34 protein-coding genes (1 of these 34 only partly in view) are annotated in these 44,251 nt (G+C 39.5%); 20 read left to right on the top strand and 14 right to left on the bottom strand.

Annotated features, from left to right (window positions below; genetic code table 11):
• On the bottom strand, positions 1 to 562 hold a 562-nt coding region (locus GQR38_RS14425; protein ID WP_165737987.1), incomplete at its 3' end, for a uracil-DNA glycosylase family protein.
• Positions 563 to 712: 150 nt separating this feature from the next.
• The gene (locus tag GQR38_RS14420; protein WP_007583589.1) at positions 713 to 1,069 is read right to left on the bottom strand and encodes a VOC family protein; all 357 of its coding nucleotides are present in this window, start codon (positions 1,067 to 1,069) and stop codon (positions 713 to 715) included.
• A gap of 343 nt (positions 1,070 to 1,412) precedes the next feature.
• On the opposite strand from GQR38_RS14420, the gene GQR38_RS14415 reads away from it, so the two are divergent.
• Genes GQR38_RS14415 through GQR38_RS14405 form a run of 3 tightly spaced genes read left to right on the top strand, consistent with a single transcriptional unit; the run spans position 1,413 to position 3,684 of the window.
• Positions 1,413 to 1,754, top strand: coding sequence for a hypothetical protein (locus tag GQR38_RS14415; RefSeq protein WP_007583591.1), 342 nt, complete (start codon positions 1,413 to 1,415; stop codon positions 1,752 to 1,754).
• Positions 1,751 to 3,352 carry a PepSY-associated TM helix domain-containing protein gene (locus tag GQR38_RS14410; RefSeq protein ID WP_165721970.1) on the top strand — a complete coding sequence of 534 codons (1,602 nt, stop codon included), beginning with the start codon at positions 1,751 to 1,753 and terminating at the stop codon, positions 3,350 to 3,352. The genes GQR38_RS14415 and GQR38_RS14410 overlap by 4 nt, the downstream gene beginning before the upstream one ends.
• Positions 3,349 to 3,684: a DUF3325 domain-containing protein gene (locus tag GQR38_RS14405; RefSeq protein WP_165721971.1), complete on the top strand. Its 336-nt coding sequence runs from the start codon at positions 3,349 to 3,351 to the stop codon at positions 3,682 to 3,684. The genes GQR38_RS14410 and GQR38_RS14405 overlap by 4 nt, the downstream gene beginning before the upstream one ends.
• A gap of 209 nt (positions 3,685 to 3,893) precedes the next feature.
• On the opposite strand, the gene GQR38_RS14400 is transcribed toward GQR38_RS14405, so the two are convergent.
• Complete coding sequence (locus tag GQR38_RS14400) at positions 3,894 to 4,415, bottom strand: lipocalin family protein (RefSeq protein WP_165721972.1); 522 nt, start codon at positions 4,413 to 4,415, stop codon at positions 3,894 to 3,896.
• A 292-nt stretch (positions 4,416 to 4,707) separates the two neighbouring features.
• On the opposite strand from GQR38_RS14400, the gene GQR38_RS14395 reads away from it, so the two are divergent.
• Genes GQR38_RS14395 through GQR38_RS14380 form a run of 4 tightly spaced genes read left to right on the top strand, consistent with a single transcriptional unit; the run spans position 4,708 to position 7,654 of the window.
• Positions 4,708 to 5,163 carry a YaiI/YqxD family protein gene (locus GQR38_RS14395; RefSeq protein ID WP_165721973.1) on the top strand — a complete coding sequence of 152 codons (456 nt, stop codon included), beginning with the start codon at positions 4,708 to 4,710 and terminating at the stop codon, positions 5,161 to 5,163.
• Between the two features lies 1 nt (position 5,164).
• Positions 5,165 to 5,728 (top strand): hypothetical protein, encoded by a 564-nt coding sequence (locus GQR38_RS14390; protein WP_165721974.1) that lies wholly within the window; start codon positions 5,165 to 5,167, stop codon positions 5,726 to 5,728.
• 19 nt (positions 5,729 to 5,747) lie between these two features.
• On the top strand, positions 5,748 to 6,140 hold the full coding sequence (locus GQR38_RS14385; protein WP_165721975.1) for an ACT domain-containing protein: 393 nt from the start codon (positions 5,748 to 5,750) through the stop codon (positions 6,138 to 6,140).
• A gap of 47 nt (positions 6,141 to 6,187) precedes the next feature.
• Positions 6,188 to 7,654 carry a P-loop NTPase fold protein gene (locus GQR38_RS14380; protein ID WP_165721976.1) on the top strand — a complete coding sequence of 489 codons (1,467 nt, stop codon included), beginning with the start codon at positions 6,188 to 6,190 and terminating at the stop codon, positions 7,652 to 7,654.
• Positions 7,655 to 7,867: 213 nt separating this feature from the next.
• On the opposite strand, the gene GQR38_RS14375 is transcribed toward GQR38_RS14380, so the two are convergent.
• From GQR38_RS14375 to GQR38_RS14360, 4 genes are all read right to left on the bottom strand, one after another.
• Positions 7,868 to 8,524, bottom strand: coding sequence for a class I SAM-dependent methyltransferase (locus GQR38_RS14375; RefSeq protein WP_165721977.1), 657 nt, complete (start codon positions 8,522 to 8,524; stop codon positions 7,868 to 7,870).
• Positions 8,525 to 8,552: 28 nt separating this feature from the next.
• On the bottom strand, positions 8,553 to 12,203 hold the full coding sequence (locus GQR38_RS14370) for an SbcC/MukB-like Walker B domain-containing protein (RefSeq protein WP_165721978.1): 3,651 nt from the start codon (positions 12,201 to 12,203) through the stop codon (positions 8,553 to 8,555).
• A complete protein-coding gene (locus tag GQR38_RS14365; protein ID WP_165721979.1) occupies positions 12,200 to 13,447 on the bottom strand; it encodes an exonuclease SbcCD subunit D C-terminal domain-containing protein in 1,248 nt (415 codons plus the stop codon). The genes GQR38_RS14370 and GQR38_RS14365 overlap by 4 nt, the downstream gene beginning before the upstream one ends.
• A gap of 78 nt (positions 13,448 to 13,525) precedes the next feature.
• Positions 13,526 to 13,762, bottom strand: a complete 237-nt coding sequence (locus GQR38_RS14360) for a hypothetical protein (RefSeq protein ID WP_002959190.1) — start codon at positions 13,760 to 13,762, stop codon at positions 13,526 to 13,528.
• A 579-nt stretch (positions 13,763 to 14,341) separates the two neighbouring features.
• Here GQR38_RS14360 and GQR38_RS14355 point away from each other — a divergent pair.
• The 4 genes from GQR38_RS14355 (at position 14,342) to GQR38_RS14340 (ending at position 19,093) form a co-directional block, all read left to right on the top strand.
• On the top strand, positions 14,342 to 16,789 hold the full coding sequence (locus GQR38_RS14355) for a M1 family metallopeptidase (RefSeq protein ID WP_165721980.1): 2,448 nt from the start codon (positions 14,342 to 14,344) through the stop codon (positions 16,787 to 16,789).
• On the top strand, positions 16,789 to 17,283 hold the full coding sequence (locus GQR38_RS14350; protein ID WP_165721981.1) for a DUF6702 family protein: 495 nt from the start codon (positions 16,789 to 16,791) through the stop codon (positions 17,281 to 17,283). Before GQR38_RS14355 ends, GQR38_RS14350 begins: the two co-directional genes overlap by 1 nt.
• A 322-nt stretch (positions 17,284 to 17,605) precedes the next feature.
• Positions 17,606 to 18,223, top strand: coding sequence for an HAD family hydrolase (locus GQR38_RS14345; protein ID WP_007583617.1), 618 nt, complete (start codon positions 17,606 to 17,608; stop codon positions 18,221 to 18,223).
• Positions 18,224 to 18,367: 144 nt separating this feature from the next.
• The gene (locus GQR38_RS14340; RefSeq protein ID WP_101216042.1) at positions 18,368 to 19,093 is read left to right on the top strand and encodes a YebC/PmpR family DNA-binding transcriptional regulator; all 726 of its coding nucleotides are present in this window, start codon (positions 18,368 to 18,370) and stop codon (positions 19,091 to 19,093) included.
• A gap of 199 nt (positions 19,094 to 19,292) precedes the next feature.
• Here the strand turns inward: GQR38_RS14340 and GQR38_RS14335 are convergent, their stop codons facing one another.
• Complete coding sequence (locus GQR38_RS14335) at positions 19,293 to 21,482, bottom strand: malate synthase G (RefSeq protein ID WP_165721982.1); 2,190 nt, start codon at positions 21,480 to 21,482, stop codon at positions 19,293 to 19,295.
• Positions 21,483 to 21,723: 241 nt separating this feature from the next.
• Between GQR38_RS14335 and GQR38_RS14330 the strand changes: the two genes are divergently transcribed.
• Positions 21,724 to 23,325 carry an isocitrate lyase gene (locus GQR38_RS14330; RefSeq protein WP_165721983.1) on the top strand — a complete coding sequence of 534 codons (1,602 nt, stop codon included), beginning with the start codon at positions 21,724 to 21,726 and terminating at the stop codon, positions 23,323 to 23,325.
• Between the two features lie 816 nt (positions 23,326 to 24,141).
• On the opposite strand, the gene GQR38_RS14325 is transcribed toward GQR38_RS14330, so the two are convergent.
• From GQR38_RS14325 to GQR38_RS14310, 4 genes are all read right to left on the bottom strand, one after another.
• Positions 24,142 to 26,160 (bottom strand): S9 family peptidase, encoded by a 2,019-nt coding sequence (locus GQR38_RS14325; RefSeq protein WP_165721984.1) that lies wholly within the window; start codon positions 26,158 to 26,160, stop codon positions 24,142 to 24,144.
• 153 nt (positions 26,161 to 26,313) lie between these two features.
• Positions 26,314 to 27,048 (bottom strand): 5-oxoprolinase subunit PxpA, encoded by a 735-nt coding sequence (locus GQR38_RS14320; protein ID WP_165721985.1) that lies wholly within the window; start codon positions 27,046 to 27,048, stop codon positions 26,314 to 26,316.
• A gap of 1 nt (position 27,049) precedes the next feature.
• Complete coding sequence (locus GQR38_RS14315) at positions 27,050 to 28,861, bottom strand: glycoside hydrolase family 3 protein (RefSeq protein ID WP_101163547.1); 1,812 nt, start codon at positions 28,859 to 28,861, stop codon at positions 27,050 to 27,052.
• 812 nt (positions 28,862 to 29,673) lie between these two features.
• Positions 29,674 to 30,198 carry a hypothetical protein gene (locus GQR38_RS14310; protein WP_165721986.1) on the bottom strand — a complete coding sequence of 175 codons (525 nt, stop codon included), beginning with the start codon at positions 30,196 to 30,198 and terminating at the stop codon, positions 29,674 to 29,676.
• A 149-nt stretch (positions 30,199 to 30,347) separates the two neighbouring features.
• On the opposite strand from GQR38_RS14310, the gene GQR38_RS14305 reads away from it, so the two are divergent.
• The 3 genes from GQR38_RS14305 to GQR38_RS14295 all read left to right on the top strand — a co-directional run bounded on the left by GQR38_RS14305 (position 30,348) and on the right by GQR38_RS14295 (position 36,862).
• A complete protein-coding gene (locus tag GQR38_RS14305) occupies positions 30,348 to 34,370 on the top strand; it encodes a rhombosortase-dependent M36 family metallopeptidase (protein WP_165721987.1) in 4,023 nt (1,340 codons plus the stop codon).
• Positions 34,371 to 34,829: 459 nt separating this feature from the next.
• The gene (locus GQR38_RS14300; protein WP_165721988.1) at positions 34,830 to 36,353 is read left to right on the top strand and encodes a sensor domain-containing diguanylate cyclase; all 1,524 of its coding nucleotides are present in this window, start codon (positions 34,830 to 34,832) and stop codon (positions 36,351 to 36,353) included.
• Between the two features lie 320 nt (positions 36,354 to 36,673).
• Positions 36,674 to 36,862: a hypothetical protein gene (locus tag GQR38_RS14295; RefSeq protein ID WP_165721989.1), complete on the top strand. Its 189-nt coding sequence runs from the start codon at positions 36,674 to 36,676 to the stop codon at positions 36,860 to 36,862.
• Positions 36,863 to 37,040: 178 nt separating this feature from the next.
• Here the strand turns inward: GQR38_RS14295 and GQR38_RS14290 are convergent, their stop codons facing one another.
• Entirely contained in the window at positions 37,041 to 39,122 is a 2,082-nt protein-coding gene (locus tag GQR38_RS14290) for a TonB-dependent hemoglobin/transferrin/lactoferrin family receptor (RefSeq protein WP_165721990.1), read from the bottom strand.
• Between the two features lie 140 nt (positions 39,123 to 39,262).
• Between GQR38_RS14290 and GQR38_RS14285 the strand changes: the two genes are divergently transcribed.
• From GQR38_RS14285 to GQR38_RS14270, 4 genes are read left to right on the top strand one after another with little or no spacing between them, the layout of a single operon-like run.
• The gene (locus GQR38_RS14285) at positions 39,263 to 40,072 is read left to right on the top strand and encodes an ABC transporter substrate-binding protein (protein WP_165721991.1); all 810 of its coding nucleotides are present in this window, start codon (positions 39,263 to 39,265) and stop codon (positions 40,070 to 40,072) included.
• On the top strand, positions 40,069 to 41,121 hold the full coding sequence (locus tag GQR38_RS14280; RefSeq protein WP_165721992.1) for an iron ABC transporter permease: 1,053 nt from the start codon (positions 40,069 to 40,071) through the stop codon (positions 41,119 to 41,121). The genes GQR38_RS14285 and GQR38_RS14280 overlap by 4 nt, the downstream gene beginning before the upstream one ends.
• Entirely contained in the window at positions 41,118 to 41,906 is a 789-nt protein-coding gene (locus tag GQR38_RS14275) for an ATP-binding cassette domain-containing protein (protein WP_165721993.1), read from the top strand. Before GQR38_RS14280 ends, GQR38_RS14275 begins: the two co-directional genes overlap by 4 nt.
• Positions 41,903 to 42,622 (top strand): DUF2470 domain-containing protein, encoded by a 720-nt coding sequence (locus GQR38_RS14270; RefSeq protein WP_165721994.1) that lies wholly within the window; start codon positions 41,903 to 41,905, stop codon positions 42,620 to 42,622. The genes GQR38_RS14275 and GQR38_RS14270 overlap by 4 nt, the downstream gene beginning before the upstream one ends.
• Before the next feature lie 66 nt (positions 42,623 to 42,688).
• Here the strand turns inward: GQR38_RS14270 and GQR38_RS14265 are convergent, their stop codons facing one another.
• On the bottom strand, positions 42,689 to 43,621 hold the full coding sequence (locus GQR38_RS14265) for a ChaN family lipoprotein (protein ID WP_165721995.1): 933 nt from the start codon (positions 43,619 to 43,621) through the stop codon (positions 42,689 to 42,691).
• 282 nt (positions 43,622 to 43,903) lie between these two features.
• On the opposite strand from GQR38_RS14265, the gene GQR38_RS14260 reads away from it, so the two are divergent.
• On the top strand, positions 43,904 to 44,251 hold the beginning of the coding sequence (locus tag GQR38_RS14260) for a nucleotide-binding protein (protein WP_010552897.1). 453 nt of this gene lie beyond the right edge of the window; the window shows 348 of its 801 coding nt (coding positions 1-348); the start codon lies at positions 43,904 to 43,906; its stop codon lies off the right edge, out of view.

Raw genomic sequence — 44,251 nt, 5'->3', positions numbered from 1 at the left:
CAATGCGTTTACCCAGTTCTGGAAGTACATCTTGCTCAAACCATGGATTCTTTTTAAGCCATATATTATTACGCGGACTGGGGTGTGGAAGCACTAAATAATTTGGCCAATACTCACGCCACGATTTTACTAACTCCGTAAGTGGCATTTTTTTAGTCTCCGGTAAATGATACGCCTGCGCGTATTTACCTAATACTATTGTCAGCTCAATATTTGGTAGTGCAGCCAATAATTGCTCGCGCCATGCTGGGGCACATTCTTTTCTCGGTGGTAAATCACCCGACTTACCCCTACCCGGGTAGCAAAAGCCCATAGGTAAAATTGCTATATTATTAGCATCGTAAAATTCATCCCTTGTTAGCCCAAGCCATTCTCGTAGGCGGTTTCCGCTTGCATCGTTAAACGGCACGCCTGTTTCGTGAACTTTTATACCCGGTGCTTGGCCCGCGATTAAAATACGTGCGTTTGGGTTAAATTGTATTACAGGTCGAGCCCCTAAAGGTAAATGAGGATCACAGATCACGCATTTACTAACTTGGTCTATTAATTGGTGACTATTCATGTTTATTTGGCCTTAAATGCTTAATTTTTATCCTAAATGGCCATTTAGGATAAATGAGTTGGTAAAAAATCGGTTTATTTTATCTAAAATGGCGATTAGTTAGTAAAATCCTGATCTTTAAGCCTAAATGCCCTACAGCCCTTATAGTACCTAGTGTTCTTTCGCCCATACCGCAAATTCGTTACCACTTGGTTCTGTAAAGTGAAACCGACAACCGCCAGGAAACTCAAAAATAGGTTTTAATATTACTCCGCCAAATGTCTCTACTTTTTTAAAGGTTGCGTGTATGTCGTCGCTATAAAAAATAAGTAATGCTGCCCCATGCTGAGTTAGTGATTTTAATGGAGCCTGAAAAATCCCACCATCTAACCCCTGCCCACTAAATGCCGTGTATTCTGGGCCGTAGTCAGTAAACTGCCAATTAAATACATGACTAAAAAAGGCCTTAGTTGCGGGTAAGTCGCATGCAGGAAACTCAACGTAATTTAGTTTTTCGTGATCGCTCATCGTTATTTCACTCTTTATTTTTACTCAGTTTATTAACCTTAAGCTTTACATACAGCCTGTGCAATATCATTAAACAATAACAGATCAGTATTTTACTAAGTAATCTGAACTCTGGATAATAAATCTATCTCGAGCAGCTATTTTCAGCGCTAGAGAAAATAAATTTAAATATCACCATAATTCAATACGTATAAAACCTGTTAACCAAGGTTCAGGTTAAGTAAGAAGGATAATTTACTAAAAGTTAGTCGCCGTAAATGAGAATAGCTATCTTTTGTATTTGTAACATATATAATAGCGCCTTTGTTTTATCCTCAGCTTTAAATAAAGGGATTAATTAACTATGCAGGCACCTTTGCACAGTGCGCCATTCGATAAGGTTAACGTAATTGCGCTTATAGTAAAAAGCGTAAGCAGTTATCGAGTTTTGGTATTTTTACGTTTTTTTATTGCCATAATTGGTGGCTATGCCTTTACCTCTGCAAGTACTGCGTTATTAAGTTTTGTATTGCCAATAGCTAAGCAAGACGCTGTACTGTTTAGTGTTTCAATCAGCATTTTAATTTATGCCGTAGTATTTATTTATGCCTTTAGCGTTAAATCATTAAGAAAAGTGTGGATCAGTATTTTACTAAGTACAGGTGCGTTTATCGGATTGCTTGTATTACTAAAGGGTTGGGTATGAAAGACAGCTTTTTCAGATCGATGACTTGGTTACACACTTGGGTAGGGTTACTCGTTTGTTGGTTATTATATTTAATATTTTTTGCAGGAACACTTAGCTTTTTTAGAGACGAAATAACGCTGTGGAATCAACCTGCCATACATAATGTACAAGCCCAAACACAGCGTATAGAAGCGCAAAAACAACAAATAATTACAGGGTTCGATTACTTAGCTAACCATGGAGCTAACTCATCAAGCTGGCGTATTACATTACCTGAGCCGCGTATTCCTTATTTAATTTATGGTTATGCAAAGCCAAAAGAGCCAGGCCAGCGCCGCAGCCAGTTTAAAAACACACAGTTAAACCCTAATACCATGAAAGAGCTTGAGCCCTTTGTAGATACTAAAGGTGGTAACTTTTTTTATCGGTTGCATTATGATTTACATTATATGGATGCAATAACAGCACGCTGGATTGTATGCTTTGCCAGCTTTTTTATGCTAATTGCCATTATATCGGGTGTGGTTATTCATAAGCGTATTTTTAAAGATATGTTTAGTTTTAGACGTAATAAAGGTAGCCGTACGTGGTTAGATGCCCACAATTTAAGCTCTGTGCTTGCCCTGCCTTTTCATTTAATGATTACTTACACGGGCATGATTACGCTCATATTTATGTTGTTTCCCTACCCTGCGCAAACGTCGTACGATAACGGCATGCGTGGCTTTTTTAACGATGTAACCCCTCGCAACACCATGACCGATAAAGCCCAAGGCGAATCGTCAATGGTGCCGATTCAAAGTATTTTGGATCAGGTTTATACTAAGTGGCCTCATGCAGATATTACTCGCGTACAAGTTAACCAACCAAATATGGCAGCTTCAACAATTACCGTATTGGTAAGCGCAGGTAAAACACTGCGTGACCAAGCACCACGCTTAATATTTAGTGGTGCTACAGGGCAAATGGTTGCTAAAACTGATGACGAGCTAACTAGCAGCAAAGCGCTTTACGAGTCGCTTAATTCAATGCATACGGGGCGTTTAACTACGTGGTTACTGCGTTGGTTATACGTATTAGGCGGTATTGCAGGCTGTGTAATGATTGGCTCTGGCTGTATTATGTGGGCTAAGCGAATTCGCGAGCGAACTAAAAATAACGTTAAACCTTCGTTTGGTTTAAAACTAGTTGAAGGGTTAAACCTAGCCACTATTATGGGACTTCCACTGGCAACGTGTGCATTTTTTATTGCTAACAGACTACTTAGCCCAACTACCGCAGAGCGCGCCGATAAAGAAATACTCGCGTTCTTTTTAACATGGCTAGCGGTTGCTCTTTTAGCACTTATAAAGCGCGACACACTGCAATGGCGAGTTATGGCAGCTATAAATGCTGTTGCATGTTTAAGCGTACCGGTTATTAATGCACTTACAACTAACGGTAATCTAATTAGCTATTTGATGCACAAACAGTGGGCTTTATTTACTTTTGATGCACTGTTTTTGTTATTTAGTATATTGTTTTTTATACAAACCGAAAAATTACGTACTGCTAAAAATAACTCAAAAATAATCAGCCCTAGTCAATCTAATAACCTTAAAAGGCAAAAACCATGATTGATTTACTTGGGTTTAGCCTATGCCTGCTCAGTTTTAACTGTTTTGCGCTGGCTAAGTATAATCATTTTAAAGATGTATTTAAAAAACGCCCTACAGAATCCCAACGTAAAAAGCTGCTATTAGCTGCTTGGATCAGTATTTTACTAAGCTTGGTGCTTTGTATAGTTACTCAAGGTGGATATGGAACATTACTATTTTGCGGTTTTATGAGCCTAAGTGTCTTAATTATAATGGTTTTTTATAATTTTTTAGTAGGCTACGTAAAGTGGTTTAGTGTTTTAAATAGCGTGTTAGTTGTGCTAAATGGGTTGTTTTTAGCATTAAACTAGCCTTAGTTAGTAAAAACGTGATCCGTTACTTTCCCATAGATTAGGCAAAAAAAATGGCAAGCTATATAGCTTGCCAACAATAGGGGATATTCAGTGTTTCCAATACTTGCTGTCTCACGGCAAGTACACACAATATAACCATAATATATTTAAGTTACTTTACAGTTAGGTGACTCTTTTATTACTACTGTAAAGGGGCTTTACATTGTTTATTGCTCAACCCAAATTATTTCATCGGTAGCAAAGCCCAACTCTTTAGCTTTAGTTAAAAAGTGTTCTTTAAGCTCTTTGCTAACCGTTGGTGTACGCGATAAAAACCACAAGTAATCTTTGTTGTAACTGGTTATAAATGCATATTGGTAATCGGGTTGGTCAAGTTCAAAAATCACGTAAGCGCCATAAAATGGACCAAAAAACGAGACTTTAAAATGCCCTGTGTCGTTGCCCTCAACAAACTTGGCTAAGCCTTCGGCGTCATCCCATTTTTTATCATCCGTTAAATACCCTTTGTTAAGGACCTTTACTGTGCCGTCGTCGTTAATTGAATAAGTCGCGGTAACTTGCTCCATACCTTCTTCGAATGAGTGATTGAGCCGCGCTATTTCAAACCATTTTCCTTTATATTTTTGTATATCAAAGTTTTTAACAGGTGTTATTCCCTCAGGAGGGCTGGTGCAAGCACTAAGAAAAAATAACCCTGTAATAAGTAAACCGTATTTAATAGCCTTCATGTAAGCTCCTTTTTTAATTATACCAATCTGCTTATATATGGGGTCTATTTAACGTTAAGAAAATTACGCTAGAACTAGGCAAAAATTTTTATATCTAGTTGTTCTAAATAAAAAATTATTAACGACGTTATAGTGCAATTTAATTCGTTAAATTGATCAAAGATTTATGCAGGTTGGTATTACATAAATAGTACGTATTATCTAAATCTAGATGGATATAAAGTTTGCTAGCCGATTAAAAAAATTTGCTATAGGATCATATTAATTCTAGAACAATAAAAATGACCATAGCATGAAAATTTGGGTAGATGCAGACGCGTGTCCTGTTGTTATAAAAGAAATACTTTTTAGAGCTGCAGAGCGTATGAAAATCGAGACTATTTTAGTGGCTAATCACGCAATGCGTATTCCGCCGTCAAAATACATAAGCCGCGTTCAAGTATCGTCGGGGTTTGATGTAGCCGACGACGAAATAGTAAAACGTATTGAAAAAGGCGATTTAGTTATTACTGGCGATATTCCGCTAGCAAGTGAAGTAATTGATAACGGCGGGCAAGCGCTCAATCCACGTGGTGAGCTTTATACTACCGAGAATATTCGCTCAATACTTAACGTGCGCGACTTTATGGATACTATGCGCTCAAGTGGCGTAGAAATGAGTGGTGGACCGCCTCCGATTAGTCAAACCGATCGCCAAAACTTTGCAAATAACCTCGACCGTATTTTAGCGCAAAACAAGGCTAACTAACTTGAACACACAATTAGTTGGCTTAGGTGATACGCAATTTAGCGTGGCGGTATACGTAGCAAAAGCGCCGCCAATGCCGTTTTTTGAAACACTCGAATGCCTTGAGCCGGTTATAAATGAGCAAATAAATACCATAAACCAGCACTGTGGTAATGGTTGGCGTAAGGTATTTAACGTTTACGCCAAAGTGCTATTTTCCCTGCCAAGTGAGCATTATTCATTTGCTAAACAAGCCCCTACTTGGCAACAATATCGCGATGAGTTTTTACTGCAAAAAAATAGTAAAACCGCCCTGCTATTTAGCGCGCCCAACATTACTATTACGTGTGCAAATAAAGCTACTAGCAATAAAAACCAGTTACACATAATTGCCGGTCGTACGCACGCTAAAAACTTATTACAACAAGGTAAGTTACATGCACAATTTGATTGGCTCGACGACGAGTTTGCAATAGACACCAGTAACAACATTATTGTGTGCCCATATTTTGATTACAGGCAACTAAGTAATATAAAAATTGCGAGATTAAGCGAGCTAGTCGCGCAGCTAAAAATCACTAAATAACACATTGTAGGGAACGACCATGGCCGGAATTTTAGAGTTAAACGAATTATTAAAATCAATGCAGCCAGCGCTTAAGCAAGGCGAGTATATTTTTTGTTGCTTAGCAGGCTCACTTGCCGATTATGTTCATTTAGAGCCACTTGCTACTTATGTTGAAGAAGAAGGGCTAACCCTTATTTTAAAAGCTGAAACTGCCGATAAAGCAGGTATTACTTACGAGGGTAAATATAGTTTAATTACCCTTAACGTACATTCAAGCTTAGAGGCCGTTGGATTAACGTCTGCGGTATCTGCAAAGCTGACTGAGCATGGCATTAGCGCTAATGTGGTAGCTGCGTTTTATCACGACCATATTTTTGTACAAACAGATAAAGCACAAGCCGCGATGAAAGCGCTTGGAGAGATTGGCTAGGTTTTTTGTAAACTATGGATACTATTTAAAAATATACGGAAAAATATATGGATGTTTCAAATCACGCTAGCAAGTTTAATCAATGGAAAGACACGTATAATTGGAATACATGTAAAACAAATAGAAAAGAATTTGGACAATTTATAGCTCAGTTTCTTACATCAGAAAGTCGCGTAATTAATCTTAATGGCATTTATGGTTCTGGTAAAACGGAATTTATTAGGCGTTTATATGTAGAGTTAGCAAACCTTAATCATCCTGTTGTTTATATAGATGTTTGGGAAAGTGACTTTTCAAATAACCCCCTTGCGGTTATTTGCAGCGAGTTATTAGAGCAAATTGAGTATGTTTTTAAAGAAAAGGCTCCGAACGGAAAAGTTAAAGACAAGAAAAACGCTAAAGAAAAGTTTAATGATTTAAAGAGTCGTTTAGGAGTTTGTTTAAAATACGCTGAGTCTGCGGTTTTGTTTTCTGGCGATCCTATTGCAATTGCAGCGACCAAAGCTGCATCCAAAGCAATTGAAGTGACTCCTAATTTTAATGCCTCGACACAATCGCAGAAGTACACTGAAACGATTCAAAAAAACCATATAGAATCTATTCAGGCAGTTAAAGATATAAAAGAATATTTAACCTATTTATCTGAACTAATTGAAATCATTTATGCATTGAATATACCAATAGTTATTTTGATCGATGAACTAGATAGGTGCCGACCAAATTATGCGATTGAAGTTTTGGAGGTTATTAAGCACTTTTTCGAAACTGATGGGTTTACCTTTTTAGTTGCTACCAATACAGAAGTCCTAGAACATTCAGTGAAGTCAATATATGGGGTTGACTTTGACGCACAACTCTATCTACGTCGGTTTTTCGATCGAAAAATCACCTTACCCCAAGTGTCTATGATGAATTACTTAACTTCGAAAAATTTAGATTTTGATAAATATAAAAATAAGAAAGTACTTCTTTATCCATTTATTGATGATCAAACTATCAATCTAAGTGTGTTTGCGAGCTTATTTGAAAGTAACAAAATTGAGCTAAGGGGTATTGAACAAATATTAAATAGATTTTTTGTAAGCTTAGATTATGCGGTAAATCAACGAAAATCATCGGAAACTTTAATAAACACAGTTGTACTTATGCTTGGGTTAATAGAGCAGCATTTAGACAAAGTAGAGCAAGTTGAAAGAACGAATGCAGAAAAAGCTTATTTTTCAGTTGCAATTGAGCGCCCTATTAAAGATTTGATTCAGAGTATGTTTAACTGTGTAACGATTACTCAAGCTCTTCGATGCCATTCTAATGGCGGAAGAGTTACAGAGTTTGGACACCCGCAGACTATGCTTATTGTTGAATCAAGTAACTTTTCAAAAGTGAAGTCAACAAATCATCAGAGCTTAGAATCAGCAATTGCAAAAATGATAAGTTATTTTAATGATGATAATTTTAATTATTGGATGTGGGAAGACTACCAAAAAATAATTCTATTATCTGGTCATATTGAATAATAAAAAGTTCATCAGGTTAAACCGATTAGGTGCGGACTGATATAACAACAATCTGAGTAATATTAACATAAGCCCGTCGTGTAGCGCTTCGCTTAACCGACTTACGCTTAGAAAAAATGCCGAGTGTAGAGGGGTTTATATAAAAACACCGAGTTTACTCACTCGGTGTTTTTATTGGTGCTAAATAGCGGGTGCTTGTTTAGCTCGTAAAACTTAAACTACATACCCACTAAAGCCTAGCGCTTTAAAATACAGCTTCGGAATGCCAAATTTGCACTCATTTAGCAGTTCGCTAAAGCGCATTCTATCAAGCGGGTAAAACTCATTTTCTAAGTCGTGCCCTGTTTGTGTTTTACCTGTTTCGGTTAAACCCAATTGCGCGCACGTTGTAAGCTGGGCTTCGCGCTCAAATAACGTTTCGGGGCGCATTAAATCTGCAATATAAAGGTTGGCGTCTTTTTTAAGGCTGCCTTTAATCGCTTTTAATAACACTTTTTTATCGCCGTTATCCTCTACAAAATGCATGACTAATAAACATAAAACAGCATCGGCTTTAACCGATAGTTTATCAACTGGGCCATTATGAATATTTACTCGGCTTGTTATACCTTGCTCGTCAAATTGCTGCTTCGCGATAGCAAGCATATCGGCTGATGTATCTTGCGCGGTAAATTGCCATGTAGGGTTTAATGCAGCCAGTGCAAGTACTTCTTTGCCTGTGCCTGCCCCTACTACTAAAATATGCGCATTATCGCTTAGCGTTGCTTTTAGCTGTGCGTTAGTGAGCTGATGTAATAATTCATAACCAGGAACTAAACGGGTTATACGGCTATCGTATTGTGTTGCTTGCTCGCCTGTAAACGTTGGCATTGTATCTCCTTGTTTTCAGTAATGTTGCTTATAAAACTTCAACTGTGGAATATCCACCTGGCTTTTTGGCTACATGCACTTGAGTGGCTACACGCTCGCTCATTTGTGTTACGTGCGATATAACGCCTACTTTTCTGCCTTGTGCTTGCAAAGAATCCAAAGCGTCCATTGCAATGCTTAGGGTTTCGCTGTCTAACGTACCAAACCCTTCGTCAATAAACAAAGAATTGATTTGTACTTTGTTTGACGAAAGCGATGCTAAACCAAGTGCAAGTGCGAGCGATACTAAAAATGACTCCCCGCCTGAGAGTGTATTAACAGAGCGTTGCTCGTCGGCCATGTCGCGATCGATAATCGCAATGTCGAGCGTTTGCGCTATGGCGGTTAATTCGTAGCGTTTGTTGAGTGTTTTTAAATGGCTGTTGGCATAGTGCAGTAATATTTTTAACGTTTGTGTTTGCGCTAAGTTACGCATGGTTTTACCCGTTGCATCACCCAAGACTTTATTAAGCAAATGCCACTGTTCAACCAGCGTTTTAAGTTTAGTTAACTCAGCCTGCTTACCTTCAAGCGCTTTTGCGTTTTGGTTGTGTTGCTCAATAGCGGTATTAGTTGCTAGTAATGAATTTTGCAGCTGCGTTTGTTGCTCGTTTAAGCTGCTTAGTTGCGTACTTAAAGCCTCTGCACTTTGCGTTGGTTTATCGCTACTGTTGTGTTTTTCAAGCGTAAGTTGCTGCTGTTTTAATGCGGCGTTTGCATCTGTTAGGGCTTGAGTTAACTGCTCGTGCTGAGTTAAATGCGCTTTAATAGTCTCGCTACTAAGCGTTAGTAAAATTTTGACCTGTTCGTGCGTTGCATTGCTATATTGCGCTTTAAAGTCAGTAAACCACTGGTTATAACGTGCCTCAAGCGTTGCTAGCTCTTGGCTGTTTTCAAGTAAGCGTTGCTCTACATTTTTAAGCGTTATGGCGTGCTCATCTCGTTGTTTTATAGCGTCGTCATATGCTTTTTGACTCGCTTGAACCTGCGATTGCAGTTGCTCTTGCGCACTTGTAAGTTTTGCTTGGTAGTCGTCTGCACTTATTTGCTCGTTATTAAATAAAGCTAAGCGCTCACTTTGTACAGTGCTTAGTAAATTTTTAGCTTTTACAAGCTCTTCATTAAGTGCTTTTAACGACTGCTCGTTGTTACTTATAAGCGGTGTGAGCTGCTTTATTTGTTCATTAGCTGTGTCTTGACGTTTTTGGCTTTGCTCAAGTTGCGTTTGAGTTTGCTGATACTGCGTAACCTGCTCGTGCAGCTCGCTAAGTTCAAGCGTATTGGCTTGTAGTTGCTGCCAAAAATCACTATTTTCAAATTGGCTATTGAGCGTTGTACCGAGCTCGTTAATTTGCGCACTAAGCTCGCTTTGCTTACTCGTTATTTGGTTTTGCTGATGTGTAAGCTCAAGGTGTTTATTACTAAGTTGCTGCTGTGCTTGCTGCTCAGCTTTAAGTGCTGCTAGTAGCTCATTTACTTTAGTTTGCAGTGTACGTTGGCGTTTTTGCTGCTCAAAGTATTGCGCTTTCTGATCGTTTAATTGCTTATAAGTTACTTCAAGCTGATCAGGCGTTAAGTCGTTAAGCTCGGTGCGTGCGCCTTGCATGGTATTTTTAATGTCGAGCTGTTTAGCTTTTGCTGTTTGTATTATTTGCTCAAGTTGTCCGTGTTCAGCAGTTAATACAGCATGTTGAGTTTGATGCTTATGCAGCTCGCTTTGTGCATGGTCAAATTGCTTTTTAGCGGCATTAAAAGCATTTTCAAAATCAGTAATTAAGTTATTTAATTGCTGATTTTGATTTACCGCATACGGGTGCTCAGTTGCACCGCACACTAAACAAGGCTCATTAGGGCGAAGCTCTGTGCGTAAATGTTCTACGTTTTCGCTGGCTCTTAAGCGCGCTTGGTTAAGTGCGTACTCGCTACCTTTAAGCGCTTGCTCGCTGGTTATTAAATGCTGATTAAGTAAAGCATGGGCTTGCTGGCTTTCATTTAACTGCTGATTAAGTACTTGTTGGCGTTGAGTGCTTTGTTTTAGTTCTGCGTTAAATTGCCCGTAACGCTCGCGCTGCTCTTTTAAGTAATCAATACTTTTTAACTGCGCGTCGCAGTGCTCTGCATTAAACTCATTAAGCTGAGTATTTAATGCCTGTAAAGTTGATTGCTCACCACTAAGTGCCACCTCGCACTGCTGCACTTTATTATTTTGCGCATTTAAAAGATCGCTCTGACTTGCAAGCTCGCTATTAAGAGTTTGGCTTTGTGCAAGGTTTGCGGTTAATTGCTGCTGTGCATTTAAGTAGGTATTAAAGCTTTGCTGATAGTAGCTCCAGTCTTTTGCTAAAACATGCAGCTGTGCATGCTCATTAAGCCATTGCTGGCTTTTAGTTGATTCGGTATTAGCGAGTTCAAGCTCGCTATTGCTTTGTTTATGCTGCTGTGTGAACTCATCAAACTGAGATTGCTCTTTGGTTATTTGCGACTCAGTACCTTTTACAGCTTGAGTTTGCAAGGCAATATTGCTGTCGAGCTCTCGCGCTTTAGCTATAACGGGCGCTGCATTTTGTTTTTGCTCATTGGCGTTATTAAGCAGCTCGGTATGCTTAGTAAGCGCGGTATTACGCTCGTTAATTACCGCTAAATGATCAACACTTTTAAGCGATGTTATTTGCTGATCCAAAGCCGTATTTTGATCGGTTAACAAATTAAAACGGCTGCGGTTATCTTTTATTTCAAGCGCCTGCTTGGCTTGTTTTGCCTGCTCGCTTTGTGAGGTAATACTTTCAAGCGCTGAGCTTGCTTGTTGCTGGGTTTGCTGTGCTTGCAGTAAGTTTTGCTCAAGTACTGTAGCTTGCTGATACCAGTTAAGTGCTTTTTCGGTTTTGGATAGCTCTTTTTTAGTGTGTTCGGTTTGCGCTTTTAAATCGGTTAACTTGGTTTGTTGTAGCTCAAGTTCTTCTGGTGCTAGCAAAGTATAGCTTTGAAGGCCTGCTTTAAGCGCTTCAAGCTTTGCTACTTGCTCTTTATGACGTTCAAAAATACGCACGCCAATACGGCTAAATTTATCGGTACCTGTTAAGCACTCTAAAAGTTGCGCTCGCTCATCGCCAGTGGCTTTTAAAAACGCAGCAAACTCATGTTGTGCTAAAAGTACGGCACGGGAGAACTGCTCAAAGTTAAGCCCTATTTTACTCTCGACTTCTTTTATTGTGTGGCTTTTGTCAGCTATAAGGGTTTCGTCTGGCAGGGTTACTAAAGTGTGCTCTGCTACTTTAAGTTTGCCTGTTACTTTTTTATGGGTCCGTGCAATTGTATAGCGCGCACGATAAAGCTGTTTATCTTGTCCTAAAAAGTCGACCTCGGCGTAGCCTTCCCATGTACCTCTGCGTAGCAAGTTTCGCGCATCATTAAGCTTAATGCTGTCGCCGTTAAACTCAATTAAGTTACCTTTATCACCGCGCAGCCTCGCTGTTTTTGTATAAAGGGCTAAACAAATGGCATCTAAAAAGGTACTTTTACCAGCGCCAGTATCGCCAGTAATGGCAAATAGACCTGCGTCTTTTAATGGAGCTTTAGTAAAATCTATTTCAGCGTCAACTATTGAGGCTAAATTATGAATACGAACTGCGGTTATTTTCATAGTTGTTCCTGCTCCGTTAGCTCGTTTATCACGTCACTTAAAAGTGCTTTTAGCTCATCGGGTACGCTTTGCCCTGCCATGTCTTTATCGTTTGCGAATGCTTGTTCTAATAGGTTTAGTGGATTGAGCATTTCAACTTCGCTTAAATCTTCAAATACGGTGTTGTCGTCATTTTGCGCTGATTGCTCACGTACACGTTCAATACCACAAAATTTAATATGCTTGCCTTCAAGTGCTTGTTCTATTTGTTCTCTGAAGGTGGTGTCGGTATCGCTTGATTTAAGCTTTACACGTAAATAAGGCGCTATTATATTTTGTGCGGTGTCGAGCGCTTTAATTTGCTCGCATAGTTCGCTTAATGGTACACACTCCCCTTTTGGTAAAATAATTACATCGGCAGAGCGCGGAATGTAAAGGGGGTTTACAGTTGTACTAATATGTTGTTTTTCATCAATAATAAACTCAACAACATTTACTTGGTGCGTGTAGTTACGTTCTGAAAACGACATAGGGATAGGTGTGCCGCTGTAGCGAATAACATCACTTTTAGCGACTTGTTGCGCTTTGTGTAAGTGCCCAAGGGCAACGTAGTTGGCTTGTTTACCAAATACATTGGCTGAAATAGACTCTTCACCACCTATTACTAAGTTACGCTCAGAATCACTTGAAATGTCCCCGCCCTTTGCGTGTAAATGCCCCATAACTATTAATGGTGAGTTTTGCTCGTTTATATTAGTAGCTTGCTCTAGTGCAAGTTCGTAAGCTTTTGAAACGCCTTGAGCATAACTAGGACCGTTTTCGGTTTGGCTAAGCAAACTTACATCGCTTGCACGCAAAAATGGCATAGCGACGATTACAGCGCGTTTACCATTGGTATTTATGGTAATAACAGTTTCATCGGGTGTTGCGACATCAAAGCGCCCTACTACGTGAGTATCAAACTGTGCAAGTAATGGCTGAGCTGCCAAAATACGATTTGCAGAGTCGTGGTTACCCGCAATAATCACTACGTGTAATAGTGGGCATGCTTTTTTGGCGTCTTTAATAAATTGATAAAGCTGATTTTCAGCGCTAGCACTTGGAGTCGCTGTATGATAAATGTCGCCAGCAACTAAAAGTAAGTCTATTTGTTGTTCAACAAGAGTGGCTAATAACCATGTAAAAAAAGCTTGATGTTCAACACGGCGATCGTGTTCGTAAAATTGTTGGCCAAGGTGCCAATCTGAGGTGTGGAGGACTTTCATGTCGCGCTCTTAATAAAACCGTAAGAGCGCCAATATACCCAAGGCTGTTAAAGATGCAAGCCTAAGGCATGCATTACGTTAGGTTAAACTGTACCAAGCTGAAAAAACAACCGGTAATGCTAAAAGTGCCATTAATAATGGAATTTTTAACGTTTTAGTTTGTTTTGCGTGTAGCGCCTTTAGTGCGTTAGTTTCGTTGCACGCTGCTACTTTATCGATATAAAAATAACCCGAATCGAGATACTGCTTACAGTTATTCTCACTTGCTGGAATCGCAATTAGTTCTTGTTGTTTTTTTAGGATGTAAAAATCCATAAGCCCACCGCATTTCTTGCTAGTAATCGATATTAATTTGAGGATAAATGTGACGAATTTATTTGCCTCAAATAAAAAGGTTGGCGATTTTAAATATAAACAGCACTAAAGATCAACCTAAAATTACACTATTTGTCATTTATCGTACAAATAGCGAATATTAATGAAGTTCGGCAATATTTGAGCCAATTATTTACTCGTTTCACTGTGTTTTTGTTCAGTAGAAAGGGCTTTTAGGCCATTTTACTTGTTGCGAATTAGTAATACTTATACGTAGGATTAATGGTTTACCTGGTAATGCCAAAGCAATACTTTTTTAGCAATATATATAAAATGAATGATATTTTTTTAAGTTCTGGGACTTTGTATTTAACCGATCAAAACCATTATTAAAACCCAATTTTGTAAACCCCCTTTACAGTTTTTATCTATTCGTATTTTGTTACAAAATAATTGTATTTTTCAATCTAAAAAACTAAGTGAACATCACCCTAAAAATACGGTACTTGGTCGCTAATTTATTGAAGCTAACTGGTATATTTGTCAAAGTACGCTCACAAAATTATATTAGGACTAACAATGAAAAAAATAGGTCTTACGCTAAGTGCTTTTGTATTGCCGTTCGCAATATCGAGTGCAGCTATGGCGTCTTCGGTTGAGCAAACAAAAGGTTCTTTTGTTGATAAATTTCGTCAATTAGACGAAGCACTTCCTACACCCAATGTTTATCGTAGTGCCGCTGGCGAACCCGGTGAAAAATACTGGCAGCAACGTGTAAATTACGATATTGATGTGAAGCTAGATGAAAAAAAGCACCGCATTACCGGTAGCCAAAGCATTGAATATAAAAATAACTCACCACATACGCTTAAATATTTATGGTTACAGTTAGATCAAAATATTTTTAAAAGTGACTCTATTGCCGAAACAACTAAAACGTTTAAAAGCACTTTAGAAAGCCTACCAGCTCAAAAGCCCGCTAAATTAAGTTTAGGCGACTTACGCCGTCAGCAATTTATGAGCGACAACGAACTGGGTTATACAATCAGTGGCGTAAAAGATGACGATGGTAAAGAGCTACGCGTAACTGTAGTTGATACCTTAATGCGCATCGATTTAAACGAGCCATTAAAGCCAGGTAAAGAAGTAGAATTTAGCATGAACTTTGCCTTCAACATTGTTGAAGAAGATGCAGTGGGTGCACGTTCTGGTTACGAGCACTTTGAAGAAGACGGCAACGACATATTCTTAATTGCTCAGTGGTTTCCTCGTTTAGCGGCTTATACCGATTACGAAGCATGGACAAACAAGCCGTTCTTAGGCTCTGGTGAGTTTACGCTTGAGTTTGGTGATTACGATGTTGAGATTACTGTTCCGGCAGATCACATTGTATCGGCAACAGGTAAACTTGATAACGCGAGCAAAGTACTTACAAGTACTCAGCGCAAACGTTTAAAGCAAGCCGAAACATCTAAGCGTCCTGTGTTTATTGTTAACGCAGAAGAAGCGCTAGAAAACGAAAAAGAGGGCACCGACAAAACTAAAACGTGGCACTTTAAAGCGCAAAACGTACGTGACTTTGCTTGGGCGTCGTCTCGTAAGTTTATGTGGGATGCAAAGGGTTATCAGCAAGGTGGTGACGTTCAACCTTTAGTTATGGCAATGTCGTTCTTCCCTAAAGAAGGTGGTGACTTATGGGAGAAGTACTCAACTGAAGCGGTAGTACACACAATGGAAGTGTACTCTAAGTATTCTTTTGACTACCCATACCCAACTGCGCAATCGGTAAATGGCCCTGTTGGCGGTATGGAATACCCAATGATTACCTTTAACGGCCCGCGTACTAAGTTACAAGATGATGGTACACGTACTTATTCTCAAGCTGAAAAGCGCTTTTTACTTGGCGTAGTTATTCATGAAGTGGGTCATATTTACTTTCCAATGATTGTTAACTCAGATGAGCGCCAATGGACGTGGATGGATGAAGGCTTAAACAGCTTTTTAGATGGCGTTGCTGGTCGTGAATGGGATCCTACTATTCCTTGGGGTGTTGAGCCTCGCGATATAGTGAGCTACATGAAGTCTGAAAACCAAGTACCTGTTATGACTCAGTCAGACAGTGTATTACGCTTAGGTCCTAATGCTTATACTAAACCTGCAGCAGCCCTTAATATTTTACGTGAAGTAATTTTAGGCCGTGACTTATTCGACTTTGCATTTAAAGAGTATGCTCAGCGCTGGAAATACAAGCGCCCTACTCCAGCTGATTTTTTCCGTACAATGGAAGAAGCCTCTGGTGTTGATTTAGATTGGTTTTGGCGTGGCTGGTTTTACACCACAGACCATGTAGATATCTCTTTAGATAAAGTATATCAACTACGTTTAGACACTAAAAACCCTGATATTGATTACAGCCGTTTACGTGATATTGAAGCAGACAAACCTACTTCATTATTTGTTGAGCGTAACCGCGCACAAGGTAAAAAAACATGGGTTGAGAAAAACTCTGATGTTACCGATTTTTATGACGAAAACGACCGTTTTACTGTAACCAATAAAGAACGTAACTCGTACAATAAGTTTTTAAAAGGCTTAGAGCCGTGGGAGCGTAAAACGCTTGAGCGTGCTTTAGAAGAAGATAAAAACTATTACGTTATGGAATTTTCAAACCTTGGTGGTTTGGTAATGCCTATTTTATTAGAGCTAACATATGAAGATGGCACTAAAGAAGAGCGCTATATTCCTGCTGAAATTTGGCGTCGTAATTATAAAAACGTTCAGAAGCTGATTGTTACCGATAAAAACAAACCGCTTGTATCAGTTACTGTCGATCCAGGCTGGGAAACAGCTGACGTAGATGTTGAAAACAATAACTACCCTCGTCGTATTATTCCTTCACGTATTGAAGTGTTTAAAAAGGAAAAGAGTAAAGCTAAAGTAAGTCGCGATATCATGCAAGATATTAAAACTGAGCTTAAAACTGATGAGAAGAAAGACGAAAAGGATGACGGTGAGGAGCAGCAATAATGCGCTTTTTGCTTATTATTGTTTGCCTTTTAGTTGCTGCGCCAAGTATGGCGCATCAACTAAAGTCGTCAGTTACAACCGTGCTTTTTAATAAACGAACGCATAATGTTGAATTAATGCATCGCTTTTATTTACATGATACCGAACACGCCGTAGGAACATTATTTAAAGGCAAAATTGATATTATTAGTAATAAAGCCGACCAACAACGTTTTGCTAAGTATGTTGAATCGCATGTTGCTCTACAAACGCTAAGTGGTGAACCTTTACCACTTAACTTTGTGGGAGCACAAGTTGATGGTAAGTTTTTTTGGGTTTACCAAGAAGCACCAATTCCTGAAAACATTGAAGGAATTAAAATGAGTAATGGCGCACTTCGTGATTTATGGCCATCTCAGGTAAATATGGTAAACGTTGAGGGCAAAGGTAAGATTAAAACTTTAAACTTTGCTCAAGATGATACTTGGCTCGAAGCCCACTTTGAGCAAAATTAATATTTAAAACTTCCCCAACCGACGCGCACAGCAGTTGTTTATGTGCGCGTTTTCTTCATACGTTTAAACTGCGTTCATGTTTGATCTGTTATTTGTAAATTTACGTAAAATTTGTGAGTTCAATTTGTATATTTACCTTTTTTTGCGCATGATATATCAAGCACTTAAATTACTTTGTTATCAATAGATTGATAATGTTGCGTATTAATATTTAAATATAGTTAGTTTCATTTATCCCTTTGTATTTACCGGCCTAGGGCATAAGCAGTAGAGAATTTTATGTTTAAATTTCATTTAGTAATAACTAAATTCAGGGAATGATATGACTACTCAGGTTGAGGCTATTTTTGGAGTGATTTTTGATTTAGATGGAACATTGGTTTCATCAGAATTAGATTTTGCATTAATAAAGGCCCAAATAGGTTGCCCTTGCGAGCAAGACTTACTTGATTACATTGCTCAGTTGCCCTCACCGTATATGCGTGAAGAGGCAATGAATATAGTTCACCAACACGAATTAATAGATGCACAACATGCCAGTATATTACCTGGTGTGAGTGAAGCTATTCATGCTTTAAAGTCTAAAAATATTCCGATGGCGATTGTTACTCGCAATTTTGATAAAGCAGCGGCAATTAAATTACAAAATAATCCACTCCCTATCAGCACAGTTTTAACGCGAAGCGATGCCCCAGCAAAGCCAGATCCCAGCGCTTTAAATGCCATTGCTACACTTTGGAACATTAACGCCAGAAATTTACTTTATGTAGGCGATTACCTTTACGACATTCAAGCTGCGCACAATGCAAATATGCGCGCGTGTTTATACGCTCCAGAGTCAACGCCTGCTTATGCCGATCAGGCAGATTACGTTTTACATGACTTTGTTGAATTAGTGACATTAGTTGAGAGTTATTCTGAAAAAATAGAGTTATGTTAAATAGCGTGCTATTTCATTTATTCTGAAATGAGTATGTAGTTATAAAAGTTTTTATTAATCAAGTTTGCCCATTGCGGAGCTAGCCCAATACGTTTTGAATTGGTAAAATACCGCAAAACGTAACGTATTCATTAGGGGCACAAAATGGGCAGAGCATTTGTAGTTCGTCAAAGTTCTATGATCAAAACAGCCAATGCAAAAACAAAAGTAAACTCAAAGTATGGTAAAGAGATTTACGTTGCAGCAAAAAGTGGCGATCCCGATCCCGAAGTAAATCAAACACTACGCCGTCTAATCGAAAAAGCTAAAAAAGACCAAGTACCCGCACACGTTATCGATAAAGCAATTGAAAAAGCAGCCGGTGGCGCGGGGGAAGATTACTCTGTTGCCCGTTACGAAGGCTATGGCCCAGGTAATTGCATGGTTATTGTTGACTGTTTAACTGACAATCCGAACCGTACAATTAAAGATGTACGTTTGCCATTTACTAAAACAGACTCAAAAATTGGTACTCCGGGCTGTGTAGCACATATGTTTGATCATTATGCGGTACTTGGCTTTGCAGGCGATGACGACGAAATAGTATTAGAAGCATTAATGATGGCTGATGTTGATGTTAGCGATGTTGAAGCCGAGGACGGTAAAATATCGGTATTTGCACCACCAACAGAATACTTTAAAGCTAAAACAGCCCTTGAAAACGCATTTGAAGGCATTAACTTTGAAGTAGACGAAATTACGTTTATTCCTCAAGTTAATATTGAAATTGAAGACGAAGAAGTTATTGCTAACTTTGATAAGTTTATAAATATGCTTGAAGATTGTGACGATGTACAAAATATTTATCACAATGCCATTGTAAAAAATTAGATTTAATTAGCTAAAGCTTTAAAAAGCGTGTTTTGTGTATGCAAAACACGCTTTTTTACGTTTGAATAAATGTTAGATATTCATGTGTATTATCTATATACCTTTAAAATGCCTTAAAAGTAATGTTATTCTAATTTTAGGCGATAAAAAACCAGCTTAAAAGCTGGTTTAGCACTTAATCTGAACTTTGCTTAAGCGGTTAAAGCGTATTCGTTTTTTGTGCTTTATATTTTATACGGTAGCTATGTAGCAGTGGTTCAGTGTAACCACTAGGTTGTGTTACCCCCTCCAAAACCAGTGCAAGTGCAGCTTGAAACGCAATGCTGTTATTAAGGATTTCTTCGTTTATTGCCATGGGTGTATACGCAGTGTCATGCTCGTTTTGACCATCAACTACTTTGGCCATTTTAGCCATTGTTGATTTTATTTGCGCCTGTGAACACACGCCATTTAGCAACCAATTAGCTATATGTTGGCTTGAAATACGCAGTGTTGCTCTGTCTTCCATTAGCCCGATATGGTTAATGTCGGGTACTTTTGAGCAGCCAACGCCTTGATCAATCCAACGTACAACGTAACCTAAAATACCTTGTGCGTTGTTTTCAAGCTCACTTTGAATATCTTCTTTTGAAAGCGTTTTAGGGTCTGTCATTAGCGGCGGTGTAAGCAGGTCATTAAGGCTCGCAATAGTACGTTTAGCTATACTTTGCTGCTCAGTAAATACGTTTATATCGTGATAATGCATTGCATGCAGAGTAGCGGCTGTAGGGGAGGGCACCCATGCTGTATTAGCGCCTGATTTAGGGTGAGCTTGTTTTTGCTCCATCATTAATGCCATTTTATCTGGCATTGGCCACATGCCTTTACCTATTTGTGCTTTATGACTTAAGCCACAAGCAAGGCCAATATCGACGTTGCGATCCTCATAAGCTTGTATCCATGGTTGCTGCTTAATCTGTGCTTTTGGAAGCACAACACCCGCTTGCATAGAGGTATGAATTTCATCGCCTGTGCGGTCTAAAAATCCAGTATTTATAAATACAACACGCTCTTTAGCTGCATAAATACAGGCTCTTAGGTTTACAGAAGTACGGCGTTCTTCATCCATAATACCCATTTTAAGCGTGTTTTTAGGTAAGCTTAGCGCTTCCTCTACTAAGCTAAATAAAGTGTTAGTAAACGCCACCTCTTCAGGGCCATGCATTTTTGGTTTTACTATATTAATACTTTGCGCGCTTGAGTTTTTTATACCTGTTTTTTTATTTAGGTCGTGCAGGGCAGCGGTGGCAGTAAACATCGCATCCATAATGCCTTCAAATACCGGTTGATTGTACACATCGGTAATCGCAGGATTCGTCATTAAATGGCCAACGTTTCTAACAAACATCATGCTACGGCCTTTTAAAGTAACGGTGCCACCATCAAGTGCGGTGTATGTTTTATCACTTTGCAGAGTACGCTCTACAGTTTTATCGCCTTTTTTAAACGATTCAACTAAGTTACCTTGCATCAAACCAAGCCAGTTTTTATAAACTTGTACTTTATCTTCTGCATCTACCGCAGCTACAGAATCTTCACAATCCATAATGGTTGTAAGCGCGGCCTCTAACACTACATCTTTTAAGCCTGCTTTATCTGCTTGGCCAATAATGTGGTGGTGATCGATATGTAGCTCTATGTGTAAATCATTGTTTTTTAATAACACTACGGTTGGGTTTTGTGCTTCACCTTGATAGCCAATAAGCTGAGATGGGTCAGCTAATGTGGTTTGAGAGCTATCACGCAAGGTAATTAAAAGTGCGCCATCTACTACTGAATAATTAGTGCTTTCTATATGCGAGCCATTAGTGAGCGGCAATGCTTTATCTAAAAACTGGCGAGCGTAGGCCATTACCTTAAAACCACGAACAGGATTGTAGGTATTGCCTTTTTCGGCTCCATCGTCTTCGCTTAACACGTCTGTACCGTATAAAGCGTCGTATAACGAACCCCAACGTGCGTTAGCGGCATTGAGTGCAAAGCGTGCGTTACTTACAGGCACAACCAACTGAGGGCCTGCTGTAAGGGCTACTTCGGGCTCTACATTTTGGGTTTCAATCTCAAAGTTGGCAGGCTCTTTTACTATGTAGCCAATATCTTGCAAAAAGGCATGGTACTTAACGCTATCCCACGTTTTATTAGCAAGATGGTAGTCATCTATTTGCTGTTGAAGCAGTTCTCGCTTTTCAAGCAGTGCCTTATTTGTAGGGGTAAGTGTTTGAACTATATGTGCAAAGCTTTGCCAAAATTGATGCTCACTTAAGTGAGTGCCTGGTAGTAATTGATTTTTAACAAAATCAGCGAGTTGTGTGTCTACGCTGAGTCCTGAATGTGTGAGAGTGTGGGACATAATTGCCTTCCTTAAACGGTCGCGATGTTGTTGTGTGCTTATGCGTTAAGGCAACAATAACTCAAAAAGGCAATGTTGAGTGCTTTTTAGTCATTCACAAAATGTATAGCCACAATAACAACTATAAATTTACTAAATCTAGAAAAGGAGCCTAATGTTGAATCAAGCGAAACGGAGCACACACTCCTAGCCACTCTCACAACATTAAAATAATTTACACACTCGTTCGAAGGATTTTATTATGACAACATATCAACGCGAAACAGACACACTCTCTACTCTTTGCCAATCACAAGGCAGCACATGGAAAGCTATTAACCCTGAATACGCAAGCCGTATGCGTTTACAAAACCGTTTTCGTACAGGGATTGAAATTGCGCAATACACAGCAGACGTAATGCGTGAAGATATGGCTGCATATGACGCCGACACAAGCCTGTACACCCAATCTTTAGGGTGTTGGCATGGCTTTACTGCCCAACAAATGATGATGGCTATTAAGCGCCATCAAAAAACAACTAAACGCAGCTATGTATACTTAAGTGGCTGGATGGTTGCAGCACTTCGCTCTGCATTTGGTCCGCTGCCAGATCAAAGCATGCACGAAAAAACATCGGTACCTGCATTAATTGAAGAAATTTACACATTTTTAAAGCAAGCTGATGCACGTGAACTAGACCACTTGTTTAACGACCTAGATGCAGCAAAAGCGAATGGCGGTGACGTTCAAGCTGTTATTGATAAAATAGACAACTTTGAAACTCATGTTGTGCCAATTATTGCTGATATTGACGCAGGTTTTGGTAACGAAGAAGCAACTTACTTACTGGCTAAAAAAATGATTGAAGCCGGTGCGTGTGCCATTCAAATAGAAAACCAAGTATCTGACGCCAAACAATGTGGTCACCAAGCGGGTAAAGTGACCGTTCCACACGAAGACTTTTTAGCAAAGATTAACGCAGTACGTTACGCCTTTTTAGAACTTGGTATTGATAACGGTATTATTGTGGCACGAACAGATTCATTAGGTGCAAGCCTTACTCAAAAAGTACCTGTGTCGCAAACACCAGGTGACTTAGCAAGCCAATACAATGCATTTTTAGAAACGACGCCAATTAACGGTGTCGATGACTTGAATGAAGGCGACACAGCAATGAAAATTAATGGCCAGTTATGTAAACCAACTCGCCTAGATAATGGTTTATTTCAATTTCGCGAAGGCACTGAAAAAGACCGCGTAGTACTAGATTGTATTACGAGCTTGCAGTCGGGCGCTGATTTACTGTGGATTGAAACAGAAAAACCTCATGTTAAGCAAATTGCAGAACTGGTAAATCGTGTAAAAGAACACGTGCCAAATGCAAAACTGGTATACAACAACTCGCCTTCGTTTAACTGGACGCTTAAGTTTCGTGAGCAAGTGTATCAAGAGTGGGAAGAAGCAGGCCGTGACCTTAGTGCTTACCCAAGCCTTGGCGACAATAAAGGCCTTATGGCACCAGAAATGGATGCAACAGAACTTGCGCAAGCAGCCGATTTACTAGTGCAAAACTTCCAGCGCGATGGAGCACGTGAAGCAGGTATTTTCCATCACTTAATTACTCTGCCTACGTACCATACAGCTGCGCTAAGCACTGATATTTTATCAGAAGGTTACTTTGGCGATATGGGTATGCTGGCTTATGTACGTGATGTACAACGCCAAGAAATTCGCCGTGAGCAAGCTTCTGTTAAGCACCAAGACCTAGCAGGGTCTAACATGGGCGATACGCACAAAGAATACTTCTCTGGTGATAACGCGCTAAAAGCCGGTGGTGAAGACAACACCATGAACCAGTTTTAATTCCTAACTAGATAGTGTTACTCAAGGGCCAATAGGCCCTTTTTTATTGCTTTAAGTAAAGTTAGAACATTGAAGCATAATTACAGATCAGACTTTAACTAGGGCGTGTTGATCTTTGTGGATTGAAATTTGTTCAATCTAGGGGCGATTAAATCGCGGCGCGAGGTTTGTAACCTAGTGGGCTAAGTAAAAACCGAGCAACAAAGAGTTTATCGCCCCTAGAAAGAACCCAAAGGGCAGCGCATGTTTGGTATTTATGCTACGTTATCGCCTATTCATGGGGAATAACCACACTACATAAGCTCCGCCTTGCCTAAAAACCAAACATACTGCTGCAAATTAACCCACCAAAGTTCAACACGCCCTTGCCAAATAATTTTGGATCACTATTTAACTACCTGAGTGGATTTACAGATCAGAGTTTAACTAACCTTTCATAAAACGGCATATTTGGGGTGATTTTGCTGTAAAAAGCGTTTACAACAACTTTAAAAGGCAGGTAAGTGACTGATTTTTGCTTTAATAGGCAAACTTAGCGAATTTATAAACCGATTTTTTACTAACTTCTCTGTGCTATAAAACAAAATTTTACTAACTGATAGGCTATAAACAGTGACTCAAACCGATTTTTTACCAACTCAAGTTACAAAAAATGCTATAAACCGAAATTTTACTAACTGAAGTTTTAACTAAGTCCGATATTTAACTGTCACAGAAGTGTAAAGGGGGTTTACAGTTTGAATACTAAGGCGGTAAATACAAAAGCCACTTATTTGAAGTGGCTTTTATTTGAGCTATAAATTTATTACCCAGAGTTTATTTAGTGTGTTTATCAAACCACCATTGAATATAAGCTACTTTAGTCATTAAGTTTGATGGGCAAGCTGTAATACCATGCGATGCATTAGGAATGCGCACCATTGCAGTATCAACGCCTTGTAGTTTTAATGCCTGATAAAACTGCTCAGTTTCTGATATTGGTGTACGGTAGTCAGATTCGCCAGTGAGCAACATAGTAGGAGTTTTAACGTTTCCAACATAACTAATAGGCGAGCGCTTCATGTAATGCTCGATGTGATCCCACGGTTTACCCGGAAACCAGTAATCAGCAAAAAACGGGTAAAAATCGGCAGTTAGTACAAAGCTGATCCAATTAATAACAGGCTTAGCAACTACAGCCGCAGCAAAGCGATCGGTATGACCTACAATCCAAGCTGTTAATACACCACCGCCAGAGCCACCGGTTACAAACAATTTAGACTCGTCAATAAAGCCTTTCGCTATTAGCGCATCAACGCCAGTCATTAAATCATCAAAATCGTTACTTGGATAATTATGATGAATAGTTTGTGCAAACTCTTTACCGTATGAATCACTGCCACGTGGGTTCATGTATAAAACCACATTTCCTTTGGCTGCAAACAGCTGAATTTCAGCGCTAAAGTGTGGACCGTAATTAGCTACTGGACCGCCATGTATTTCTAGTATTAGCGGATATTTTTTGCTGCTGTCAAATTCTGGTGGGTAAGCAATCCATCCTTGAATAGGTAACTCATCGTGACTTGATTTAATCCAAATTTCTTCCACTTTAGCCAAAGCTTTGTCGCCCAGTGCATCTGCATTAAGGGTAGTTAAACGCTGCGCTTTACCGCGTTTAATTGTTGCTATATCAGCAGGGCGCTGAGTATCGGCAAGGGTAAAGGCTACTTCGCCATCTTCGCTTACATCAAAGTCACCACCAGAATAAGGGCGACCAAAGGCAACACTGCCAATTTGAGTTGTTATTATTTTACGCTTGCCGCTGCGTGGTTGATAGGCGAGGGCGGTTTGACCTTTATCTGCATAGCTAAAGTATATGCCTTTGGAGTTTGCACTCCATTTTATTTGACCTACGCTACGATCAAAATCTGGCGTTAAGCTTGTTGTGTTACCTGTTTTTAAATCACGAATATAAAGCTGAGCGTTTTCGTAGTTAGTGCGTTTATCATCGTAACCTGTGTACGCTAAGTAACGACCATCGGGCGATACTTTAGGCTGCTCGTCAGGTCCGTTTCGGTCAGTAACTTTAGTTATATTTTGTGTGGCTAACTCGATTTGATAGATTTCATTGTTTGTGGGTTTTAGCTGGTTGTTTGTGTGCCTGTTCGCAGAAAAATAAAGCGACTTACCATCGTTACTAAAACTTACATCGCCTGCGTTATCAAATTCATCATCAGTGAGTTGTTTGGCATTACCACCGTTAGCATCTATGGAAAATAATTGGCTAAAACCTTTTTGCGTGTAACCGCCACCATCTGAACGGTAATACACATCATCAATAAATTTTGCGGGCTCTGCCCAGGTTGCGCCTTTTGGTTTGCCTGGTAAGCTCACTGGCGCTGAATTAGCGCTTGGAACAAACATGCTAAATATTAATTGGTTAGAATCAGGGCTCCATGTAATCGAACGTGGACTACTCGTTAAGTTACTAATTTTTGCCATAGCACCTGTTTTAAGCCATTTTATATATATTTGGCTGCTGCCATCGCGAGTTGATATAAACGCAAGGCGTTGACCATCAGGAGAGAGGACTGGCGAATAATCCATATGCACGCCAGAGGTTAGCGGTTGCATTTGTTTGGTTTTGTAATCAACAGACCAAATATTACCAACTTTGCGATCTGTTTTTATATCCATGCGGTTACGCACAAAATAAACAGTTTTACCGTCTTCGGTTATATCTATTTGATTGGCATATTCTAAATTAAACACGTCTTGCAGTTGTAGTGTATTTGTTTCAGCGTAGGCTAAATTGCTACAGCCTAAAATGAGGCTAAGTGTTAAAAGCTTTTTCATTTTAATCCCTGTTGTTACTTTTTTTAATTTGCTAAGTAGTTATATGTTAGGGATTATTAAATTAACAGTAGGATGCGATGAAGCTCTTATTTAACTCTATGAGTTAAAGCTGTAAAGGGGGTTTACAGCTTCTATTTGAGGTTGTGTAAAAGTTTAGTTAGCTGAGTTACAAAGGGCTTTTATATCTTTTATAAGCGCTATGCCATCAGCGTTGTCGCCATGTACGCATAAGCTATGGGCGTTGAGCGTTAGTTTTTTTCCAGTTCGTGTTGTCACGCTGCCATCGGATAAAAGCTGAGTTACTTGTTTTAGTAATGCAGCTTTGTTGTGAACGCTACCCTCAAGTGTTCGTGACACTAAATGCCCGTCGTCGGTGTACTGTCTGTCGGCAAATGCCTCGAGTACTAAATCAACTCCTGAGCTTTTAGCTATTTGAATGTGCTTATTGGCATTTTTAGTCGCTAAGACCATTAGTTTCAAATCTATTGGGTACCTGGCAATTGCATTTATAACTGTTTGTAATATTTTATCATCAGCCATCATGTCGTTATAAAGTGCGCCATGCGGTTTAACATAGCTAAGTGTTAAACCTTGTACTTTTGCCATGCCCTCAATAGCGGCTATTTGATAATGCAGGCAATTTGTAAGCTCTTTTTCGCTAAGTACCATTGAGCGCCGACCAAAGCCTTGCTTATCTGGGTAGCTTGGGTGAGCACCAATTTGTACGTTATGTTGCTTGGCAAGTACAAGAGTGTTTGTCATTACGTCGGCATCACCTGCATGGAACCCACACGCAATATTAGCCATATCAATATGTGGCATAACGTCATCGTCTAGCCCCATTTTCCACGCGCCAAAGCTTTCGCCTAAATCACAATTGAGTTTCATATTAGTGCGCCTTTTGCGGTTTTATTGTGACAGGTAATACGCCGTTAGCCGGTGCTTCTCCTAGTAACACTTTTGCAAGTGCGGTAAAAGCGGGACCAGACACAATATCGTTTTTATCTACATCAATATTATATGCGTAAGATGCAAGTACAGCATTTGCATAATTGCCAAATTTAGCAATGTCGTAAGGCGCTCTTAGGCTTATAAAAACAGTGCTTTTATTACTCTGCTTTGCCATCTTTAATAATGACTCAAGTGCTTTTGGTTGCTCTGCATTATTAAGTGCAAAATTAGGATCGTCTTTTAAATCATCCATACCGCCAATTTCTACCGCACTTTGATTAGGCGTTGCATTGCCGGCTATAACTACATCAGCAGCGTGTATTTGTGTTTTAGCTTGTGCAGGGTTAAACCCTTGTAGGCTGCTACAGCTATAGTTTAGTTTTTGCTGGCTGGTAGCTTCAATCGCTTGCTGCATTGCCATACATTTACGCGTGTCTGGCATAATAATATGAACATTACTTCCTGCTTTTAAATTAAGTGGCAAAGTACTGTTATTATTTTTAACCTGCGTTATTGCCTCTACAGCAAGCTGCGCTTCTATTTCGCGATGTGCTGCACTGCCGATTGTTTGCTTTGCATTTATGAGCGCGGTAATAGGGTCAAAATTAGTGCTTAATCTAAATTTATTTTTAAGCGTAATTATACGCATCGCTGATTGTGCTACTTCTTGCTCGTCAAGTTGGTTTGATTTAACCGCTGCAACAAGCTCTTTAATAAGGTCATCGAGCTTGTTTAAATCATCCGGCGTTCTAATTTCAACGGGCATTAGGGCAATGTCAGCCCCAGCCGCAAACGTATTTATTACCGCTTGAGTTGGTGTGAAAAAGTTACTAATGCCAGCCATATCAAGCGCATCAGTTACTACAACACCTTGGTAATTAAGCTCACCACGTAAAATATCAGTAATGATTGCACGCGACATTGTTGCCGGTTTTATCATAGTTTTGCCATTAACACTTATGAACGTTGTGCTATCGAGGGCAGGGTATTGAATATGCGCCGTCATTATCATGCCTGGGTTTTGCTTGGCGATAATGTGCTTAAACGGTGCTAAGTCTTGCTCGTAAATAACTTCTTTTGCATGGTTTACTTTAGGCAAACCTGTATGGCTATCTACATTTGTATCGCCGTGGCCTGGAAAGTGCTTTAACGAGGTAATAACACCGTTGTTCTCAAATCCTGCAACCTGTGCGGCGCCCAATTTACTCACTAATGCTGGGTTTTCACCAAACGAGCGTACATTAATAACAGGGTTATCGGGGTTCATGTTTACATCAACCGTGGGCGCGTAGTTTACATTGATACCCAGCGAGTTTAGTTCTTTAGCTATAACAGTTGCTGTTTTTGTCGCAAAGCTCGTACCGTGTTTTTTGTAGGTTGCGCCAATCGACATATTACCGGTAAATGAGGTGGCAACATCGCGTGGTAAACGCGCTACACGTCCGCCTTCTTGATCTATTGATATAAATAGAGGCAGCTTACTACTGGATTTACTTGCAGCTGTTTGCAATTGGCTATTAAGCGTAATGGTTTGTTCTATTGATTGGGTATTTTCAGAAAATAAAATAATTCCACCAATATCGTATTTAGCAATAGCGGTAGCAAGCTCATTAGGTAACTCGGTCATTGGAGTTCGGCATTTATTACTTGCTCCTTGCTGGCAAAAGTAGCGAAAGTCGAGTATTAACTTTTGCCCAAGTTGTTGTTCAAGAGAAAGCACGGGTTTAGCAAGCGAGGATTGTAATGGCATTAAACACCCAGATAAAAAAACGATAGACGGTACAATACACTTATTTAGCAAAACACACTCCAAGGCTAAAAAGTAGATAAATGTATGCAGCTTAACTACTTTTTAAAGTAACTGCAAAAGAAGGTTTTCTTTACAAAAACCATTAACGTATTGTAAAAATTGAAGAAAAATTATAGTTTTGAACTTAGTGTAAAGTTATATTTTTTCTGGCTTTATTGATATTAGGTAATAAATTTTTAATAGGGTGTAATTGCAGGCTTTATGCTCAATTATAGGTGCAAGTATTGAATGCCTCATACTTAGGATGGCATTCATTTTCGAAAGAATTATTAATAGCCTTAATCTTCGATTTCTTATTTTTCATTTAACGATTACAGCCTTTATTAGTACTTTAGTAAGTCGCTTTTATTCTACCTACCAAGCACAAAAGGAGCAGTTAAAAACTTACACTAAAAATAACTATGCCTGCGCTAATAAACTAGCATCAACAACTTATACTCTTTAGAATCAGCAATGCAATAACCTGCCTATTCAACTAAAAATCATCTTGAAAAGACAATATTGTGGCGCGTTTAGGTAGAGAAGAATTTGTATTTTTTTACCTAATAAGAACAGCAAAGTGCGCAAAATAGCAGAGCGATTACGTCAAGCCGTTGAGTCTATAAATACGTAAACTATTGGATTTATAATAATTCCTATTGGCATTGCAACTTGGTCTGAGCATAGTAACGAAATAGACCAAGTTTACAAATGTGCTGACAAAGTACTTTACCATGTTAATAATATGGTAGTTGTAAGTGCATTGTTGCTGATTAAAAGTGTGTTTCGATAGGTGAGTAATCAATTGCAACTTCTACATTGCTCACTGAGCTATAATTGTTTAGATCTTTAGATAATCCTGCAATATCAACATCCTTTTCAACAAGTAATGTGTAATTGTGAGCTGTCGACTTAACTAACTCATAATTATTTTTTAACTCATCAGGCAAAGTATCGGTATTTAATGTAATGGTAAGAGTACCTTTTACTACACCTTTTTGCTTTAAGTTCTGATTATAAATAACGTCGCCTTTAAATAACTGCTCAGAGTTAAAAATAAGCTTATCACCAGATGAATTTATGCTTTTAGATGCTTTTTTCATAATACCTTGACTGCTTTCTTTTTTAGGGAAAATAGTGTCAGTTTTCTGGTTCTTAGATGGTTCTTTTATAATGATTTCTGCTGTTTTAGGTAGCGCCTGAGAGTTGTTAACCTCTGTTTTTTCACTGTTATTACATGCAGATAGTAATAAAGCTGCAATTATTGGCACTGAACTTGTAAAAATTATTTTTTGCATTCGTTTACCTTTGTTTACTTTTCTCTAAATTTAAAGCTATTCAGCTTCATTCAAGTATGTATATTAACAACTTAACTATGCGTTTACATAAAATAATCAATTAAAAAACATTAAGTGTTTTAATATAATAAATACAAACAGGTGGATACATGTCTCAATTTAAATTAACAACTATTGCCATGGTTGTAGCATCAACATTAGCAGCAGGTGAGCTAACCGCCGCTGAACAAACTCGATTTTATGATGTAAGTGCTACAAATGCAGTTACTCAGGGTACTTCTTTAGCTGCTGTTCAGCAGAGAACCTTAGCCGAACGCGCCACTGTATCGGGTCAAAAATCTATTTACGATGCACAAATGGGTAAAGCAACATTTTTATGGCAAGCAATAGGTCAGCGTAAGCCTGACATGGCTTTAATCGCAGCTGATAACCGTAATCAATATGCTGCTGACTTTTATATTGAAACTTTAACAGGTATTAGTAATCGTAAAACAACAGCATCTTCTGCTGTTATGGTTGATTTATCAGAGCAAAAACGTGGTTCTATTAGTGCTAAATATAAACAACAAGTAAACGGTGTAGAAGTTTTTAACCGCGAATACAACTTGTTAATGGATAAAGAGTACAACCTAGTAGCAAGCTCGGGTTATTTTGCTGATACGTCGTCATCTAAAAATAAACTTGCTGCATTAACGGGTTTTGTAAGCTCTGAGCAAAGTATAAAAAAAGCATTTAGTGAATTAGCAAATATTGATGTCTCACTTCGTAAAATTGGTAATGAAGGTGGATATGCAAAATATGAGGCTAAATCATTAGATGACTCTAAGATTGTTTTAGGTACACCACGTGCAAAAGAAGTGTTTTTTGAAGTTGCAGGCGAGCTTAAATCTGCTTACTACATTGAAGTAGAAGTAGCAGAAGTTGGCTCTTTAGAAAGTGACTACTTTAGTTATGTAGTAGATTCGAATAACAGCAAAGTATATTTTGCGAAAGATTTGAAATCTCATGCAGCTGACTTTAATTACCGTGTTTACGCTAACCAAGATGGCTACCCAATGGAAAGCCCGCACGGTGACGTAATTCCTGCAGATGGCCCAGGGCAAGTAGACGAGACTGAGATTTTAGACGCGCCAATGGTATCTCTATCTTACTACAGTAAACTAAGCACAATGGACCCATGGTTAGCTGATGATGCAACGACAACATCAGGTAATAACGTATTTGCTTACGCAGATGTGGTTGCACCTCAAGACTTTAGTGAAGGTGACTTTACCGCTGAAACAACAGCAGACTTCACATTTGACTACCCTTATCAAGTAGATGAAGTTGCAAATAGCTACGCAAACCGTAAAGCGGCTATTGTTAACTTGTTTTATATGAATAACTTTTTACATGATTTTTTCTATGATCATGGTTTTGATGAAACGTCAAATGTAGCTCAAGTATCTAACTTTGGTCGTGGCGGCGTAGAAGGTGACCCGATTGAAGCACAGGCTCAAGATAACTCAGGTCGTAATAACGCAAATATGTCTACGCCAGCTGATGGTGCTAGCCCACGTATGCAAATGTACTTGTACAACAGTAAAGATGCCGTTGTTGGTGTAGATTTTGGTATTACAGTAACTTCACATGACTCTTTAGGCCTTTTAGCTTCAACAAAAGAATCTGGCTTTGGTAAATACCAATTCAGTGATGTGGCTGCAGAAGTTGTTCGTTTAGATGATGGAAATACAGTAGATTCAACAAGCGTGAATGATGGTTGTGAGCCTGCTATAAATGCAGCTGAACTAGCGGGTAAAATTGCAATTGTAGACCGTGGCTCATGCTCATTTACAATTAAAGTAAAAAATGCACAAGATGCAGGTGCGATAGCAACTATCGTTGTTAATAATGACCCAGATACGGCAGAACCGGCACCAATGGGCGGTGAAGACGATACTGTAACCATTCCAAATATGGGTTTAAATTACGCTGATGGTCATGCAATGTATGACCTAATTGATGCTCGTGAAGTTGTTACTGTTAACATGTTTACCAAAGCAACATTAAAAGATGGTACGTTTGATAATGGTATTATTGCTCATGAATGGGGTCACTACATTAGTAACCGCTTAGTCGGTAATTCATCAGGCCTTATTAACTTCCAAGGCCGCGCAATGGGCGAAGGCTGGGGCGATTTCCACTCATTAATGTTTATCGCTAAAGAAAGCGATATAAATATCACAGGTAACGATAAGTTCCAAAAAGCATATGGTAGCGGCACATTTGTAGAAGACTTCTACTTCGGTATTCGTCGTCTTCCTTATTCAACTGATACAGATGTAAATGCATTATCGTTCCGACATATTACTGAAAATGCTGGTGCTGATATTGGTATTTCACCAACAAGCGTGGCTTCTCCTCATGCTGCCGGCGAAATTTGGGCAACTGTATTATGGGAAAACTACGTAACGCTTATTAACGAGCATGGCTTTAATGAAGCACAAACTCGAATGGCAGATTACTTAGTTGCAGGTTACAAATTAACACCTATAGCACCAACCTACACTGAAGCACGTGATGCTATTTTAGCTGCTGCCTATGCAGTAGACCCTGCTGATTACAAGTTAATGGTAGGCGCATTTGCTAAACGTGGTATGGGTCTTGGCGCAGTATCGCCAGATCGTTTCAGTGAAGACCTTACTGGTGTAGTTGAATCAGATAAAACACAGCTTTCTAGCTATGCTTTTGCAAGTGCTGACTTAAACAACATGTACAATGGTACAGAGCTTGGTTTTTGTACTAACGACAATATTTTAGATAAAGGCGAAACGAGTACGGTTAGCGTAACAATTACTAACCGTGGTAGTGAAGTACTTAGTGGTACAACAGCACAACTGACAGTTATAAGCGATCATGATGTAACATTTGAAAATGATGGCCTACTTACTTTTGGTGAAGTTCAACCGTACGAAGCAATAACAAGTAACGATATTAAAGTTACTTTGAACGAAGCGGGTACAGCTGAAACACTAGAAATTGAAGTCACATTCCCTGAAATTGAAACGGATGATGATATCGTTGAAGCGCTTGATCAAACACTTACGTTTGAAGTAAATATGGGCTTTAAATCAGAAACGCCTGTTGGAGCTGTAGTTTCAGATGATATGGAAGTAGCAAGTTCATCACTATTAGATTTAAAAGAAAACGTAATGTTTGGTGGTGATTTAGCTGCTGGCACTCAAGTAATGGATAATAGTAGTAATATTGCATTCTTTGAACAAGGTGGCTTTGGGCTAGGCACACAAGCAATGCGCCTTGTAAATAATGGCTTCCAATCGGATGTAGCAGTAGAGAGCAAGTCATTCGAAGTCGGTTACTCTGGCGACTTTGAAATTTCATTCTGGCATTTCTATAGTATCGAGGAAAACTGGGATGGTGGTGTTGTAGAAGTTAGTGTTAATGGTGGTGACTGGGTTGATGCTACTGAAATTGGCGGCACATTTGATGTTGGCTATGACGCTGTTCTAATCGAAAACGGTTCTCAAGAGCTTCAAGAACGTGAAACATACACAGGTAATAACGTACAAGATAGTGGCGCGTATGGTAATTATGAAACTATCAACTTTGGTGATGCTCTAAACGGCAACTTAGTAAAGGTACGCTTTAGAATTTCATCAGATGGCGCAGTAAGTGATTTAGGTTGGTGGATTGATAACCTAACTATGTCTAACGTTTTATCTCCTGTATTTTCAGAACTTGTAGCGGGTGATTCACTAGCATGTGATAACGCAGCTCCACTTGTTTTAGTCGAAAGTGCATCAGCGGAAATTACTGAATCTGCTACAGGAACAATTACAGCAACAGCGTCAGATCGCAATGGTCAAACACTAACTTATGCTTGGACTCAGGTTAGCGGTAGTGATGCTACGCTCACTGGTACTGATACAGCAACTTTGAGCTTCACACCTGCAGCTATTACTGCAGATGAAGAGCTTGTTTTTGAAGTTGCCGTAAGTGATGGTGTAACAACTGTGACTCAACAAAGTACTGTAATGGTAAAAAATGAAGCGGTAGCAACAGTGCCTGTAACAGAAGCAAAATCTAGCGGTGGTGGTAGTTTTGGCTTTATAGCTTTATTACTTACTCCATTAGTATGGTTTAATAGACGTCGTAAAAACGTTAGTAAATAAGTTTAAATAACATCCCGTCGTCTCTAAACACATGACGGCTTTAATGAAAGGCCAGTAGCTTTTGCTTCTGGCCTTTTTTATAAACTTAGTGTGATGTTTTTAGTCCTGACCTCATATTAACTTTTTCATGGCCATACACTTTGACTTATCTATTAGTCATATTGCCTTTTTATACGACATCAACAACTTATATCTTAAAGCTTAATAAACAACCTCGGTGCGTTCACTTAGTTGGCTAGAGTTTTACTGATTAAAGGATAAAAAATGGCAATGCTGGAATATATTATTTATCACGCCATACCCTAACGCATAGTCGCTAAATTGAACAAACCAACTTAATTAAAAACACTTAAACGGGTATAATACCTAACTTCGTATAATTCGCGCTGAATTTGAGTGCTTTGGAATGCAGCTTTGCTATATAAATTACTACCCGCTTTAAATTTAAGATTTCTTATATTGCTACTCGCATTCTCTGCAGCACTGAGCACATTGATAGGGAGTTTTTATTCTACCTATCAGGTTCAAAAAGAGCAGTTAACATCATATACGCTAAAAAGTAATTTAGCCTATGCACAAAAATTAGCCTCCGCAACTGATAACTTTTTAAAGTCTGCGCTTCAGCAGCTTGAATACTCAGCTAAAATTATTGAGCAATCACCAAATAACTCCAAATTATTAAACGATGAAGCCATTCGTTTAAATCATCAAACGGATAGCTTTAACTCTGTTGTGATTAATTTACATGGCGTAGTTGCAGCGACGTCGCCTCACTTTGAAAGTTTAATAGGCCAAAAAATACAGTCTCCAGGAGCAATAGAAGCACTAAAAGAAAAACGCCCATTAATTAGTGAGCCTTATTTATCGGCAGCTGATAATTTAATTGTTTTTATATCGCACCCGCTATTTGATTCTGAAGATAAGTATTTAGGTTATATTGGGGGCTCTCTTTATTTAAAAGAGAAAAATATTTTAAATGAGCTTTTAGAACAACATTACTACAAAGGTGGTTCGTACCTTTATGTTGTTAGCTCAAATAAGCGCATTTTATATCACCCAGAACCTGCCAGAATCGGCAACGTTATTGCTAACAATGCTGTGATTGACGCTGTTATAGGTGGCGAAATAGGCACTTCAACGGTTATTAATAGCTTAAATAAGCCGATGCTCGCAGGCTACGCACCCATTACTTTATCTAAATGGGGAATAGTGGCGCAAAGACCATTAGAATCAACGCTCTCTTCGCTAGATACATTAACTATTGAAGTCATTGAACAAACAATACCTATGGCATTAGTCACATTTATTTTTATTGGTTTATTCGCACACTTTATAGCAAGGCCGCTAAAGCGATTAGCCGATAACGCAAATACACTCGATGATCCAAAAAGCTTAGAAAAACTTAAAAGCGTGAAGTCGTGGTATTTTGAAAGTCAAAAACTGAAGTTAGCGATGTTAAGAGAGGTTACTTTATTACAAGCACAAATAGGTGTGCTACGCCATGACTCACAAACAGATCCCTTAACAGATACGCATAACAGAAGAAGCTTAAACGGCCTACTTAACCAGCTTATGCTAAAGCAAACCCCATTCGCTATATTAGAAATTGATATCGACTTTTTTAAACGTGTTAACGATACTTTTGGACATGGTAAAGGCGACGAAACTTTAGTTTCGCTAACAAATATAATTAAAAAACTATCAAGAAGAGACGACATAGTATCAAGAATCGGCGGTGAAGAATTTGTTCTTGTGCTACCAAATGAAAACAGCCAAAGTGCCTATAAAATAGCAGAGCGTTTACGTAAAACAGTAGAATCGACAGAAATAAACACCATTGGAACAATCACTATTTCTATAGGTATTGCAACCTGGCCTGAGCATAGTACTGATATTGCACAAGTATATAAATGTGCCGATAAGGCGCTATACCATGCTAAAGAGGATGGTCGTAACCGATGCGTAGTGGCCGATATTAGCTAACCACAGCTTTGTTAAGTAATACTCTGTATTACCTTAAATTGATAAATACTTTACACAGAGTGCATGAGTTTATTAAGCCAGCCATCTGCTTTTGATGGCTTGTAAATCATTGCTATGCCTTTGCTATAGTGACTGTTAACCCCCTTTACAGTTATTTTTGTAAGCGCTAAGTCATCAATCACAAAATTTGGTAAATACGCTAATGCCAAAGCAGTTTTACTACCAAACTAACTTTTTAAAACCCGTTATATGTTGAAAAATCACGACTAATAAAACACAAAAATGCATTTTCATTAGTAAAACTAACGCAGCAACAAGGCTTGGTAATTCATAAAATACAAAGTAAACCAAGCTATGACTCGTTAAGATTAGTGCCGCTTACTCAGGGGGAGTATACCGGGGAATTAGAGTGCGACAGCGCAATAAATACAACGCTTGCAAGTAAGCTAACGGCATGTTTTAAAAACGCCCCCAGCTATTTAGAAACCCAAGACTTTGCGATTAATTAATTTATAAATAACGGCGATTTTGGCTTTAAAGTGCTGTTTATATAAAGTGTTAATGGGCATTAAGTATGTAGAAGTGTACCTGAATATACTCACCATTAAGTAATTTGACTTGAGTAAATATGTGGCAGGCAAACGCTGCATACCCATGCAGCGTTTATTGCCATTTGTTTAGCCCTAATTAAAACTGATAGCTTACCCTTGCTGAAAAGTTACGCCCAGATTGGGTGTATTGGCTAAAATCAGCACTTTGCGATTGACCTGCAATCAACTCAAAAGGTACATATTCTTTATCGAGCAAGTTAAGTACACCTACATTTAGCTGCCACGCTTGCCATTCGTAGTTTGCGTATAAATCAACAACGCCGTAGCCATGCCCTTGCGTAGTTTTATCATCGTTTGCATCAAGTACTACATCCGATTGCGATTTAGCTAAACGCAACGCAGCGGTCCAGTTAATATTACCCAGCTCTGTACTTAACAATATTGAGCCATTTAACGGGCTAATGCTGGTAAGTGGCTGATCGGTTTCTTTATTTTCACCATCAACGTAGGCCACATTTGCCTCAAGCAGAATATTTTCAGCAACATACACGGCAATTCCGGCTTCTACACCGCTTATTTGTGTTTCGCTAATATTTTGATACTGATACAGAGTTTTGTTTACGCCAGGAATGTACGTTGGCTCAACACCTACTACGGCGGTTTCAATAAAATCATCGAATGCTGCATAAAAAGCACTTAAATTTACGCTAATATCGCTGCTTGCGTACCTAAGCCCAAGCTCAAATGAGTCGCTGCTTTCTGGGTCTAAATCGGCATTTGGTAGTATTTGATAAAACGGTTCAACGCCGTGGCTTTGATAGGCTTGGTCGTGTGGTGGTATTTTAAAGCCTCGTACGTATTGCCCATACCACGATAAGTTATCATCCACTTGATATATAACACCTAGCTTAGGCGAAAAAGCAGATTCGGTAATATCATCAAGCTGCGCATCGGCATATAGCTCATCACTTTTAGCTTCTAGGGTGTAGTAATCATATCGCACGCCTGCAATAACCGACCATGCGCTGTTTTTAAACGAAATACTGTCTTGCACATAAGCGCCAATTAAAGAGGTGTCAGCCCCCGGAAACGCTTTTTGTTTTTGGTCTGTAAAATCAACCATGCCATCGGCTAAAACACGTGTTTTTAAACGTGGGCGGGTGGTATCGTATAAATCGATATCAACTCCGTATACCACTTCGTGATCGGTGGTTTCTCCTTTAAGCCCTTTATTAAATACTGCTTTTAAACCTAAAATATTTTGCTCAAAACGATAGTCGTTATAATCGGTGTAGGTGCTTGCGCCACTAATTGCATCGCTTTGTTGCTCGTAACTACTATAAGACACTTGCCCGTACCATTTATCAAACGCAGCTGTAGCTACTTCTGAATGATAATCTAGCGCCAGTGACCAACTAGTGTCGTCTTCCTCGGTTTCTTGAACCGTGGGGGTTATTACTTGCTCAATTGTTTGATTAAAATAATCAAGGGTGTATTTAAGTGTGCGTTTTTCATCAAGCTGTTGTTCAAATTTAACTAATAAAGCGTCCGACTTTGCATCATAACCGGGTAAGTTTTCGTCGTAATTTTGTACTTCTTCGCTGTCGCGATGGCTATAAACTGCGCTTACTGCAAAGTCGCCTAAGTCTTTTGCACCGGTAATATCAGCAGCAATTTGGTTACTTTGACCTTGATACCCCAGTGCCATTTTTACATAGCTGCTGTTATCTTTTAGATAATCGCTTGGATCTTTAGTGGTTATAACCACAATGCCACCGAGTGCGTCAGAGCCATATAAAGACGATGCAGCACCTTTGGCTACTTCTACTTGTTTTACGCCTGCTACATCAAAGTAATTGCGGCCAACTAAATAGCCCCCTCCGCCTGCATAACCATCGTTGGTGCGTCGGCCATCTTTTATAAATACAACACGGTTACCACCAACACCACGTACAGTAAGTGTTTGCGCGCCTGCACCACTGCCTGTGGTTGCAATGCTTGAATCGTATTTAAACATGGTTTGTAAATCTACAGCTAGCTGGCGCTCTATATCTTGCTCGGTAATAACCGTTACTGAGCCAGTTACATCTTTAAGCTTTTGCTCAAACCGCGATCCACTCACAACAATATGATCGTCAATTATGTTTTCGGCAAATGCAGTGCCCGATCCGAGTAATAAGGTTGCTATAGCAGTAAATTTAAATGTAGAGGGCTTCATTTTAACTCCAAATGATAATAGTTATTATTTATGGCGAGGATGTTACAACTAAGTCAAATTAAGATCAATTAATTATGATAATCATTTTCATTTAGATTTAACTAGTTATAATAGCCGAAAAATAAAAGCCGGAGTTTGTAATGAAATACCTATTTATATTGTTTGCTTTAGTCGCTCAACCTGCACTTGCACAGGAGCGCGTTATTAGTGCTGGCGGCACCCTTACAGAAATAATTTATGCGCTGGGCAAGCAAAGTACCCTCGTAGCAGTTGATCAATCGAGCATGTACCCACAGCAAGCTACGCAATTACCACAAGTGGGTTATTACCGCGATTTAGCGGCAGAAGGCGTGCTTTCTATGCGCCCAACAACCTTGTTAGCGCTTGAAGGAGCAGGGCGAAGCCAAGCACTTAAACAAATTGAGGCAACAGGGGTTAAACTAATTCATTATAAAAAGCCCACCTCAGTTAATGAGCTACTTGAGCTAATTAAACGCCTTGGTACCGATTTAGACGCCAAGCAAAAAGCGCAATCGCTTATTACGCACATTACAGACTCATTACCTGAAAAAGCAAAAGCGCAGACACACAGCGCGCTATTTTTACTCTCAGCTAATGAGCGCGGGCTTGTTGCCGCAGGGCAAGAAACCGTCCCTAATTTATTATTTAGCTATGCGGGCATTACTAATATAGGCGCTACACATTCAGGCTTTAAAGTAATTAATACCGAAGTACTTGCTGTAAATCAGCCTGACTTTTTAGTTGCGCCAAAGCATGTTGTACAAAGCATTGGCGGCAAGCAGGCTTTTTGTAAGCAACCGAACCTACGCTTATTAAAAGCTGCGCAAAGCTGTAACTTACTTGTTATGGATAGCCTGCTTTCGCTTGGCATGTCGCCACGTATTGCCACAGCAATTAATGAGCTTAACGAGTATAAAACCCGCTTATGAATACCCTAGCATTGAGCCGCTTTGTGCCCATAATACTTAGCCAAACTCATAAATGGATGCTATTAGCCTCTGTTTGTATTTTTGCTTTGGCGCTACTAAGCATAGGATACGGCCCTGCAGGATGGGATTGGCGTTTAGCTATTGCTTGGCTTGCGCCCGAGTACTTTAATCAGTTTGATGCACTGCAAATAAATGTCGTAATGCAAATACGTTTGCCGCGTTTTGTGCTTGCTGTATTAGTAGGGTTGGTACTTGCCCAAACAGGGGCGGCAACCCAAGCGCTTTGCCGTAACCCGCTGGCAGACCCATCTATTATTGGCATTAGTGCAGGTGCGGCAATGGTTGCAGTGGCGTTTATTGCACTTAGCGCGCAGTTTAATTTTAACGCTCAGTTGTATTTACCTTATGCGTCGTTTTTAGGGGCGCTTGGTGTTACCTCGCTGGTATATTTTATTGCCAAGCAGCAGGGGCAAATTAATATCACCACACTTATATTGGTAGGAGTCGCTATTAACGCGTTAGCATTCGCTGTTATTGGGCTACTGAGTTTTTTTGCCGACGATAGCGCGCTACGATTAATAAATTATTGGACCATGGGCTCATTAGGCGGAGCAAGCTGGAGCACGATTATTCAAGCTGTGCCGTTACTGTTTATTAGCCTAGTTGGCCTGTGGCGGTTAAAAAACCCCATGAACTTACTCCTTATTGGCGAGTCACAAGCTCAGTACCTAGGAGTAGATACCAATAAGCTTAAATTGTATGTCATTATACTCGTTGCATTAGGGGTAGGTGCGGTTGTAGCGCTTACCGGTTTAATAGGGTTTGTTGGCTTGGTAGTCCCGCATATTGCCCGCTTAATGGTGGGGCCGCATTTACGTAATATGCTGCCGCTTTGTATGTTAATTGGCGTACTGGTATTGCTACTTTCTGACTGGCTAGCACGCATTGTGATCATGCCATCAGAGCTACCCATTGGCATTATTACCGCGCTATTGGGTGCGCCATTGTTTATTTATTTAATAGTGAAAAATAAGCGAGGTTGGTCATGATCGCGTTTAACAACCTAAGCGTTGGCTTTGATAATCACAGCGTTTTAAACGCTATTGATGGCAGCGCTAAACAAGGGCAACTTGTCGCACTACTTGGTGAAAATGGCGCAGGTAAATCTACCTTGCTGCATACCTTAGCAGGTATGCACTCCTTTACAGGCAGTGTACTTTTTAATGCTAAGCCGCTGGCCTCTCACGCTAAAAAACGCCTTGCAACACAGCGCGCAGTTATGATGCAAGCTAACCACGTAGGGTTTGATTTTAATGTATTTGAGCTTATTGCAATGGGTCGCTATCCGTATGTAGAGTCATTAAAAATGCAAAGCGAAAAAGTACATAAATATGCCGCTATTATGGATTTAAACCAGTATTTAACTCGCCGCGTAAGTGCGCTTTCGGGCGGAGAGCAACAACGTGTTCATATGGCGCGTACTTTAGCCCAGCTCGATGCCTTTACACAATCGGCTGAGCCAAAACTAATGCTGCTCGACGAGCCTACATCAGCACTTGATATGCGCCACCAACATGCTTTGCTCAGCTGCGTTAAAACCTTTGTAGAGCAGGGCAACAGCGCCATTATTGCAATACACAATCTAAATTTAGCCAGCCTTTATGCAACCGACGCTATTTTACTGCACAACAAAAAAGTGTTGCAAAGTGGGCCTATAAACACCGTATTAACAGAACAAAACTTACAACAAATGTACGCCATGAAACTGCACGTAAATCCTCATCCTTATAACGATGCACCCATGGTTTTTTCTCAACGTCAGGAGTTTTTATGAGAGAGCAAGCATTAAACGATGCACGCACCTTGGTTTACAAAACCAATGCGGGTGTCATGTCGACTATTTCTAATAATTTACGCGGCTACCCGTTTGGCTCAGTAACCCCCTATATGTGCGACGAACAAGGCCGTGTTTACTTTTTTATTAGCGATATAGCCCAGCACACTAAAAATCTAAAGCACGACTCACGTATGAGCCTTACCGTATTTGACGCCGCCGACAGTGGCGATCAAAACGAGCACGGCCGCGTAACGCTCGTAGGTGATGGCTCTGTTGTGCCAAGTGAGCAAGCACACACTTTACTTGATAACTATATTGCCCTATACCCCGAAGCCGCTAGCTATCGCAATGCGCACAACTTTCAATTATGGCAATTAGACGTAATTCGTGTGCGTTACATTGGCGGTTTTGGCAAAATATTTTGGCTTGAGCAAAACGAATGGCAATACGAGGCAAAAAACTGGGATGAAAACCAGCAGCAAAGCATGATAAGTCACATGAACGATGACCATCAAGATGCTATGTCGCTCATATTAATGCAGCACTACAGCGTAGCTGATAACACCCCAATAATGAGCGGCCTATTACCCACTGGTTTTTATATACAAAGCCAAAAGCGTAATTACTTTATTAACTTTAATACCCAGTGCAACAGCCCGTTAGAGGTTCGTAAAGCGCTGGTTGCGCTAACCAATCAAGCCCGAAATAACTAAACTAAATACATGACGACATAGTTAACCTGAGCCCTGGTTAAGAGATTCACTAACTATGTCGTTATTTTATAAGCAAGCTGTTTGCTCGCCTCGTTTGGCTAACGCTTTAAAAGCGGCTTGCTGATGTTCTTTTTGTACATAACGGGGTGGCAAAGGGTTAACTTGCAACTGATATCCTGTTTGGTTAGATTGCACACTTGTAACCGGCGATATCCACACAACCTTAAGCTCTGGCGCTAAACGCTTAATAACACGCGCTATTCCTTCGCCATTTTTCACATGAAAATCGCCCGCTATATGCATTACCTGCGTATCTTTATGATTATTTAAATAGTTAACGATAGACTCCCCCATGGTTTCATCCCAGGTAACTTGCGCAGCATAGTAATTTTCGTTTTGACTTGGCGTGCCATGGTGCATTGAGGTCATAAAACGTTGTTTATAATCACTTGCTGAGGTATCCATAGTGGCTGCAATGAAGCTCTGCTGTGTTTCATCAAGTTTATTTACATAACTTATGCCTTGCCTGCCAATACAGGTAACAATATTTTTAGGGGCATTTGCAGCAATTACATCGCTATTGTTCGTTTTTGCCAGCTCTACCAGCGCACGGTAATCACTTTTGTAGTTAGGCCACGCTTGGGTGTTATCAATTAAGTATTGCTCACCAATTTCACTCTTAACGTACTGGTTTAAAGTATGCTGATCCGCGCGGCTAAATTGCTCAAGCGACAGCGCAGTGCGTTTATTACTTTTGCTTAATTGCTCAAATAACTCAGTCTGAAATAAATGCACGCCCGGATGCGTATGCCATTCACCCACTAAAACCACATCGGCATTTAATAGCTTGGGCTCTAATAATACAGAGCTAACAGGCTTTGCTTGTGCATTATAAAGTGCTGAGTAATAAAGCGATGAGCTTTTATCAGGCACCGTGGCTGTTGTGCTACAACCACTCAAACCCGTAACTAACGCCAGAGTTAACATAGACTTATTCATACACACCTTTAAAACCCTTTAATGCAAATAATTATCAATATCATATACTTGTAATACCTATTAAGCCAGCCAAACTGCTGCTTACTAACATAATCAAGGAAATGAGCGAAACGCGCATTTATATGCCTTAACTTTGCTTGTAAATATTAAATAGCTTTTGATAGCAATGCCTTAGGTAATTTGTTAAAACTGTATAAAGTAGAAACATGAGCGTGACAACCGCAGGAATATACGCAAAATTGTTGTGCTTTTAAGTTCTAGATTGAATTATAGGAGATCTAATTGAGTATTGAATTTTTAGAAACGGATTTCGATAAGGTTAGCTACCTTTTGAATTTGCTCACTGCAAGAGCAACTGGACTTGCATCTGACTCAGGTGAATTTGAAGCATTACGCTCTGAATTGCTGAGTAATTCTAATCTTGCACCAATGCTTCCTCAGTGGTTACGACAGCACCGTAATTTAGATTCATTTTGGGGGTTTATTCAGCCAAAATTTAGTAGTTACGCCGAAAGACGTACGTATTTATCTGGTGAGTTCACACCAATATTAGATCAATTGGAGTTCGGGGAACCAACTCAGGGAGTAATGCCAACTACTACAAATACACCAGTGCCTCCAGCTAAAGAA

Source organism: Pseudoalteromonas sp. c7(2019), assembly GCF_011378625.1.
Classification (GTDB): domain Bacteria; phylum Pseudomonadota; class Gammaproteobacteria; order Enterobacterales; family Alteromonadaceae; genus Pseudoalteromonas; species Pseudoalteromonas arctica.
Note: the sequence above shows the minus strand (reverse complement) of the source record. Positions and strands in the feature narration are given on the sequence as shown.

What these genes read in the sequence shown, in the direction of transcription:
- GQR38_RS14420 (WP_007583589.1), bottom strand. Translation starts at nt 1,069, where the DNA reads ATGAGCGATCACGAAAAACTAAATTACGTTGAGTTTCCTGCATGCGAC.
- GQR38_RS14415 (WP_007583591.1), top strand. Translation starts at nt 1,413, where the DNA reads ATGCAGGCACCTTTGCACAGTGCGCCATTCGATAAGGTTAACGTAATT.
- GQR38_RS14410 (WP_165721970.1), top strand. Translation starts at nt 1,751, where the DNA reads ATGAAAGACAGCTTTTTCAGATCGATGACTTGGTTACACACTTGGGTA.
- GQR38_RS14405 (WP_165721971.1), top strand. Translation starts at nt 3,349, where the DNA reads ATGATTGATTTACTTGGGTTTAGCCTATGCCTGCTCAGTTTTAACTGT.
- GQR38_RS14400 (WP_165721972.1), bottom strand. Translation starts at nt 4,415, where the DNA reads ATGAAGGCTATTAAATACGGTTTACTTATTACAGGGTTATTTTTTCTT.
- GQR38_RS14395 (WP_165721973.1), top strand. Translation starts at nt 4,708, where the DNA reads ATGAAAATTTGGGTAGATGCAGACGCGTGTCCTGTTGTTATAAAAGAA.
- GQR38_RS14385 (WP_165721975.1), top strand. Translation starts at nt 5,748, where the DNA reads ATGGCCGGAATTTTAGAGTTAAACGAATTATTAAAATCAATGCAGCCA.
- GQR38_RS14380 (WP_165721976.1), top strand. Translation starts at nt 6,188, where the DNA reads ATGGATGTTTCAAATCACGCTAGCAAGTTTAATCAATGGAAAGACACG.
- GQR38_RS14375 (WP_165721977.1), bottom strand. Translation starts at nt 8,524, where the DNA reads ATGCCAACGTTTACAGGCGAGCAAGCAACACAATACGATAGCCGTATA.
- GQR38_RS14370 (WP_165721978.1), bottom strand. Translation starts at nt 12,203, where the DNA reads ATGAAAATAACCGCAGTTCGTATTCATAATTTAGCCTCAATAGTTGAC.
- GQR38_RS14365 (WP_165721979.1), bottom strand. Translation starts at nt 13,447, where the DNA reads ATGAAAGTCCTCCACACCTCAGATTGGCACCTTGGCCAACAATTTTAC.
- GQR38_RS14360 (WP_002959190.1), bottom strand. Translation starts at nt 13,762, where the DNA reads ATGGATTTTTACATCCTAAAAAAACAACAAGAACTAATTGCGATTCCA.
- GQR38_RS14355 (WP_165721980.1), top strand. Translation starts at nt 14,342, where the DNA reads ATGAAAAAAATAGGTCTTACGCTAAGTGCTTTTGTATTGCCGTTCGCA.
- GQR38_RS14350 (WP_165721981.1), top strand. Translation starts at nt 16,789, where the DNA reads ATGCGCTTTTTGCTTATTATTGTTTGCCTTTTAGTTGCTGCGCCAAGT.
- GQR38_RS14345 (WP_007583617.1), top strand. Translation starts at nt 17,606, where the DNA reads ATGACTACTCAGGTTGAGGCTATTTTTGGAGTGATTTTTGATTTAGAT.
- GQR38_RS14340 (WP_101216042.1), top strand. Translation starts at nt 18,368, where the DNA reads ATGGGCAGAGCATTTGTAGTTCGTCAAAGTTCTATGATCAAAACAGCC.
- GQR38_RS14335 (WP_165721982.1), bottom strand. Translation starts at nt 21,482, where the DNA reads ATGTCCCACACTCTCACACATTCAGGACTCAGCGTAGACACACAACTC.
- GQR38_RS14330 (WP_165721983.1), top strand. Translation starts at nt 21,724, where the DNA reads ATGACAACATATCAACGCGAAACAGACACACTCTCTACTCTTTGCCAA.
- GQR38_RS14325 (WP_165721984.1), bottom strand. Translation starts at nt 26,160, where the DNA reads ATGAAAAAGCTTTTAACACTTAGCCTCATTTTAGGCTGTAGCAATTTA.
- GQR38_RS14320 (WP_165721985.1), bottom strand. Translation starts at nt 27,048, where the DNA reads ATGAAACTCAATTGTGATTTAGGCGAAAGCTTTGGCGCGTGGAAAATG.
- GQR38_RS14315 (WP_101163547.1), bottom strand. Translation starts at nt 28,861, where the DNA reads ATGCCATTACAATCCTCGCTTGCTAAACCCGTGCTTTCTCTTGAACAA.
- GQR38_RS14310 (WP_165721986.1), bottom strand. Translation starts at nt 30,198, where the DNA reads ATGCAAAAAATAATTTTTACAAGTTCAGTGCCAATAATTGCAGCTTTA.
- GQR38_RS14305 (WP_165721987.1), top strand. Translation starts at nt 30,348, where the DNA reads ATGTCTCAATTTAAATTAACAACTATTGCCATGGTTGTAGCATCAACA.
- GQR38_RS14290 (WP_165721990.1), bottom strand. Translation starts at nt 39,122, where the DNA reads ATGAAGCCCTCTACATTTAAATTTACTGCTATAGCAACCTTATTACTC.
- GQR38_RS14285 (WP_165721991.1), top strand. Translation starts at nt 39,263, where the DNA reads ATGAAATACCTATTTATATTGTTTGCTTTAGTCGCTCAACCTGCACTT.
- GQR38_RS14280 (WP_165721992.1), top strand. Translation starts at nt 40,069, where the DNA reads ATGAATACCCTAGCATTGAGCCGCTTTGTGCCCATAATACTTAGCCAA.
- GQR38_RS14275 (WP_165721993.1), top strand. Translation starts at nt 41,118, where the DNA reads ATGATCGCGTTTAACAACCTAAGCGTTGGCTTTGATAATCACAGCGTT.
- GQR38_RS14270 (WP_165721994.1), top strand. Translation starts at nt 41,903, where the DNA reads ATGAGAGAGCAAGCATTAAACGATGCACGCACCTTGGTTTACAAAACC.
- GQR38_RS14265 (WP_165721995.1), bottom strand. Translation starts at nt 43,621, where the DNA reads ATGAATAAGTCTATGTTAACTCTGGCGTTAGTTACGGGTTTGAGTGGT.